At 71.6% G+C, this 56,095-nt stretch carries 57 protein-coding genes and 2 riboswitches (2 of these 59 only partly in view); of the genes, 26 read left to right on the forward strand and 31 right to left on the reverse strand.

The window, feature by feature from the left end; all coding sequences use genetic code 11:
* From RAN62_RS27275 to RAN62_RS27285, 3 genes are all read left to right on the forward strand, one after another.
* A protein-coding gene (locus RAN62_RS27275; RefSeq protein ID WP_305787636.1) for a LamG-like jellyroll fold domain-containing protein crosses the window boundary here: on the forward strand, positions 1-1,235 show its end. Its footprint begins 1,999 nt before the window's first position; only the last 1,235 of its 3,234 coding nucleotides appear in the window; the start codon falls outside the window, past its left edge; it ends in the stop codon at positions 1,233-1,235.
* Between the two features lie 65 nt (positions 1,236-1,300).
* The gene (locus RAN62_RS27280; protein WP_305787637.1) at positions 1,301-2,131 is read left to right on the forward strand and encodes an alpha/beta fold hydrolase; all 831 of its coding nucleotides are present in this window, start codon (positions 1,301-1,303) and stop codon (positions 2,129-2,131) included.
* The gene (locus RAN62_RS27285; RefSeq protein WP_305787638.1) at positions 2,124-2,732 is read left to right on the forward strand and encodes a TetR/AcrR family transcriptional regulator; all 609 of its coding nucleotides are present in this window, start codon (positions 2,124-2,126) and stop codon (positions 2,730-2,732) included. Before RAN62_RS27280 ends, RAN62_RS27285 begins: the two co-directional genes overlap by 8 nt.
* On the opposite strand, the gene RAN62_RS27290 is transcribed toward RAN62_RS27285, so the two are convergent.
* The 4 genes from RAN62_RS27290 to RAN62_RS27305 form a co-directional block, all read right to left on the reverse strand.
* Complete coding sequence (locus tag RAN62_RS27290) at positions 2,720-2,851, reverse strand: hypothetical protein (protein WP_305787639.1); 132 nt, start codon at positions 2,849-2,851, stop codon at positions 2,720-2,722. The genes RAN62_RS27285 and RAN62_RS27290 overlap by 13 nt on opposite strands.
* On the reverse strand, positions 2,848-3,204 hold the full coding sequence (locus tag RAN62_RS27295; RefSeq protein WP_305787640.1) for a transcriptional regulator: 357 nt from the start codon (positions 3,202-3,204) through the stop codon (positions 2,848-2,850). Before RAN62_RS27295 ends, RAN62_RS27290 begins: the two co-directional genes overlap by 4 nt.
* Complete coding sequence (locus RAN62_RS27300) at positions 3,201-3,890, reverse strand: hypothetical protein (protein WP_305787641.1); 690 nt, start codon at positions 3,888-3,890, stop codon at positions 3,201-3,203. The genes RAN62_RS27295 and RAN62_RS27300 overlap by 4 nt, the downstream gene beginning before the upstream one ends.
* 131 nt (positions 3,891-4,021) lie before the next feature.
* Positions 4,022-5,038, reverse strand: coding sequence for a coiled-coil domain-containing protein (locus tag RAN62_RS27305; RefSeq protein ID WP_305787642.1), 1,017 nt, complete (start codon positions 5,036-5,038; stop codon positions 4,022-4,024).
* Between the two features lie 4 nt (positions 5,039-5,042).
* A riboswitch (cyclic di-AMP (ydaO/yuaA leader) is annotated at positions 5,043-5,179 on the reverse strand.
* Positions 5,180-5,415: 236 nt separating this feature from the next.
* Positions 5,416-5,554, forward strand: a riboswitch (cyclic di-AMP (ydaO/yuaA leader).
* A gap of 6 nt (positions 5,555-5,560) precedes the next feature.
* On the opposite strand from RAN62_RS27305, the gene RAN62_RS27310 reads away from it, so the two are divergent.
* Both RAN62_RS27310 and RAN62_RS27315 read left to right on the forward strand, forming a co-directional pair.
* A complete protein-coding gene (locus tag RAN62_RS27310; protein ID WP_305787643.1) occupies positions 5,561-6,670 on the forward strand; it encodes a coiled-coil domain-containing protein in 1,110 nt (369 codons plus the stop codon).
* 160 nt (positions 6,671-6,830) lie between these two features.
* Positions 6,831-7,277 (forward strand): hypothetical protein, encoded by a 447-nt coding sequence (locus RAN62_RS27315; RefSeq protein WP_305787644.1) that lies wholly within the window; start codon positions 6,831-6,833, stop codon positions 7,275-7,277.
* Between the two features lie 60 nt (positions 7,278-7,337).
* Here RAN62_RS27315 and RAN62_RS27320 read toward each other — a convergent pair whose 3' ends face one another.
* The 6 genes from RAN62_RS27320 to RAN62_RS27345 form a co-directional block, all read right to left on the reverse strand.
* On the reverse strand, positions 7,338-9,704 hold the full coding sequence (locus RAN62_RS27320; RefSeq protein WP_305787645.1) for a glycoside hydrolase family 65 protein: 2,367 nt from the start codon (positions 9,702-9,704) through the stop codon (positions 7,338-7,340).
* Positions 9,705-9,757: 53 nt separating this feature from the next.
* Positions 9,758-10,492 carry an HAD family hydrolase gene (locus RAN62_RS27325; RefSeq protein WP_305787646.1) on the reverse strand — a complete coding sequence of 245 codons (735 nt, stop codon included), beginning with the start codon at positions 10,490-10,492 and terminating at the stop codon, positions 9,758-9,760.
* A gap of 78 nt (positions 10,493-10,570) precedes the next feature.
* Positions 10,571-11,089 carry an ATP-binding protein gene (locus RAN62_RS27330; protein WP_305787647.1) on the reverse strand — a complete coding sequence of 173 codons (519 nt, stop codon included), beginning with the start codon at positions 11,087-11,089 and terminating at the stop codon, positions 10,571-10,573.
* Between the two features lie 76 nt (positions 11,090-11,165).
* Positions 11,166-12,458 (reverse strand): ABC transporter ATP-binding protein, encoded by a 1,293-nt coding sequence (locus RAN62_RS27335; protein WP_305787648.1) that lies wholly within the window; start codon positions 12,456-12,458, stop codon positions 11,166-11,168.
* 94 nt (positions 12,459-12,552) lie between these two features.
* Positions 12,553-14,730 (reverse strand): bifunctional glycosyltransferase/CDP-glycerol:glycerophosphate glycerophosphotransferase, encoded by a 2,178-nt coding sequence (locus tag RAN62_RS27340; RefSeq protein ID WP_305787649.1) that lies wholly within the window; start codon positions 14,728-14,730, stop codon positions 12,553-12,555.
* Positions 14,727-16,685: a DUF5941 domain-containing protein gene (locus tag RAN62_RS27345; protein ID WP_305787650.1), complete on the reverse strand. Its 1,959-nt coding sequence runs from the start codon at positions 16,683-16,685 to the stop codon at positions 14,727-14,729. Before RAN62_RS27345 ends, RAN62_RS27340 begins: the two co-directional genes overlap by 4 nt.
* Positions 16,686-16,888: 203 nt before the next feature.
* On the opposite strand from RAN62_RS27345, the gene RAN62_RS27350 reads away from it, so the two are divergent.
* The 5 genes from RAN62_RS27350 to RAN62_RS27370 are packed head-to-tail and all read left to right on the forward strand — an operon-like array spanning position 16,889 to position 20,247.
* Positions 16,889-17,074 (forward strand): PspC domain-containing protein, encoded by a 186-nt coding sequence (locus tag RAN62_RS27350; RefSeq protein ID WP_305787651.1) that lies wholly within the window; start codon positions 16,889-16,891, stop codon positions 17,072-17,074.
* Between the two features lie 22 nt (positions 17,075-17,096).
* Positions 17,097-18,098: a sensor histidine kinase gene (locus RAN62_RS27355; RefSeq protein ID WP_305787652.1), complete on the forward strand. Its 1,002-nt coding sequence runs from the start codon at positions 17,097-17,099 to the stop codon at positions 18,096-18,098.
* Positions 18,095-18,745 (forward strand): response regulator, encoded by a 651-nt coding sequence (locus RAN62_RS27360; RefSeq protein WP_305787653.1) that lies wholly within the window; start codon positions 18,095-18,097, stop codon positions 18,743-18,745. The genes RAN62_RS27355 and RAN62_RS27360 overlap by 4 nt, the downstream gene beginning before the upstream one ends.
* A 42-nt stretch (positions 18,746-18,787) precedes the next feature.
* Positions 18,788-19,594: an ATP-binding cassette domain-containing protein gene (locus RAN62_RS27365; RefSeq protein WP_305787654.1), complete on the forward strand. Its 807-nt coding sequence runs from the start codon at positions 18,788-18,790 to the stop codon at positions 19,592-19,594.
* Entirely contained in the window at positions 19,591-20,247 is a 657-nt protein-coding gene (locus RAN62_RS27370; RefSeq protein WP_305787655.1) for a hypothetical protein, read from the forward strand. Before RAN62_RS27365 ends, RAN62_RS27370 begins: the two co-directional genes overlap by 4 nt.
* Positions 20,248-20,294: 47 nt before the next feature.
* Here the strand turns inward: RAN62_RS27370 and RAN62_RS27375 are convergent, their stop codons facing one another.
* The 7 genes from RAN62_RS27375 to pdxH all read right to left on the reverse strand — a co-directional run bounded on the left by RAN62_RS27375 (position 20,295) and on the right by pdxH (position 26,199).
* On the reverse strand, positions 20,295-21,059 hold the full coding sequence (locus tag RAN62_RS27375) for a DUF4230 domain-containing protein (protein ID WP_305787656.1): 765 nt from the start codon (positions 21,057-21,059) through the stop codon (positions 20,295-20,297).
* Positions 21,060-21,126: 67 nt separating this feature from the next.
* Positions 21,127-22,293: an acyl-CoA dehydrogenase family protein gene (locus RAN62_RS27380; RefSeq protein ID WP_305787657.1), complete on the reverse strand. Its 1,167-nt coding sequence runs from the start codon at positions 22,291-22,293 to the stop codon at positions 21,127-21,129.
* A 9-nt stretch (positions 22,294-22,302) separates the two neighbouring features.
* The gene (locus RAN62_RS27385; protein ID WP_305787658.1) at positions 22,303-22,596 is read right to left on the reverse strand and encodes a type II toxin-antitoxin system VapB family antitoxin; all 294 of its coding nucleotides are present in this window, start codon (positions 22,594-22,596) and stop codon (positions 22,303-22,305) included.
* A 97-nt stretch (positions 22,597-22,693) separates the two neighbouring features.
* Positions 22,694-23,323 carry a nitroreductase family protein gene (locus RAN62_RS27390; protein WP_305787659.1) on the reverse strand — a complete coding sequence of 210 codons (630 nt, stop codon included), beginning with the start codon at positions 23,321-23,323 and terminating at the stop codon, positions 22,694-22,696.
* Between the two features lie 3 nt (positions 23,324-23,326).
* Positions 23,327-24,256: an aldose 1-epimerase family protein gene (locus RAN62_RS27395; RefSeq protein WP_305787660.1), complete on the reverse strand. Its 930-nt coding sequence runs from the start codon at positions 24,254-24,256 to the stop codon at positions 23,327-23,329.
* Between the two features lie 9 nt (positions 24,257-24,265).
* Entirely contained in the window at positions 24,266-25,579 is a 1,314-nt protein-coding gene (locus RAN62_RS27400) for an MFS transporter (protein ID WP_305787661.1), read from the reverse strand.
* Positions 25,576-26,199, reverse strand: coding sequence for a pyridoxamine 5'-phosphate oxidase (gene pdxH / locus RAN62_RS27405; RefSeq protein ID WP_305787862.1), 624 nt, complete (start codon positions 26,197-26,199; stop codon positions 25,576-25,578). Before pdxH ends, RAN62_RS27400 begins: the two co-directional genes overlap by 4 nt.
* Before the next feature lie 176 nt (positions 26,200-26,375).
* Between pdxH and RAN62_RS27410 the strand changes: the two genes are divergently transcribed.
* The 4 genes from RAN62_RS27410 to sepH all read left to right on the forward strand — a co-directional run bounded on the left by RAN62_RS27410 (position 26,376) and on the right by sepH (position 31,186).
* On the forward strand, positions 26,376-27,482 hold the full coding sequence (locus RAN62_RS27410) for a citrate synthase 2 (protein ID WP_305787662.1): 1,107 nt from the start codon (positions 26,376-26,378) through the stop codon (positions 27,480-27,482).
* A 29-nt stretch (positions 27,483-27,511) separates the two neighbouring features.
* Entirely contained in the window at positions 27,512-28,633 is a 1,122-nt protein-coding gene (serC, locus tag RAN62_RS27415) for a phosphoserine transaminase (RefSeq protein WP_305787663.1), read from the forward strand.
* Between the two features lie 61 nt (positions 28,634-28,694).
* Positions 28,695-29,927, forward strand: a complete 1,233-nt coding sequence (locus RAN62_RS27420; RefSeq protein ID WP_305787664.1) for a pyridoxal phosphate-dependent aminotransferase — start codon at positions 28,695-28,697, stop codon at positions 29,925-29,927.
* A 194-nt stretch (positions 29,928-30,121) separates the two neighbouring features.
* Positions 30,122-31,186 carry a septation protein SepH gene (gene sepH, locus RAN62_RS27425; RefSeq protein ID WP_305787665.1) on the forward strand — a complete coding sequence of 355 codons (1,065 nt, stop codon included), beginning with the start codon at positions 30,122-30,124 and terminating at the stop codon, positions 31,184-31,186.
* On the opposite strand, the gene thpR is transcribed toward sepH, so the two are convergent.
* The 3 genes from thpR to RAN62_RS27440 form a co-directional block, all read right to left on the reverse strand.
* Positions 31,183-31,635: an RNA 2',3'-cyclic phosphodiesterase gene (gene thpR, locus RAN62_RS27430; protein WP_305787666.1), complete on the reverse strand. Its 453-nt coding sequence runs from the start codon at positions 31,633-31,635 to the stop codon at positions 31,183-31,185. The genes sepH and thpR overlap by 4 nt on opposite strands.
* Before the next feature lie 18 nt (positions 31,636-31,653).
* On the reverse strand, positions 31,654-32,106 hold the full coding sequence (locus tag RAN62_RS27435) for a hypothetical protein (RefSeq protein ID WP_305787863.1): 453 nt from the start codon (positions 32,104-32,106) through the stop codon (positions 31,654-31,656).
* Between the two features lie 139 nt (positions 32,107-32,245).
* Entirely contained in the window at positions 32,246-33,427 is a 1,182-nt protein-coding gene (locus RAN62_RS27440) for a CynX/NimT family MFS transporter (RefSeq protein ID WP_305787667.1), read from the reverse strand.
* 23 nt (positions 33,428-33,450) lie between these two features.
* Between RAN62_RS27440 and RAN62_RS27445 the strand changes: the two genes are divergently transcribed.
* The gene (locus tag RAN62_RS27445; RefSeq protein ID WP_305787668.1) at positions 33,451-34,113 is read left to right on the forward strand and encodes a FadR/GntR family transcriptional regulator; all 663 of its coding nucleotides are present in this window, start codon (positions 33,451-33,453) and stop codon (positions 34,111-34,113) included.
* On the opposite strand, the gene RAN62_RS27450 is transcribed toward RAN62_RS27445, so the two are convergent.
* The 3 genes from RAN62_RS27450 to RAN62_RS27460 all read right to left on the reverse strand — a co-directional run bounded on the left by RAN62_RS27450 (position 34,102) and on the right by RAN62_RS27460 (position 37,525).
* Positions 34,102-35,457 carry an MFS transporter gene (locus tag RAN62_RS27450; RefSeq protein WP_305787669.1) on the reverse strand — a complete coding sequence of 452 codons (1,356 nt, stop codon included), beginning with the start codon at positions 35,455-35,457 and terminating at the stop codon, positions 34,102-34,104. The genes RAN62_RS27445 and RAN62_RS27450 overlap by 12 nt on opposite strands.
* 70 nt (positions 35,458-35,527) lie before the next feature.
* Complete coding sequence (locus RAN62_RS27455) at positions 35,528-35,971, reverse strand: MarR family winged helix-turn-helix transcriptional regulator (protein ID WP_305787864.1); 444 nt, start codon at positions 35,969-35,971, stop codon at positions 35,528-35,530.
* A gap of 75 nt (positions 35,972-36,046) precedes the next feature.
* Entirely contained in the window at positions 36,047-37,525 is a 1,479-nt protein-coding gene (locus RAN62_RS27460) for an NCS2 family permease (RefSeq protein ID WP_305787670.1), read from the reverse strand.
* A gap of 251 nt (positions 37,526-37,776) precedes the next feature.
* Between RAN62_RS27460 and RAN62_RS27465 the strand changes: the two genes are divergently transcribed.
* From RAN62_RS27465 to RAN62_RS27475, 3 genes are all read left to right on the forward strand, one after another.
* Positions 37,777-37,989 carry a DUF2530 domain-containing protein gene (locus tag RAN62_RS27465; protein ID WP_305787865.1) on the forward strand — a complete coding sequence of 71 codons (213 nt, stop codon included), beginning with the start codon at positions 37,777-37,779 and terminating at the stop codon, positions 37,987-37,989.
* Positions 37,990-38,019: 30 nt separating this feature from the next.
* Positions 38,020-39,096 carry a helix-turn-helix transcriptional regulator gene (locus tag RAN62_RS27470; protein ID WP_305787671.1) on the forward strand — a complete coding sequence of 359 codons (1,077 nt, stop codon included), beginning with the start codon at positions 38,020-38,022 and terminating at the stop codon, positions 39,094-39,096.
* Positions 39,097-39,157: 61 nt separating this feature from the next.
* On the forward strand, positions 39,158-40,504 hold the full coding sequence (locus RAN62_RS27475) for an amidohydrolase family protein (protein WP_305787672.1): 1,347 nt from the start codon (positions 39,158-39,160) through the stop codon (positions 40,502-40,504).
* A 1-nt stretch (position 40,505) separates the two neighbouring features.
* On the opposite strand, the gene RAN62_RS27480 is transcribed toward RAN62_RS27475, so the two are convergent.
* Entirely contained in the window at positions 40,506-41,330 is an 825-nt protein-coding gene (locus RAN62_RS27480; protein WP_305787673.1) for a DUF3027 domain-containing protein, read from the reverse strand.
* Positions 41,331-41,412: 82 nt separating this feature from the next.
* Here RAN62_RS27480 and RAN62_RS27485 point away from each other — a divergent pair, with 82 nt between their 5' ends.
* From RAN62_RS27485 to RAN62_RS27495, 3 genes are all read left to right on the forward strand, one after another.
* A complete protein-coding gene (locus RAN62_RS27485) occupies positions 41,413-43,362 on the forward strand; it encodes an MFS transporter (RefSeq protein WP_438874556.1) in 1,950 nt (649 codons plus the stop codon).
* Positions 43,363-43,565: 203 nt separating this feature from the next.
* Positions 43,566-44,396, forward strand: coding sequence for a futalosine hydrolase (locus RAN62_RS27490; RefSeq protein ID WP_305787674.1), 831 nt, complete (start codon positions 43,566-43,568; stop codon positions 44,394-44,396).
* Positions 44,397-44,501: 105 nt separating this feature from the next.
* Positions 44,502-45,323, forward strand: coding sequence for a 1,4-dihydroxy-6-naphtoate synthase (locus RAN62_RS27495; RefSeq protein WP_305787675.1), 822 nt, complete (start codon positions 44,502-44,504; stop codon positions 45,321-45,323).
* 273 nt (positions 45,324-45,596) lie between these two features.
* Here RAN62_RS27495 and RAN62_RS27500 read toward each other — a convergent pair whose 3' ends face one another.
* From RAN62_RS27500 to RAN62_RS27510, 3 genes are all read right to left on the reverse strand, one after another.
* Positions 45,597-45,983: a cold-shock protein gene (locus RAN62_RS27500; protein WP_305787676.1), complete on the reverse strand. Its 387-nt coding sequence runs from the start codon at positions 45,981-45,983 to the stop codon at positions 45,597-45,599.
* Positions 45,984-46,045: 62 nt separating this feature from the next.
* Entirely contained in the window at positions 46,046-46,657 is a 612-nt protein-coding gene (locus RAN62_RS27505; RefSeq protein ID WP_305787867.1) for an HAD family hydrolase, read from the reverse strand.
* A 32-nt stretch (positions 46,658-46,689) separates the two neighbouring features.
* On the reverse strand, positions 46,690-46,899 hold the full coding sequence (locus RAN62_RS27510; RefSeq protein ID WP_305787677.1) for a hypothetical protein: 210 nt from the start codon (positions 46,897-46,899) through the stop codon (positions 46,690-46,692).
* Between the two features lie 116 nt (positions 46,900-47,015).
* On the opposite strand from RAN62_RS27510, the gene RAN62_RS27515 reads away from it, so the two are divergent.
* Positions 47,016-49,394 (forward strand): helicase-associated domain-containing protein, encoded by a 2,379-nt coding sequence (locus RAN62_RS27515; RefSeq protein ID WP_305787678.1) that lies wholly within the window; start codon positions 47,016-47,018, stop codon positions 49,392-49,394.
* Positions 49,395-49,622: 228 nt separating this feature from the next.
* The gene (locus tag RAN62_RS27520) at positions 49,623-51,284 is read left to right on the forward strand and encodes a DNA repair helicase XPB (protein ID WP_305787679.1); all 1,662 of its coding nucleotides are present in this window, start codon (positions 49,623-49,625) and stop codon (positions 51,282-51,284) included.
* A 51-nt stretch (positions 51,285-51,335) separates the two neighbouring features.
* Here the strand turns inward: RAN62_RS27520 and RAN62_RS27525 are convergent, their stop codons facing one another.
* The 4 genes from RAN62_RS27525 to ligD (RAN62_RS27540) are packed head-to-tail and all read right to left on the reverse strand — an operon-like array spanning position 51,336 to position 54,413.
* Positions 51,336-52,187, reverse strand: coding sequence for an HAAS signaling domain-containing protein (locus RAN62_RS27525; protein ID WP_305787680.1), 852 nt, complete (start codon positions 52,185-52,187; stop codon positions 51,336-51,338).
* A complete protein-coding gene (locus tag RAN62_RS27530) occupies positions 52,184-52,525 on the reverse strand; it encodes a PadR family transcriptional regulator (RefSeq protein ID WP_305787681.1) in 342 nt (113 codons plus the stop codon). Before RAN62_RS27530 ends, RAN62_RS27525 begins: the two co-directional genes overlap by 4 nt.
* Before the next feature lie 33 nt (positions 52,526-52,558).
* Entirely contained in the window at positions 52,559-53,470 is a 912-nt protein-coding gene (gene ligD, locus RAN62_RS27535) for a non-homologous end-joining DNA ligase (protein WP_305787682.1), read from the reverse strand.
* Positions 53,460-54,413 carry a non-homologous end-joining DNA ligase gene (gene ligD, locus RAN62_RS27540; RefSeq protein WP_305787683.1) on the reverse strand — a complete coding sequence of 318 codons (954 nt, stop codon included), beginning with the start codon at positions 54,411-54,413 and terminating at the stop codon, positions 53,460-53,462. The genes ligD (RAN62_RS27535) and ligD (RAN62_RS27540) overlap by 11 nt, the downstream gene beginning before the upstream one ends.
* A 174-nt stretch (positions 54,414-54,587) precedes the next feature.
* On the opposite strand from ligD (RAN62_RS27540), the gene ku reads away from it, so the two are divergent.
* The 3 genes in view from ku to RAN62_RS27555 are tightly spaced (at most 42 nt apart) and all read left to right on the forward strand, a layout consistent with a single transcriptional unit that may run on beyond the window.
* Complete coding sequence (gene ku, locus RAN62_RS27545) at positions 54,588-55,514, forward strand: non-homologous end joining protein Ku (protein WP_305787684.1); 927 nt, start codon at positions 54,588-54,590, stop codon at positions 55,512-55,514.
* 13 nt (positions 55,515-55,527) lie between these two features.
* Positions 55,528-56,016, forward strand: coding sequence for an NUDIX domain-containing protein (locus tag RAN62_RS27550; protein ID WP_305787685.1), 489 nt, complete (start codon positions 55,528-55,530; stop codon positions 56,014-56,016).
* 42 nt (positions 56,017-56,058) lie between these two features.
* Positions 56,059-56,095, forward strand: partial view of an MFS transporter gene (locus tag RAN62_RS27555; protein ID WP_305787686.1) — the beginning only. The gene runs 1,250 nt beyond the window's last position; the window shows 37 of its 1,287 coding nt (coding positions 1-37); the start codon lies at positions 56,059-56,061; the stop codon falls past the right edge of the window.

Raw genomic sequence — 56,095 nt, forward strand, 5'->3', positions numbered from 1 at the left:
CGGACACCGGCTCCGGGATCGCCGCGAACTCCGGCACCGTGCAGCGGCGTACGGGCACGGTCGCGTCCCCCGGCGGCGCCTGCTCGATCACGACGTCGACCGCGTGGACGACCGTGGCGACGGGCGTGGGCACGACCTGGACCGACCCGAACATCAACGCCTCGACCTGCTACGAGTACCAGTACTCGGCGGCGGACAACCTCGGCAACCGCAGCGCCTGGTACGCCGGCCCGGGTCAGGTGGTGATCCCGGCCTACTCGACGTGCACGGACGCCCTCGCCGCGACGCCGCCGGACGGCTACTGGAAGCTCAACGAGACCGGCACCACGGTCGCCACGGACTCCAGCACCAAGACGAACACCGGCACCTACCAGGGCGGGTACTCGCAGGGCGTACCGGGGATCTGCGGGGTCAGCACCTACTTCGACGGCGCGTCGGGTTACGTCTCGACGCGGAACTCGGTTGCCTACCCCGGACCGCAGGTGCTCTCGGTCGAAACGTGGTTCGCGACCACCACGACCAACGGCGGCAAGCTGGCCGGCTTCGGCGACAAGCAGACCGGCAGCTCGAGCAACTACGACCGGCACCTCTTCATGACCAAGGACGGGAAGATCAACTTCGGCGTCGTGTCGTCGCTGCTCAACCTGGGCCGCTTCACCGCCACGTCGGCCAAGGCCTACAACGACGGCATCTGGCACCACGCGGTGGGCACGCTGTCGAGCGCCGGCGTCAAGCTCTACATCGACGGCGGCGCCGAGGTGGTCACCAACACCGGCACGACGACCGCGCAGAACTACGCCGGCTGGTGGCGGATCGGCGGCGACAGTCTGGTCGGCTGGTACCCACTGCTGAACGGCGGGAGCGACTACTTCGCGGGGCAGTTGAGCAATGCGGCGGTGTGGAACACGTACGCGCTGACGCCGGCCGACGCCTGGAACCACTTCATCGCCGGCTGGGTCGCCACGAGCCCGACCGCCTCGTCGATGGCGGCGGCCGAGGTGGCCTCGATCCAGCGCGCCCCTTCTTTTTACCGGCCCTCTTCACCTGCTCGTTCGCCGTCGCCTTCCCCGTCTCCATCCCCTTCCCCCACGCCGAGCACTCCGTCGCCCATGCCGTCGGCTCCCACCTCGGCGCCGACATCGCCTCCACCGAGCCGCACATCTCCGTCCCCGTCCGCCAACCCGTCCCCCACGCCGTCGGCCTCCGGAGATCCACCCCTTGCGAACGTTGGCTAATCACGCTAGCTTTTAGCTAACGCAGCTAGCCAAACGGCACGGCTCGCCGGACCTGGGGACCTACCATGACCGAATTTCTGACCGTCGAGCACGGCACCATCGCCTACGACGTGACCGGCACCGGACCGCTCGTCGTCCTGGCCCCCGGCATGGGCAACACCCGCGACGCCTACCGCTTCGTCACGCCCCGGCTGGTGGCGGCCGGTTACCGGGTCGCCGTCGCCGACCTGCGGGGTGCCGGCGAGTCGAGCGCGGCATGGCCGTCCTACACGCGTACGGACATCGCCGGCGACCTGGTCGCGCTGATCCGGCACCTCGGCGGCCCCGCCGTCCTGGTCGGTCACTCGATCTCCGGCGGCGCCGCCACCATCGCGGCCGCCCAGGCGCCCGATCTGATCACCGGCGTGGTCGAGCTGGCGCCCTTCACCAAGACACAGACGTTCAAGCTGGGCGACCTGGGCCACGCCGGCTATCGCAAGGGCACGATCCGGCTGGCCGGCACCATGATGGGCCGCCTGTCGTCGTGGACGAAGTACCTCGAGGGGGCGTACCCGGGGAAAAAGCCCGCCGACTGGACCACCTATCTGGCCGGCGTCGAGGCCGACCTGCGCCGCCCCGGCCGCATGAAGGCCCTGCAGGGCATGACGAAGTCGACTCCGGCCGACGCGGGTGCCCAGCTGGGCAACGTGCGCTGCCCGGTGCTGGTCGTCGAGGGCTCGCTCGACCCCGACTGGGCCGACCCGAAGGCCGAGGGTGAGGCGATCGTGGCCGCGCTGCCGGCCGGGCTGGGCCGGCTTGCGATGATCGAGGGGGCGGGGCACTACCCGCACGCGCAGTACCCCGACGAGGTGGTGGCCCTCATGCTGTCCTTCCTGCAGGCGAACGCCCGTGCCTAGGGCCGGCCTCGCTCCGGCCTCGGTCGTCGCGGCCGGCGCGGAGCTCGCCGACGAGATCGGCTTCGCCAACCTGACGATGGGCCTGCTCGCCGAGCGGGTCGGCGTGAAGACGCCGTCGCTCTACAAACACGTCGCGTCGCTCGAGGCCCTGCAGCACGCGATCGCCGGCCAGGCCCGGCGCGAGCTCACCGACGCGGCGGCCCGGGCCGCGGTCGGCAAGTCCGGCCCGGAGGCCGTGGTCGCCTTCGCCACCGCCTGGCGCCGCTGGGCCCTGGACCACCCCGGGCGCTACGCCGCCACCGTGCGCGCGCCCACCGCCGAGGACGACGAGGAGGACCGAGCCTTGGCCAACGAGGCCCTCCGCATCATGTACGACATCCTCGCCGGCCTGGACCTGCCCCGCAGCCGCCTGACCGACGCCGCCCGCGTCCTGCGCTCGGCCCTGCACGGCTTCGCCACCCTGGAGAGCGCCGGCGGCTTCGGCCTCGCCCGCGACGTGGACCGCAGCTTCGCGTACCTCGTCGACACCCTGATCGCCGGTCTGCGAGCGAACAACGCCCCGACCGCGGACGACGCCGCCCCCGCCACTCACCAGATCTGAACCTCGGGGAAGTCCGCGGCCGGGCCGTCGAGCAGGCGCTGCCGCAGGTGCAGATCGAAAAGGCCGACGGGTACGCCTGCTGGACGCGCACCGCCCGGGCGGGGGCGGCGGGTGGTCATCGGTCCTCCGGAGGGTGGGTGTTCTCCACGCGGGCGATGAGTTGCTTGAGCCGGCCGATCTCCTCGGTCAGCGCGGCGCGACCGGCGGCGGTCAAAGTGATCCAGGTGCGGGCGCGCCGGCCCTCGTAGCCCTTCTCGATCTCGATCAGGCCGGCCTCCTCCAGGACGCTCAGATGCTTGGAGAGGTTGCCGGCGGTCAGTTCCAGGTGGGTGCGCAGATAGCCGAACTCGACCCGGCGGGCCTCGTGCGTGATGGTGAGGATGCCGAGGCGTACGCGCTGGTGCACCACCTCGTCGAGCCCGGTGACCGGGTGCGCGGCGTCCTCCTCCGGGGTGCCGGTCACGGTCGTCACCGGCGCCGCCGGGCGGCCACGCGGAAGCCGGCCGCCCCCAGCAGCAGCACCGCCCCCGCGATGAGCTGCGGCACCGCCAGGCCCAGCCGGATGCCCCAGTGCGGCGGACCGAAGCCGAAGTTCATCGGCAGGGCCAGCACCACGAGCGCCAGATAGCCGACCGTGAACACCAGCAGCAGGACGTTGCGCTCCAGCCCGGCCAGCACGAGCAGCGACAACCCGATGACGCCCCACGGCATGATCAGCCGGTCCAGCGCGAACCACCAGTACGGCAGCGGACCCTCCGGCACCGGATGGCTCGAGAGGTACACGGACATCGCCGCCCACGCGGTCGGGAACAACACAGTCGTGGCGGCGCCGGTGATCGCGTAGGGCAGGACGCGGGCGCTCAGGCCCCGGGCCCGCGCGGCGCGCAGGTAGATGTAGGTGATGGCCGCATAGGCCAGCAGGGACGCCAGCGGCCAGTAGAAGAGCATGCCCCGGCGCGAGAACGTGCAGCTGCCGTCGGGCAGGCACTGCACCTTCATGAAGAACCAGTCGAACGGAACGGCGGCGAGCGTCACGGCGGCCAGGATCAGCAGCGCGCCCCACGTCATCCGCCGGTCCAGCCGGACCCGGTGAGCCAGAGCACGCATGTCCGACAGCACCCGGCGCGGATCGTCGGCGGGCATCGATTCAGCGGTCATGCCAATACGTTTCCACAGCAAACCTTTTGGCGCTAGTGCGCGACAGCTCTTGATCTTGCGGCGGCAGGTACGCGAAAGCCCCCGCCCTCGAGAGCGAGAGGGCGGGGGCTCGTGGGGCGCGGAAGCAGGCGCTACAGCATCGACACGTGCACGTGGTCCTCGTGCGTGCTCGGGCCGTGGTACGTCTTCCAGCCGGTGGCCGGGAACCAGATCATCCGGTTCCAGATGACGTAGAGGATGCCCAGGCGATCGGCGTTGCGGACCAGGAAGGCCATGAGGTCGTTGCCGTACTGGAAGGTGTCCTGGTTGTGGTAGACCCGGAAGCCGCTCTTCTCGAGGGACCAGTCGCAGGCGCGACCCTTGGGGTGCTCGAAGGGGCCGCCGTCGCGGTGACAGCCGACGAAGCGGTTGAAGCCGGCCTTCTTCACCTCTTTGTACATGTGGAGCGTGCGCGCGGTGATGCAGCCGTTGGTGGTCGGGTCGTCGACCGTGCAGGGCAGCGGGCCGTAGTCGCCGTCGGCGTTGCGGGGGGCCGGGTCGGCGATCTTGCTCTTGGTGTCGACCAGGCCCTTGGTGACCACGTCGCCGCCGACCAGGGCGAGGGCGTCCTCGGCGGACTCCTTCTGCTTCTCCATGGCGGCGAGGTTCTGCTTCTGCGCCTTGACCTCGGCGTCGAGCTTGGCCTTGGCCGTCGCGACCTCGTCGATGGCGGCGTTCAGCTCGCGCAGCTTGTGGTCGTTGCGGTTGTTGATCTCCTCGAGGGAGACCGCCTTGTCCAGGAAGCCGGTGGGCGAGTTGGTGTCCAGCATGAAGCCGAAGGTGGTGATGCGCCCGGTGCGATACTGCTGCGCCGCGACCGCGTTCACCTCGGGGATCAGCTTGTCCCGCTTCGCCTCGGCCGTCTTGACCTGGAGCGAGAGGTTGAGCTGGTTCTTGGTCGACTTGGCGACCGCGTTCTTCGCCTCGGTGAAACGCCGGCCGGTGCTCTCGAGCACGTCGTTGAGCCGCGTGTCGTCGGCCTCCTCGGCCGTGTCCGGGCCGGTGCTGGGCGCCGCGCTCGCGGAGGACACCGGCGTGCCGACCAGACCGGCGGTGACGAGCGTGGACAAGGCGAGAATCAGCCATCGGCGGCCGGGTCTTGCCGTCATGCAGTTTCCTTCCAGGTAGCCGCCGACCGGGTTAGCTGACGGGTTCGGGACGGAAGCGATCCCTACCGCTGACTCAGCGGATTCACCCCATTACTGCGTGGGTCCCCGGTTCACCTTTCCGTGATTGAGCGGTGGCTCGCCGGCGCCGTTCGGGCGGCACCTGTCGGGGCGAGACCGGCCGAAAGCTTACCTGACCGGAGCCGTTTCCTCAGCGCTCGTCAAATCAGCTTTATCCGTTACGGGACAACGACTTTGCGTAACTGCTCGATGCGGTGACATGAGTCATAGTTACGAACGGAAAGTGGTTAGTCGACTTCGTACAGTGCGACCTCTGTGAATACGTGACATTGATGGGTAGTCTTCGTCACGGTTCCATCACGGAGCCGCCGCCCAATCGCCGCCAGGCGAGCCGGGGACCCAACGCAACAATGGGGTGAATCCGCAGGTCTCCTGCGGTAGGGATCACTTCCGTCCCGAACCCGTCAGCTAACTCGGTCGGCGGTCTTACGGGAAGGATCGCACGTGAAGCACGACCCCGTTCGACGACGATTGGCGGCCGCGCTGGCCACGCTCGTGGCCGTGACCGGGCTCGCTCTCGCCGCCCCCGGCGGACCGGCCCTGGCCGCCCCCGGCCCCCTGGCCGCGCCCGGCGACTCCGGCGACGACGGCGAGGGCGGCTCGAAGGACCTGGTCGAGGCGCTCAACTCCGCGTCGAAGCGGTTCGTCGAGGCCAAGGACGCGCTGGCCAAGTCCAAGCAACGCCAGCAGGAGCTCACCGCCAAGGTCGCCGATCTCGACAAGGAGCTGGGCCCGCGCCAGTCCGCGCTCGACGACGTGGTCCGCCAGACCTACCAGACCGGCCGCCTGGGCCCGGTCGGCGCGCTGCTCACGGCGTCCGAGAGCAGCAGCCTGCTCGACCGCGTCGACACCCTCGAGAAGGTCGCCGTCAAGCAGGACAAGGCGATCCGCGACCTCAAGAACACCCGCGACGAGCAGGCCAAGGCCAAGGCCGCCATCGACGCCGAGGTGCGCAACCAGCAGCGCCAGGTCAACCTGATGGCCAAGGGCAAGACCCAGGCCGAGAACGCGCTCAAGGCCCACAACGCCGAGGTCGCCGCCGAGTCGTCGTCCAGCGACTCGTCCTCCGCCTCTTCTGACAGCTCGTCGTCCGGCAGCTCGTCCTCCGGCAGCAACAACACCTCACGCGCCGAGCCGGCACCGCGCAACTCCGACGGCTCCCTGCCGAGCGAGTCGTGCAGCCTCAACGACCCCACGACCAGCGGCTGCATCTCGCCCCGCACCCTGCACGCCATGCAGGAGGCCAAGAAGGACGGCTTCACCCGCTTCGTGGCCTGCTTCCGCGAACAGAGCACCGGCGAGCACCCCCTCGGCAAGGCCTGCGACTTCGCCGCCGACAAGTCCGGCTTCGGCGGCGTCGCCACCGGCAGCAGCCGCACCTACGGCAACAACCTGGCCGACTACTTCATCGCCAACGCCGACCGGCTGGGCGTCCTCTACGTGATCTGGTTCAAGCGCATCTGGCTGCCGAGCAGCGGCTGGAAGGCCTACTCACGCGGCAACGGCGACCCGTCCAGCGACCACACCAACCACGTGCACCTGTCGATGCGCTAACGGTTGCTCACTCGTCGATGCCGTCCGGCCCCTGGGTCGGGCGGCATCTTCGTGTGCGCCACGAGCAGCAGCGGCGGGAGTCGCGCACGGCTACCTGCGTGAGTGGTTGCGCCCAAGAACCAAAAAACAAAACCCCGCAGCGCAGTCCTACAGTGGCAACATGTCCGACGGCGACGGCGACGGCGACGAGGCTTTGAGCGGCGGGCGGATGACGGCCGGCGTCGTGCGGATCGGGGCGACCGTGCGGCAGCCGCGCTCGGCGGCGTCCGAGTTCACGGCCGTGCTGCTCGCCGAGTTCGCCGCGGCGGGATTCGACGGCGCGCCCCGGCGTCTGGGATGGGACGAGGCCGGCCGGGACTTCTTGTCGTTCCTGCCCGGTGAGGTGCCCGCCAAGTGGCGCGCCTGGACCGACGACCAGGTCGCGGCGGCCGGGGTGTTGCTGCGGCGCATGCATGACGCGACCCGGGATCTCGCCCGGCGCCTCGCGCGCAACGAGGACTTCTGGAGTGGCGCGAAGGGGCCGGCGCCGGCCGAGATGGTGGCGTGGACCCGGCGGGAGCGGGCCTGGGTGACCCGCTCCCGAGAGGTGTTCGAGGACGCTCTCTAGAGCGACCGCGATGGGCCCGGGGCCAGCCCTTGAGCGACCGCGATGGGCCCGAGGCCGGCCCTAGAGCGACACCGCCCGGCGCACCGGGGCGCGGCCCGCGGGCTGCACCGGCGCGGGACCCGTCGGCGGGGCCGGCGGGATCGGGACGACGACCGGCTTCACCTGGGTGACGGTGATTTCCTTGCCGTGGTGGGTGAGGTCGAGGGTGGCCGAGCCTCCCCCGTTGCGCAGCGAGTAGGTCACCTCGTCCGCCGAGACCTCGACGCGCAGGCGCTTGCCCTTCCACAGCAGGGAGAACTCGAGGGCGTTGATGCGGCTGGGCAGGCGCGGGGCGAAGGAGAGCTGGCCGCCGAAGTCGCGCATGCCGCCGAGCCCCGCCACCAGGGAGATCCAGGTGCCGGCGAGGGAGGCCACGTGGACGCCGTCGCGGGCGTTCTGGTGGAGGTCGTGCAGGTCCATCAGGGCGGCCTCGCCCAGGTAGTCGTGCGCGAGCTCGAGGTGGCCGGTCTCGGCCGCGAGGACGGCCTGGATGCAGGCGGACAGCGACGAGTCGCGGACCGTACGGGCGTCGTAGTAGGCGAAGTTGCGGGCCTTCTCCTCCGGGGTGAAGGAGTCGCCGCGGATGTACATCGCCATGACCAGGTCGGCCTGCTTGACGACCTGCTTGCGGTAGAGGTCGAAGTACGGGTAGTTGAGCAGCAGCGGGTACGCCTCGGCGGGCGTGTTCTCGAAGTCCCACTCCTGGAGCCGGGTGAAGCCCTCGCACTGCTGGTGGACGCCGAGTTCCCGGTCGTACGGGATGTGCACGGCGGCCGCCGCGTCGCGCCAGGAGGCGGACTCCTCGTCGTCGACGCCGAACTTGCGGGCGAGGTCGGGGTGGCGCTTGCACGCGTCCGCCGCCGCGTAGAAGTTCTGCTGGGCCATCAGGTTGGTGTAGATGTTGTCGTTGACCACGGCCGTGTATTCGTCCGGGCCGGTGACGCCGTCGATGTGGAAGCGGCCGTGCCGGTCGTGGTGGCCGAGCGAGCGCCACAGCCGGGCGGTCTCGACGAGCAGCTCCAGGCCGACCTCGCGCTCGAAGTCGGTGTCGCCGGTGGCCGAGACGTAGCGGCGGACCGCGTCGGCGATGTCGGCGCCGATGTGGAAGCCCGCGGTGCCGGCCGGCCAGTAACCGGAGCACTCCTGGCCGCGGATGGTGCGCCACGGGAAGGCCGCGCCCTGCAGGCCGAGCGTCTGCGCGCGCTCCTTGGCCAGGTCGAGCGTCGAGTGCCGCCAGCGCAGCACGTCGGCGGCCGCGGAGGGCTGGGTGTAGGTGAGGGCGGGCAGCACGAACGTCTCGGAGTCCCAGAACGTGTGACCGTCGTAGCCCGGGCCGCTGAGGCCCTTGGAGCCGATCGGGCGCTGCTCGGCACGGGCACCGGCCTGCAGCGTGTGGAACAGCCCGAAGCGGACCGCCTGCTGGACCTCGGGGTCACCCTCGACCTTGACGTCGGAGTGATCCCAGAACTCGTCGAGGTATTCGCGCTGGGCCTCGAGCAGACCCTCCCAGCCGTCGAGGCGGGCGCTGGCGAGGGCCGCGCCGACCTGGTCGCGCACGGCGGGCAGAGAGCGGTTGCTCGACCAGCCGTAAGCGGCCAGCTTGACGACGCGCAGCTTCTGGCCGGGCTCGAGCTTGCAGGCCACGGTGGTGCGCAGCCAGTCCGGGTGGCCCTCGGTGGTGACCGCGTGCTTGCCGGGCGCCTCGACCAGGTGCTCCATGGCGGCGGCCATGCGCAGCTCGCTGGCCTTGGTGCGGTGCACGAGGATGCCGCCGGTGCGCTGCTCCAGCATCTCCTCGGCCTGCAGCGGGTGGTCGAGCACGGCGGCGACGCGCGGGTCCTTGCTCGACATCGGCAGCTGCTCGTTGGCGACCAGCTCCGACTGGAGGATCACGCGGGCGGTGTCGTTGAGCGGCTCGACCTCGTAGAGGAACGCGACCACGGCGCGCTGGGTGAACGACACCAGGCGGGTGGTGCGGACGCGGATGCCCTGGCCGGACGGCGAGACCCACTCGACGACCCGCTCGAGCGTGCCCGCGCGCAGGTCCAGCGTGCGCTCGTGGGAGCGCAGCTCGCCGTAGCGGACGTCGAACGGCTCGTCGTCGACGAGCAGCCGCATCAGCTTGGCGTTGGTCACGTTGACCATGGTCTGGCCGGACTCGGGGAAGCCGTAGCCGGCCTCCGCGTGCGGCAGCGGGCGCAGCTCGTAGAACGAGTTGAGATAGGTGCCCGGCAGGCCGTGCGGCTCGCCCTCGTCCAGGTTCCCCCGGATGCCGATGTGGCCGTTGGACAGGGCGAAGACCGACTCTGACTGGGCCAGCAGGTCAAGGTCCAGCCGGGTCTCCCGGATGTGCCAGGGGTCGACGGGGTAGGCCCGTTCACGGATCACGGTGGTGCCTCTCAGCGGTGAGAAGAGAAGATAAGACTTTGGGGGGTGGGGTCTTACAGGAGCTCGGCGAGGTCCTGCACGACGATGTCGGCGCCGTGCTCGCGCAGCGCGTCGGCCTGACCGGCCCGGTCCACGCCGATCACATAGCCGAACCCGCCGGCCCTGCCCGCCTCGACCCCCGCCAGGGCGTCCTCGAAGACGGCACAGTTCTCCGGCGGAACGCCGAGCAGCTTCGCACCATAGAGGAACGTGTCGGGCGCCGGTTTGCCGGGCAGGCCCTCCGCCCGGGCGACGACGCCGTCGACGCGCACCTCCAGGAGGTCGGCGATGCCGGCCGCCTCGAGCACGTCCTTGCAGTTGGCACTGGCGGACACGACCGCCCGGTGCAGGCCGGCCGCGGTCACGGCCCGCAGATAGTCGACAGATCCGGGGTAAACCTGCACGGCCCCCTCCTGGATCTTCTGCAGAACCAGGATGTTCTTACGGTTGCCGACCCCGTTGACGGTCTCCGCGTCGGGCGCGTCGTCGGGGGTGCCTTCGGGCAGGGTGATGCCCCGGGAGGCGAGGAAGGTGCGGACCCCGTCGGCACGCTGCCGGCCGTCGACGAACTTGTGGTAGTCGGCGCCGGAGTCGAAGGGCACGAACGGCTGGGCATGTTCTGCCGACCACTGCCGCAGGAAGACGTCGAAGGTCTGCTTCCAGGCCGCGTTGTGGACCAGGGCGGTCTGGGTGAGCACGCCGTCGAGATCGAAAAGACAGGTGGTCACGTGAGGAGGTAGTCCGAACACTGGACCAATGTAGTCGCCCGCCGCGCGTGACACCCTGGAAAGCCCGGCACGAGGTTTCCACGGCGTTTCCCGCGTGGGTCAGGCCGTCGCGGACGGCCCGTTTACCAGGTCAGACGCGGTATGGGAGGTCATTAAACCGATTTTCAGTCCGATAGTTGTCCCGATCGGCCCGGTCGCCATCGTGACCTCGTCGCACAGCTGGTACGCCAGCCAGATGCCCCGCCCGCCGACGTCGAACGCCTCCGGCACCTCGGGCGGCCGCTGGAACTCCTCCGGAATGCCCGGCCCCGAGTCGGTGATCGTGCACCAGAGATCCCCGGCCGTGAGGGCCAGCACGAGCCGTCCGCCGCCCCCGCCGTGCAGGACGACGTTGGTGATCACCTCGTTGACGGCGAGGACGAACCCGTCCCGGCGGTCCCCGAGGGCGAGCCGGCCGAGCCGGTCGAGGACCTCGTGCCGGAGCACCGTGATGTCGTCCTGGCCGAAGACCCGGTCGAGCAGCGGCCCGTCACCGGTCTGCCGCCACGACGCATCGACGTCCGGCGACTCCCTGCCCGGAGCCGGACGCAGCACATTCTGTCCGACGCTGTCCTCCACCGCCGTGCAGCCTACGCTCTGTGCCACCGTCGTGGCAGCCCTCCGAGCCCTCTTTCCGCGACAAACCAGACAACGATCAGCGTCGGCCGACGTCGATCCGGTCGCCGCGGCCGTCGAAGAAGTGCAACGAGTCCAGCCGGACGTGCACGGCCAGCGGGTGCCCCGGCGCCACGGCCGGATAGGGCGCCAGCCGCACGGCCAGTTCCGCCGTACGCCGGGAATGCCGCCCCTCGTCGCTGAGCACCGACGCCTCCTCCACCGGCGAAGGCGAGACCTGACCGGTCCGCCGCTTGAGCCGCTGCACGACGTCTCCGAGCCGCCGCATCGCACCCCCGGACGGCGGCTGCTCGGCGGCCCCGGCTCCCAGCTGGTCCACGACGACCGCGGTCGCCCCGATGTCCACGTACGCGAGGGATTCGTGCCCGTGATGCTCGAGGTAGCGGATCCGGCCGTGCAGCACATCACCCGGGCTGTCCGGGGTCACCGGCGTCAGCGCCTCCGCGCGCACCCCGAGCACGATCCGCTCGCCGTGGTAGTGCGAGATCGCCCGGGCGCGCAGGTCGTGCCACGGCAGGTAGAGCGCCTGGGTGCCGAGGTGCAGGGCGATGTAACGGTCGAGGTGGACGTGCACCGTCGCCTCGAGCAGGTTCATCCGGGGCGAGCCGAGGAAGGCCGCGACGTAGAGGGTGGCCGGGCGCCCGTACACCTCGGTGGGCGTACCCACGTCCTGCAGGACCCCCCGCCGCAGGATCGCCACGCGGTCGGCCATGGTCAGCGCCTCGGCCTGGTCGTGCGTCACGTACATCGTGGTGACGCCGAGCTCGCGGGTCAGCCCGCTGATCTCGTTGCGCAGCTCGGCCCGCAGGCCGCTGTCCAGATTGGAGAGCGGCTCGTCCATGAGGAAGAGCCCGGGCCGGCGGACTATCGCCCGGCCCATCGCCACCCGCTGCCGCTGGCCGCCGGAGAGCTGGGCGGGCTTGCGGCCGAGCAGGTCGGAGATGCCCAGGGCGCCCGCGATGTCCCGGATCCGCTCGTCGCGCGGGCCGGACTCCACACCGGACAGTTTGAGCGGGAAGCCGATGTTCCCGCCGACCGTCATGTGCGGATAGAGCGCGAAGTCCTGGAAGACCATGGCGATCTGCCGGTCCCGGGGCGCGACGTCGTGCACGGGGGCGCCGTTGAGCAGGATGTCGCCGGCCGTCGGGTCCTCGAGACCGGCGATCATGCGCAGGACGGTGGACTTCCCGCAGCCCGAGGGGCCGAGGAGCACCATGAACTCGCCGTCGTGCACGTCGAGGCCGACCCGGTCGACAGCGACCGTGCCGTCGGGCCAGACCTTCGTGACGTCCTTGAGCGCAACGGTTGCCACCGCCGACCTCCGAGGGTGAGGTGCGAGATGGCCTAGCGTGACCATCCACGTCGGCGAATGCCATCGGATGAACGGCCAGTGTCAATATTTGCTGTCAGGCAGCTTTCTCCCCCAGCAGGACCCGGCGGACGACCCGCTCGGCGGCCTTGCCGTCGTCGAGGTAGCAGAACTTCGCCCGGAAGCGGGCCCGCTGCGCCGCGGCGGCCGGCCCGGCATACTCCCCCGTCAGGAAGACGTCGGCCAGCTGGTCGAAGGAGGTGGCCACCGTGCCGGGCGGCAGCTCCATGAGGTCGAAGTACACCCCGCGCAGCTCCTGGTAGACCTGCCAGTCCGGCGCGAAGACGACCAGCGGCCGGTCGAGCACCGCATAGTCGAACATCGCCGACGAGTAGTCGGTCATCATCACGTCCGCGGCGAGATAGAGATCTTCGACGATCGGGTACGCCGACACGTCCACGATCCGCCCGCGCGACTGCTGCGCCTGGTGGTCCGCCGCCACGTAGAAGTAGTGCGACCGGACCAGCAGGACGGTGTCGGGGCCCAGCCGGTCGGCGAGCGCCTCGACGTCGAGCACCTGGCGGCCCGCCGGCAGCCACTCGCGGTGCGTCGGGGCGTACAGGATCGCGCGCTCGTGCGGCCGGATGCCCAGCTTGGCCCGCAGCGCGGCGACCTCTTCCTCCGACGCCGTGACCAGCCGGTCGTTGCGGGGATAGCCGACCTCGAGCGTCTCGTGCCGGCACGGGTAGGCCCGCTCCCACGCGATCGTGGTGTGCGCGTTGGCGGTGACGCTGAAGTCCCAGCGGTCCGCCCGGCGCATCTGCGCCTCGAAGTTCTGGTCCTTGGCCGCCGCCGGGTGGTCGGCTTGATCCATGCCCATCATCTTGAGCGGCGTGCCGTGGTGGGTCATCACGTGCGTGGTGCCCTCGCGCTTGACCACCCAGTTGGGCCAGTTGACGTTGTTGACCAGATAGCGCGCCCGGGCCAGCGCCCGGTAGTACTCCGGGCTGCCGGCGACCACATAGTCGACGCCCGGCGGCACGTTCTTCGCGCGGCCCTTGCCGACCACCCACACGTTGCGGATGCCGGGCGCGATCTCCGCGGCCTTCCGGGCGATCGCGGCGGGATTGCAGGTCACCCCGCGATACCAGTACGCGGCGTAGAGCGCGAGGTTCTGGTCGATCGGCTGCCGCAGCTGGAGCTTGTAGTACGCGCGGAGCAGCGAGTCGCGCCCCTTCTTGGCGACCCGCTTGGCCCGGGTCAGCGGCGCGTTCCTCGCCTTCCGGGTCAGCCGGACGACGCGCTGGGTGCGCATGACGTTCCGGTAGCCCTTGAACGACCCCTGCGCGATGGCCCGGTGCCTCAGCGTGTTGGCTCGGCCCGTCACGGCGTACCCGGAAGCGGGCTTGTAGCGCTTGTAGTCCTCGGCCATGCGGGCGAAGAAGCGCTCACGGGACGCCTTCTTGACCCGCTGGTTGTTCTTGAGCACGACGAGGTAGTGCCACATCATGCGCTGGAACATGAGTGGGCGCAGCGCCTCGGCCCGTTCCCCGGCGAACTTGTCGACCAGGGCCATCGCGTGGCCCCAGTGGTCGAAGATCTCGAAGTGCCGGTCGTCCAGGGTGCGTGTGATCGCCCCCGTGCGCCGCTGCCGGTAGTGCACGCAGATCCGGCCCAGGGCACTGATCCGCTCGGCCGCGGCCATCAGCGGGAACGTGTAGGAGACGTCCTCGTACCAGCCGGTCTCGAACCGCAGGCCGAGCCGGAGCAGCAGGTCGCGGCGGACGACCTTGTTCCACGCGACGTGCAGCACCTCGAGGATCGGCGGGTACTCCAGGGCCGAGAAGGTCGCGGGAGCATCGGTCAGGATCCGGGCCGCGGCGGGCACGGTGACCCGCCCGTCCCAGTTCACCCGGTCGTAGCCGAGGACCAGCACGTCGGGCCGCGTGGCCGCGAGCTTGTCCGACACCGCGGTGAGCGTGCCCTGGGCCAGCCAGTCGTCGCTGTCGACGAACCACACGTACTCGCCGATCGCGTGGTCGAGGCCGGCGTTGCGCGCGTGGCCCAGGCCGGCGTTCTCGGCCAGCGTGACGACGCGGACGCGGGGGTCGCGGGCCGCGTACTCGGCGAGGATCATGCCGCTGTTGTCGGGCGAGCAGTCGTCCACGGCGACGATCTCGAAGTCGGTGAAGTGCTGCTCGAGCAGCGAGTCCAGGCACTGGCGCAGGTATCCCTGCACCTTGTAGACGGGCAGGACCACACTGAGCAGGGTCATCGGCTTCCTCCGGAGCGCCAGTCGATTACGGCCCCCGTGAGGAACTGCACGCCGACGACCACGGCGAGCAGCAGCTCCCCGGGGGCGGCGACGCCTGCCAGTGCGAAGAACACCAGCAGGACGACCCGGCCGTCCCACCCGAGCAGCGCGCGCTTGGCGTGCGGGTCGGGGGCGCCCTTCTCCATCCGGGCGGTCAGGTCGTAGTGGTGCAGCGCCAGCACGAGGAGCAGCGCGAACACCACGGGCGGCGGCACGTCGCAGATCATGCCGACGGCCACCACGAAGAGATATTCCAGGGCCCGCAGCGCCGCGGGCACGAGCCAGTCGAGCGGGCCGTTGTGCGCGGCCCGGGCCGTCCCGCCGGCGGCGACCAAGGCCACCACGAGCGCGGGCAGGAGCCAGAGCGCGGCCCCGCCGGCCCGGACGAGGTCGAAGCCGCCCACCTCGAAGCCGGTGCCCTCGGGCCGCAGCGCCACCACGGCCAGCGCCGCGAGCGCCGCCACGGTCGCGCCCAGCAGCGGGCCCGGGAGGTTGGCGGCGCTCAGCGTGCCGCGGACCAGCCGGCCGTCGTCGCGGTGGCGCGAGGTGTCGACCGTGCTGAGCACGCCGACGCGCATCGAGACCGAGCGCAGAGACCGCAGACCCAGGGTGTACGCGAAAGCGAGCGCCCCCCAGACGAGCAGGGCGGCCAGGGCGATTCGGCCGTCGAAGACCGCCGCCGCGACCCCGAGCAGCGCCCAGCGCTCGCCGATCGGGAGCACCACGATCCGCTTGAGCCAGTACGCGATCGAGCCGGTGTCCGCCTGCACCTTGTTCGACGCGCGGCTGAGCCGGGCGCCCATGCCGCCACCGGCGTCGGCGTTGCCGGCCGTCCCGACCACCTGCCGCGCGGCTGCCTCGTCGTGCAGCGCGCCGTACCAGGTGTCGGTCATGTGCCGGACGGTCTGGAGCAGAATCGCGGCGATCGCCATCGGCCACGCGAAGTCGAGGCCCATCCGGTCGGCGCCCGCGGCGAGACCGGCATAGACGATGTACTCCTTGAAGCGGTCGGCCATGGTGTCGAGCCACCCGCCGAACGCCCCGAAGTTGCGGGTGTAACGGGCCAGCTGGCCGTCGACGCAGTCGAGCACGAAGCCGAGATAGAGCAGGACGGCGCCGGCCACGAGGGCGGAGCGGGACGCCTGCCAGAAGAGCAGCGCCGCGACCACGGTGAAGAGCACGGACACCGCGGTGACACCACTTGGCGTCAGGCGCAGGCGGGCGCACAGCTTCGTGACGAGCGGTGACCAGCTGCTGACCGCGTACGTGGTGAAGAAGTCGTCCTTCTCCTTCACCGCGAGGCGCAGCAGGGCCTTGTCCTCGTCCACCTCGGCGACGGAGGCGAGCGCCGCGGCCAGGCCGGCGTCGGTGTGCACGCGCTCGGCCCGCAGCAGGCGCACCCGGGTCGCCAGCGGCACCAGCCCGGCGTCGAGCAGCGCGGGCAGCAGGGCGTCGACCGCGCTGGGCGCCCGGGTCAGCAGATCGGTGCTCCCGGCACTCCGGGCGGCCTCGGTGGCCCGGATCACCAGAGGGAGGTCGGCCGCCGAGACGTAGAGCGCGCCGAGGAAGCGGGTGGGTCCGTCGGTCGCCGGCACCAGGCGCCCGCGCTCCTCACGAAGATCACCGCCGTCGCCACTCTCCGTGGCGGCGACCAGAGCCGTGCTGCGACCGGCGGGCTCGGTGGCCAAGGTCCACAGGAGACTGGGGTGAGCGACCAGGTCGTCGGCGCAGAGGAGCAGCGGCTCGGACGACCGCGCCAGCTCGCCGATCTGCCCGATCATGTCGGAATTGCCGAGACGGATCACCCGCGAGGCCCCCGCTGACACCAACGCGGCCTCGAGCCCGTCGGCCAGCGACCGAGCGGCCTCCGGACTGAGATCGTTGCCGGCGCTCCCGCACAACACGGCGAGCGTCACCGAGGCACCCCTCCCACGTTATAGACCGCCCGAAGTGGCAGAGAGTAGGGGGCGGAATTTGCCCCGATGTTAACAGTGCCTTCCGCTCGGGTACGGGGAGCCCTTACGGGAACGTGAGCCGTCTTCTCCCCCTCGCGACTGATCCAGGGGTGGAAACGGGTGCATACCGTGGAAAGCAGCCCAGCTGAAGGAGTGAGCTACAGATGACCGCCCGCCGACTGGCCCGGCCCCGTGACGACCGATGGATCGCGGGAGTGTGCTCCGGACTGGCCCGCCGCTTCGGCATGTCGTCCGGGGTGATGCGGCTGATCTTCGTCCTGTCGATCCTGCTTCCCGGCCCGCAGTTCCTCATCTACCTCGCGCTCTGGATCGTCCTGCCCAACGAGTGACCGCTGCGTTACCGTTTCTGCCGTGCTTCGGCGAACCCTGCTCGACACGGCTGTAGCGGTCTTCGTCACAGCGATCTTCTGGCTGCCCGCGGCTCATGCCGCGGGCAGTCCCCTTTCCGGCGTGATCCTGGCCGTCGCCACCGGCGCGGCCGTGGTGCTGCACCGCCGCCGCCCCGGCCTGGCCACCCTGGTCGCCGCGGCGGCGACCGGGCTCGGCGCCGTGCTCGGCCTGTGCCGCGACCCGATGCTGGCCACCGCCTGGTGTCTCTTCACCCTGGCCCTGGCCCGGCCGGTCCGGCACCCGCTCCCCCTGCTCGTGGTGCTCGCCACCGGCCTCGGGGTCGTGGCCGCGGTCCCCACCGGCGATCCGGACGGGCTCGGCCGCCAGGCCCTGCTGTCCGTCGTCGCCCTGACCGTCGCGTGGCTCCTCGGGACCGCGATCGGACGGCAGGTCGCCGCGGCCCGCGAGGCCGAGCGCGCGCAGGTGCACCTGGCCCTGGCGCGCGAGGTCCACGACGTCGTCGGGCACGCCCTCGGGGTCATCGGCGCCGAGGCGGGCGTCACCCGGGCGTTGCCGGACGCCGGCCGCGACGAGATGCGCGACACCCTGGCGGAGATCGAGAGCCACGCCCGCGCCGCGCTGACCGAGGTGCAGACGCTGGTCCGGGGCCTGCGCGCGCCGGCTCGGCTCGACGATCTGCTGTCCACCGCCCGCAGCGCCGGGCTGGTGCTCGACGCGCGCGTTCGCCTGTCCCAGCCGCTCGGCCCGGCCGCCTGTCGCATCGTGCAGGAGTCGTTGAGCAATGTCGTCCGGCACGCTCCGGGCGCCGCGTGCCGGGTCGACGTCCGGGACAAATCGGGCTGGGTGGAGATCGCGGTCCGGGACGACGGGCCGGGCTTCGCCGGAGAGGCCGGCTTCGGCCTGCTCGGCATGCGCGAGCGGGCGGCGCTGGCGGGCGGCACGGTGACGTGGCGCAACCATCCGCGCGGCGGCTTCGAGGTCCGGGCGCGGCTGCCGCGATGATCAGCGTCTTCCTCGCCGACGACGACCCCGGCTTCCGGGCGGCCTATCGCAAGCTCTTCTCCCGTACGGACGGCTTCCGCCTGCTCGGGGAGGCCGCCGACGGGCACGAGGCGGCCCGGCTGGTCGCTGCGCTCCGGCCCGCGGTGGCCCTGCTCGACGTCCAGATGCCCGGGGCGGACGGGCTCACGGCGGCCCGCGAGATCCTGGCCGGGACGGCGACGCGGGTCATCATGCTCACCACGTTCGACCTCGACGAGTACGTGCACCAGGCGCTCGCCCTGGGTGCCGCCGGCTTCCTCCTGAAGAACGCGGCGCCGGCCGAGGTGCTGCACGCCGTGCGTACGGTCCACGTCGGTCACGCCACGCTCGCCCCGGAGGTCACGACCCGGCTCGTCGGGCAGTTCGCCCCGCGCCCGCGCGCCCGCCGGCACGAGTTCGCCCGCGTCGTGCTGTCGGGGCGCGAGCTGGAGGTCGCCCGGCTCGTCGCCCGCGGCCACTCGAACCAGGAGATCGCCGCCGCGTTGTTTCTCAGCCCCGAGACCGTACGGACGTATCTGAGCAGGATGTTCGCAAAGCTGGACGTGCGGGACCGTACGCAGCTGGCCGTCCTCGCCACGGAGGCCGGCCTGCTCTACGAATCCCGCTGAATGTCGCGTTCCGGGGGACACGCCCCGGGGCACCGACGTCGCATGCTGGCCCCTGTGACGGTGCGGCTGCGACAGGTCAGCAAGCGATACGGCCGGGGCCGCTGGATCCTCTCCGGCGTCGACCTGACCCTGCCCGCCGCCGAGATCGTTCACGTCGCCGGTGGCAACGGCGCCGGGAAGTCCACGCTGCTGCGCGTGGCCGCCGGGGCCTCGCGCCCGACCCGGGGCACGGTGAGCGGCATCCCGCCCGTCACCGGCTATGTCCCCGACCGCTTCACCAGCACGGACGCCATGTCGTCGGCGGCCTACCTCACCCACGTCGGCCGGATCCGCGGGCTCGGCGGCCGGGCGTCGACGCGGCGCGCGCACGAGCTGCTCGACCGTCTGGCGCTGGCCGGTGGCCCGCACACGCCGATACGCGCCTTGTCGAAGGGCAACGCGCAGAAGGTGGCTCTCGCCCAGGCGCTCATGGCCCCGCCGGCGCTGCTGGTGCTCGACGAGCCGTGGTCCGGCCTCGACACCGCGGCCCACGCCGAGCTGGCTGCGATCTTGCGCGAGGTCCGCGACACCGGCGCCGCGGTGCTGCTCACCGACCACCGATCGGGTACGCACGGCCTGGCCACGATCTCGTACGCCCTGGTGGACGGCGCCCTTCACCGGCGCGCGGCCGTGTCGTCGCCGGCCCGGATCCGGTTGACCGGTCGCGGCCCCACGGACTGGCCCGGGGTTCGCGCTGTCGCCCCGACGGCCCAGGGAGCCGACCTCGACGTGGAGGACGCCCACGTCGACGCGGTGCTGGCCGCCGCCCTGGCCGCGGGCTGGTCCGTGACGTCGGTGGCCCGCCCATGATCGCGCTGGTCCGCTTCCAGCTGGCGGCCATGCTCCACGGCCAGCGCTATCTGGCGCCGGTGCTGCTGCACCTGAGCGTCCTGTCGATCTTCACCGTCAACGACATCGGCCCGCTGACCGGCAGCTATGTCGTGGTCGCGGGCAGCCTTCTGGTGGCCGCCTGCTGGCTCACGATCACCGTCCTCAACCAGGAGGACCCCACTCGCCGGGCCGTCAGCATCGTCACGGCGGGCGGCCCGGGTCGCTTGCTCACTGCGGAGACGACTCTCGCCCTCCTGGCCGGCTTCGCCCTCCTGCTCGTGGGCACCGTCTTCCCGATCGTCGCCGGCGACCACCTCGTCACGCCGGCCGCCGTGTTCGCGGGCGTCCTGGCCCAGGCGACCTCGCTCTGCACCGGCGTAGCGGTCGGCCTGCTCTGCTCCCGCCTGCTCGTGCCCCGGCCCGGCTGGTCGCTTCTGCTGGCCCTGCTGGTGATCGGCGCGATCCCGCTGACGCCCGGGCTGTCGCCGATCAACCCGATGCTCAAACTGCTGAGCACCGCCCGCCCGCCGGCCGCCCTGCTGCCCGCCCTCGTCACCCACCTGGCCGTCGCCGCCGCCCTCCTGGCCGCGGCCACCCTGACCACCGACCGCCTGTCCCGCCGCCGCTCCTGACCGAATCACGCCCCGCGGCCCCGATCCGGCCGCGGGGCGTTCGCGGGTCACGGGTTGGCGAACTCGACCGTCACCGTCGTGTAGCCCAGCCGCCCGAACAAGCTCTGCAGCATCTTCTCGGTGTTCTCCCGGGCGCGCTGGTCGAGGCCGCTGGCCCGGGCCGCCTCGGTGATCCGCTGCTGCGCCATCTGGTAGACCCGCTGCTGCTGCCCCGGGTCGCTCTTGAAGGCGTCGCCGATCCGGTTGAGCAGCCCGCGCTCCTCGGCCACCACATAGCTGCGCTGCATGTCGAGGGCCGCCTCGCCCTGGGCCGGCGGCGGCAGCTTGATCGTGACCTTCTTGTTCGCCTCGTCGACCGTGAGCGCGTCGGTCGCGAGATTGCTGAAGTCGACGTAGGACTCGACCGTGCCCGCCCCGACGAAGAGCGTGCGCTGGTTGACCAGGAAGTCGGGAATGTTCTCCTTGTTCTCCTGGAGATCGACGATGACCTGGAAGGAGCCGTCGGCGGCGACATAGCGGCTCAGGTCGCGCATCGACTGGAGCAGCACGGGCTGGCTGCGGTCGGTGGTCTTGTCGGAGAACGGGTTGTCGAAGCTGGGCAGCACATTGACCGCGCGCAGGCCGAGGCAGGCCGCCACCATCAGCGCGAACACCACGAGCGTGAAGATCAGCAGGCGCGCGAAGCCACTCATGCCCCGCGCGGCCGGCGGGGCCGGCTCGGCGGCGGGCGGCGCCGGGTCAGCGGGCGGAGCCGGCTCCACGGCGGCCGGCCACTCCTTGGTCGGCTCGTCGATCTGAGGCTTGTCGGCCATCAGGAACGCCCCCTCCACGCGGTAGGTCCCCTTCTGGTACCCAAGGTAGAGGTCCCGTACGACATTTTCAGGACGTGAACGCGTTCAGCCCGGTCAGCCGCTGCCCGATCACCAACTGGTGCACTTCGGACGTCCCCTCGTACGTCAGGACGCTCTCCAGATTGTTCGCGTGCCGCAGCACCGGATACTCCCCGCTGATGCCGTTCGCGCCCAGGATCGTGCGGCATTCGCGGGCGATCGCGAGCGCCTCGCGCACGTTGTTCAGCTTGCCCACGCTGACCTGCTCGGGCCGCAGTCCCCCGGCGTCGGCGCGCCGGCCGAGGTGCAGCGCCAGCAGGTAGCCCTTCTGCAGCTCGACGGTCATGTCGGCCAGCTTCGCCTGGGTCAGCTGGAAGCCCGCGATCGGCCGCCCGAACTGCTCGCGGCTGAGTGAATAGGACAGCGCCGTCTCCAGACAGTCGCGCGCGGCGCCCAGAGCCCCCCAGATGATGCCGAATCGGGCTTCCGTGAGGCAGGACAGCGGCGCCTTCAAGCCGGCGGCCAGCGGGAGCTGCGCTTCCGCGGGGACCCGCACCTCGTCGAGCGTGATCTCCCCGGTGGCGGAGGCGCGCAGCGACAGTTTCCGCTCAACCGAACGAACCGAGAATCCGGGTGTCGAGGTCGGCACCGTGAAGCCGAGCACGCCGTCGTCGGAGGAACGCGCCCAGATCACGGCCACGTCGGCCATCGGCGCATTGGTGATCCACATCTTGCCGCCGGACAACACCCAGTCAGAGCCGTCGCGCCGCGCCCGGGTGGCCATGTTCCCGGGGTCGGAGCCGTGATCCGGTTCGGTCAGCCCGAAGCAACCGATCAGCTCGCCGGCCGCCATGCCCGGGAGCCAGCGCTGCTTCTGCTCCTCGCTGCCGTACTTCCAGATCGCGTACATGGCCAGCGACCCCTGCACGGACACCAGCGAGCGCACGCCCGAGTCGGCCGCCTCGAGCTCCAGGCACGCCAGGCCGTACTGCACGGCGGTCGCGCCGGCGCACCCGTACCCGGTCAGATGCATGCCGAGCAGGCCGAGCTTGCCGAACTCGAGGGCGAGCTCGCGGACGGGCACCGTCCCGCGCTCGAACCAGTCGGCCACGCGGGGTCGCACCAGGTCGTCGACGACACGCCGGGTCACCGCCCGGATGTCGCGTTCCTCATCGGTGAGCAGATCGTCGAGATCGAGCAGGTCGAGGGAGGACATGCCCCCAAATTAATCGATGACCAGCACTCGCGCGTGGATCTGGTTGCGCTGCTGCAGCGCGGCCCGCAGCGCCCGGTGCAGCCCGTCCTCGAGATAGAGCGCGCCGTTCCACTCCACCACGTGCGGGAACAGGTCGCCGTAGAAGGTCGAGTCCTCGGCGAGCAGCTTGTCGAGGGCCAGCTCGCGTTTGGTGGTGATCAGATCGGCCAGCCGGATCGGCCGCGGCGGGATCTCCGCCCAGGCCTTCAGCGTCGTGTGATGCTCGGGGTACGGCGCTCCGTCCCGTACCGCTCTGAAGATCACGACGGCACGCTCCCCTCCGGTCTCGCGTCACGGCCACGTACCCGGCGGACAGCGGATACGCATGTCAGCCTAGCGAGCCGCCGCCGTATCGACGACGTCAGACAGCATCCCCGGGGGACACCGGGCGCCCGGCCCACCGGCCATGATGCACCACTTCGTCCACCGGGCGGTGCCCGCGGCGCAGTGACGGTGACCTCTTGTCGGGAGCCGGATAGCCGACCGCCACGGTGCCCACCGGCGCGAATTCGTCCGGAACGCCAAAAGCCTCCCGGAATGCCCCCACCTTGTCGGCCGGCACGCCGAAGAAGAGCGAACCCAGCCCCTCGTTCACGGCCGTCAGGTGGATCAGCAGCGCCGCCATGCCGGTGTCGACGTCCCAGTAGGGCACCGGCCAGCGGTTCTCGTCGCGGTCGGTCCAGCCCTTGTCCGATTCGGCATATCGGTCGAGATAGACCGACTTGTTGGAAAAAGCCACGATGAGCAGCGGCGCCTGACGCATCCGCCGCATCCACGAATCCAGCGAAGGGCCGAACGACGTGACTGACCAATAAAGGTCACGGTCGGCCGGCGCCGAGAGGACCAGGAAGCCCCAGCCCTGGGAGAAACCGGCCGACGGCGCGCGCAGGGCGTGCCGGACGAGCTTGTCGACGAGCTCCGGCGGCACCGGGCGGTCCGGGTCATAGCTGCGGACCATCCGGCGCTTGCGGAGGACCTCGTCGAACTCCACGGGCTAGTTCCCGGCCGGCCGGACGCCCCAGGAGGCGCGCCAGGTCTGGCCCGGCTCCAGCACGATCAGGTCCCGGCCCGACCGGTACGCGTCCGGCGGGCACGTCATCGGCTCGATCGCCACGGACCGGCGGAACCGCTCGCCGTGCAGCGTGTCCCCGGTGAAGACCTGCCACCACTTGAAGTTCTCGTCGCCCCACACGGTGACGGACCGGCTGCCGTCGGGCGCCGCGATCGTCACCGAGGAATTGCCGTCCTCGTCGGGGATCAGGTCACCCCACGTGGTGTCGAGGACCGCGTCGCCGATCTTGCGCGGCTCGGTGTAGTCGAACTCCGTGCCGGCCACCTTGACCGCGCCGATCGGCAGCAGCCGGGTGTCAGCCAGGATCTTGCTGCGCCCGGGCACCCGGAGCAGCGTCTCGTCGACCGCCACGCCCGGCAGCTGCAGGTAGGGGTGCACCGAGAAGCCCCACGGCGCCTTGCTGCCGCTCGTGTTGACGACCTCCTGGTCGGAGCGCAGGCCGTCGGCGGAGACGCTCCACCGGGTGCGCAGCGTCAGCGACCACGGGTAGCCGGTCTGGGCGGGCAGGTCGTATTCCAGCGTGACGCTGTCGGCGGTCTGCTCGGCGAGGTGCCAGCGCGACCAGTTGACCAGGCCGTGGATGGCGTTGTGCCGGGCGGGCTCGGTCAGCGGCAGCTGGTAGGTCGTTCCCTCGAAGGTGTAGTGCCCGTCGCGGATGCGGTTGGGCCACGGGGCGAGGATCGTGCCGGCCGAGGCGGGCGTCATCTCGTCGGGCGAGAAGCCGTCGAGGACCTCCCTGTCCCCGGCCGAATAGCCGCGGAGCACGCCGCCGACCTCCACGACGGTGGCCTTGTGGCCCTCCGCCTCGATGGTCCACTGGGTTCCCGACTTGGCGGCGACGACGTTGGTCATGGGCAGAGATTAGCCCTTCTCTTCTTCGCCGGACGGCGGACGGTATCGAAGGAGGGCCGGGAAGGCCGCGGCCAGCACGACCGCCAGCCCCGCGGCCACGAAACCACCGCCGGCCCAGGACGCGGCGGGGCCCGTGATGTCGGCCGTCGCGCCGGCCCGCAGATCGCCGAGCCGGGGGCCGCCGGCGACCACGACCGTGAAGACGCCCTGCAGCCGTCCGCGCAGCCTGTCCGGGGCGTACACCTGCAGGATCGACTGCCGGTAGACCGCGCTGACCAGGTCGGCCGCGCCGCCGACGGCGAGCAGCAGCACCATGAGCCACAGTGAGTGGGCCAGCCCGGCGAAGCCGATGGCGACGCCCCAGCCGACCACCGCGATGACGAGCGCCACACCTTGCCGCTTCACCCGGCCGATCCACCCGGAGGTGAGCCCGCCGACCACCGAGCCCAGCGCGATCGCGGCGAACAGCCAGCCGACCGCCGAGCCGCCGCCGAAGCGCTCCGCGGCGATCTCCGGGAAGAGCGCCCGCGGCATCGCGAAGACCATGGCGATGATGTCGACCGCGAAGGAGAGCAGCAGCACCGGCTGGGTCACCAGGAAGCGCAGGCCCACGAGCACGCCGCGGAGCCCGGCGTTGGGCTTCTCCGCCGACTCGTCGTGCTCGATCGGCGGGATCGACGGCAGCTTCCAGGTGGCCCAGAAGGAGATCGTGAAGAGCAGGGCATCGACCGCGTACGCCACCGTGACGCCCGCATCGGTCGACCACGCCCCGAGGATGAGCCCGGCGGCCAGCGGCCCGAGCACGCCACCGGCCGTGGTGGCCGTGTAGTTCAGCGTGTTGGCCGACGGCACGAGCTCCTTGGGCACGATCCGCGGGATGATCGCCTGCCGCGTCGGCGAGCTGACCGCGAAGCCGGCCGACTGGATCGCGGTCAGCACCAGCAGCAGCACCGCGCTGTGCACCTGGAGCAGGGCCTGCGCGAGCAGCCCGACGGTGGAGAGCCAGGCGAGCGTCGAGCTGGCCAGCAGCAGCTTGCGCCGGTCGACCACGTCGGCGGCGGCGCCGCCCCACAACCCGAAGATCAGCAGGGGTACGAGACCAGCGATGCCGAGCAGCCCGACCCACGCCGACGAGTTCGTGATCGCGAACATCTCGACCGGCACGGCGACCGAGGTGAACTGGAACCCGAAGAACGAGATCGAGTTCCCGACCCACATCCGCCTGTACGCGACCCCGCGCAACGGCCGCGTGTCGATGACCCAGCTGCGTTTCTGCTTCTCCGCCGTCACCTGCGCGGCGGCCTCCACGGGCTCCTGGGTCACGGGTTGAGCCTCTCGACGACCCAGCGCGGCCCGTCGAGCCGGAAGCGGAGCCGATCGTGCAGGCGGCTCGTGCGCCCCTGCCAGAACTCGACCGTCGCGGGCACCACGCGCAGGCCACCCCAGTGCGGCGGCGCCGGGATCTCACCCTCGCCGAAACGGGCGGCGGCTTCGGCGTACGCGTCATCGATGGTCCTGCGGTCCGGAACGACCCGGCTCTGCGCGCTGGCCCACGCCCCGAGCTGCGACCCGCGCGGCCGGGAGGCGAAATAGGCCTCGGTCTCGGCCCGGCCGACCCGCTCGACGGCCCCGCTCACCAGCACCTGGCGCTGCATCGGGTGCCAGGGGAAGACCAGGCTCGCGAACGGGTTGGCGGCGGCCTCGGCGCCCTTGCGCGACTCGTAGTTGGTGAAGAACACGAAGCCGCGCTCGTCGTAGCCCTTGAGCAGCACCGTCCGGGAGCTGGGGCGCCCGGCGGCGTCCGCGGTCGACACGATCATGGCGTTGGGCTCGGGCAGCCCGGCGCCGAGCGCGTCGGCGAACCAGCGCTCGAACTGCTCCGGCCAGGTCGCGGCGAGATCGGCCTCGAGCAGCGGGCCGTGCTCGGTGTAGTCACGCCGCATCCGATCGGGTGACGGTGGGTGGGAAGTCACGAAGGTTCCTTTTCCTGCGGGTCGCCCTACGAACCTAGATCGCCTCCACGCGGGCGGCTCCTCCGCGAGGATAGGTGTCGCGGAGAGCACATTTCCGCGAGTCGTATCTCAGGCAAGATGAACCCACCGAGGCGCAGGGAGGCATCGTGTCTGATTTCAAGCCCGGGCTGGAGGGCGTGATCGCCTTCGAGACCGAGATCGCCGAGCCGGACAAGGCCGGGGGCGCCCTGCGCTATCGCGGCGTCGACATCGAGGACCTGATCGGTCAGGTGTCCTTCGGCAGTGTCTGGGCGCTGCTGGTGGACGGCCGGTTCGGTCCCGGCCTGCCGCCCGCCGAGCCCTTCCCGGTGCCGGTGCACTCGGGCGACATCCGCGTCGACGTGCAGTCGGCGGTCGCGATGCTGGCGCCCTACTGGGGGCTGTCCCAGCTCCTCGACATCGACGCGGAGCAGACCCGCAGCGATCTGGCCCGGGTGTCGGTGACCGCGCTGTCCTTCATCGCGCAGGCCGCGCGGGGGCTCGGGCTGCCCGCGGTGCCGCAGAAGGACATCGACAAGGCGCAGACGATCGTCGAGCGGTTCATGCGGCGCTGGCGTGGCGAACCCGACCCGCGGCACGTCAAGGCGGTCGACGCCTATTTCATCTCGGCCGCCGAGCACGGGCTCAACGCCTCCACCTTCACCACCCGCATCGTCGCCTCCACCGGCGCCGATGCCGCGGCCTGCATCTCCTCCGGCATCGGCGCGCTCTCCGGCCCGCTGCACGGCGGTGCCCCCTCCCGCGTGCTGCACATGATCGAGGCCGTCGAGCGCAGCGGCGACGCCGACGGGTACGTGAAGGGTGTCCTCGATCGCGGCGAGCGGCTGATGGGTTTCGGCCACCGCGTCTACCGGGCCGAGGATCCCCGCGCGCGCGTGCTCCGGCGTACGGCCAAGGAGCTGGGCGCTCCGCGCTTCGAGGTGGCCGAGGCCCTGGAGCGGGCTGCCCTGGCCGAGCTGCAGGCGCGCAAGCCCGACCGCGTCCTCGCCACCAACGTCGAGTTCTGGTCGGCCGTGGTGCTCGACTTCGCCGAGGTGCCGGCGCACATGTTCACCTCGATGTTCACGTGCGCGCGGGTCGCCGGCTGGAGCGCTCACATCCTGGAACAGAAGAAACTCGGTCGCATCGTCCGCCCCAGCGCGCGTTATGTAGGACCGAGCCCCCGCAAGCCGCAGGACGTCGAGGGCTGGGACACCGTCCCGCATAACCTGTAGCTGCCCAGTCACCTTCGGAAGGACCCCCCGTGACCGATCCGATCCGCATCCCCGACGACCTCAAGCCAGTCGACGGACGGTTCGGCTCCGGCCCGAGCAAGGTCCGGCCCGAAGGGGTCGAGGCGCTGGCCCGGGTGGCGACGACCTATCTGGGCACCTCGCACCGGCAGCGGACGGTCAAGGACCAGGTCGCCCGGCTGCGCGCCGGCATCGCCGAGTTCTTCGCCGCTCCGGACGGCTACGAGGTGATCGTCAGCAACGGCGGGACCAGCGCGTTCTGGGAGACGGCGACCTTCGGGCTCGTCCGGGAGAAGGCGCAGTTCGCCGAGTTCGGCGAGTTCGGGGCCAAGTTCGTCAAGGCGGTGTCCGACGCCCCCTTCCTCGCCGACCCGACCGTGCACCGGGCGCCCGGTGGCAGCGCCGCGTTCCTGACCGCCGAGGCGGGCGTCGACACGTACGCGAGCGTGCACAACGAGACGTCCACCGGCGTCGCCGTGCCGGTGCAGCGCGTCGCCGGGGCCGATGCCGGGGCGCTGCTCCTCACCGACGCGACCTCGGGCGGCGGCAGCCTCGCCGTCGACCTGACCCAGACCGACGTCTACTACCTGGCGCCGCAGAAGGCGTTCGGCTCCGACGGCGGGCTGTGGATCGCGCTGATGTCGCCGGCGGCCATCGAGCGGGCGCACGAGATCAAGGCCTCGGGCCGTTACATCCCGCAGTTCCTCGACCTGGTCACGGCGATCGAGCAGTCCCGGCTCGAGCAGACGTACAACACTCCCGCGCTGGCCACGGTCTTCCTCGCGGCCGAGCAGGTCGACTGGATGAACGCGCAGGGCGGCCTCGCGTGGGCGGCCAAACGCAGCGCGGAAAGTGCCACGGCCGTCTACGGCTGGGCCGACCGCTCCTCGTACGCGACCCCGTTCGTCACCGATCCGGCGCTGCGCTCGAACGCGGTCGCCACGATCGACTTCGCCGAGGGCGTCGACGCCGCCGTGATCGCGAAGGTGCTCCGGGCGAACGGGATCGTGGACACCGAGCCGTACCGGAAGCTGGGCCGCAACCAGCTGCGCGTGGCGCTCTACCCGACGGTCGACCCGGCCGACGTCGAGGCGCTCACGCGATGCATCGATTTCGTCGCTGATCGACTCTGAACTTCCCGGCGGTGCCGCTCGTACTGACGGGCGGCACTGTCGCCGGAGAAACGGAGTCGCCATGGCACGGACGGGAATCGACACCTCCATCCTGCACAAGGGCGCCCACAGCGCGTCCTACTTCGACCTGGCCCGCAGCGCCGGGGAGGGCGTGGAGATCGTCGACTTCTGCATTCCGTGCAACCCGTACTTCCCGACGCCCGAGATGTTCGACGAGCTGTCCCGGGACCTCCGCACCATCCTGAAGTACTACCCGAGCGACTCCGGCAGCATCACGAACAAGCTGGCCAGCGTGCTCGGCCTGCACCCGCAGACGGTCGCGATGGCCAACGGCTCGACCGAGCTGATCACGTGGATCGACCACCTGCTGATCAAGGAGAGCATCGCGATCCCGATCCCCACCTTCGGCCGCTGGACCGACCAGCCGCTGGAGACGGGGAAGCGGGTCGACATGTTCCCGCTGCAGGAGCGGGACGGCTTCCGGCTCAACCTGGACGACTACGTCGGCTTCATCCGCGACCGCGGCTCGCGCGTGGCCGTGGTCTGCAACGTCAACAATCCCGACGGCTGCTACCTGCCGCGCCGCGACGTGGTGCGCTTCATGGACCAGCTCTCCGACCTCGACCTGGTCGTCATCGACGAGTCGTTCATCGACTTCTCCGACGCCGAGCAGTACCCGTCGGTCGGCCCCGACGCGGTGATCCGGCCCAACGTGGTCGTGCTCAAGAGCCTGGGCAAGAACTTCGGCCTGCACGGGATCCGCTTCGGCTACCTCATGGCCAACCCGGCCATCGCCGGCAAGATCGGCAAGGCGCTGCCGAAGTGGAACCTCAACTCGCTCGCCGAGAAGGTGGTCTACATGATCAAAGACCACGAGGCCGAGTACGAGGACAGCCTGCGCCTGCTCAGCCGGGACCGCCGGGACATGGGGGCCGAGCTGGAGCGCGTGCCGGGACTGACGGTCTTCCCGTCGCAGGGCAACTTCATCCTGGTCAAGCTGCCGACGGAGTGGTCCGGGACCGGGCTGCGCGACTATCTCGTGGCCAACCACGGCGTCTACACCCGGGAGTGCGGCAACAAGCTCGGCATGACCAGCCAGTTCATGCGGCTCGTGGTGCGACCGGCGCGGGACGTCGACCGGCTGATCGACGGGATGATGGATTACGGGCGGCAGTTCCGGGTGCGCCCCGCCTACGAGCCGGCCTCGAGCTGGGAGGACGTCCCGGACAACCTGGTCCAATATCCGTCGCACCGGGCCGGCGAATATCAGAGCCGGCGGGTGGTGAACGGCTGATGGCCTGGTGGCCTGCTCGATCCGCCTGTATAGATGGGGAGAGGTTCCCGGGAATTCGTAAGATCATCTCTGCAGGTCAATGAACACGACGGCGTGGCTTACCACCATAGGGTGACCAAGGCGCGTACGGTGTCTGGAAACGCGCCCGGGTGGCTGACTCTCGGGACAGGCCAGCGACGGGACGGAGGCAACGCATGCGGCCGGTACGCTTCGTCGCCCTCTCCGAGGACGGCCAGGCCCTGGTGCTCGCCGACGAGGTCGGCCGGCTCCTCGCCCTGCCCATCGACGACCGGGTCAGCGGCGCCCTGCACCATGAGGGCGGCGCGCCCAGCGCGACAGGCACCGTGGTGGCGATGGCCACAGCGGACGCCCTGCCGTCGCTGTCACCCCGCGACATCCAGGCGCGCATCCGGCAGGGCGAGTCCGCCGAGGACGTCGCCCGCATCGCCGGCGTGCCCGTCGACCGTGTCCTGCGCTATGCGGGCCCGGTGCTGCAGGAGCGGGCCATGCTCGCCCAGCACGCCCGCCGCACCCGGCTGAAGACGTCCGACTCGGGCGCGCCGCTGGCCGAGGTGGTCGACAGCCGGCTGGCCCAGCACGGCATCGACACCGAGAAGATCTCGTGGGACGCGTTCCGCCGCGACGACGGCACCTGGCGCATCGTCGCCACGTGGCCGTCCGGCAAGGCGACCGCCCAGGCGATGTGGGACCTCGACAAGGGCCGCCAGGTCGTCTCGCCCCACGACGACATGGCGCAATACCTCTGCGCCGAGCGCCCGACCCCGATCCTCGGTCAGGAGCCCGCCCCCGAGCGGGGCGAGCGCGGCGGTCACGGCCTGCCCGGGCCGTCCCGCGCCGACCAGCCGTCCTGGGGCCGTGGCCTGCCGGCGACCGACGCGCCGCGCCCCACCCGCGACCCGATCCGGGCCGGCCGCGACGCGCTGCTGGCCTCGCTGGACCGCCCGCTCGACAGCGACCGCCCCGGCCGCTCGCTCGGCCCGGCCGCTCAGGAGACCACCCGCCGCCCGGTCGCCGGGGGCGCTGCCGCCCTCCTCGGCGGCGGGGCCGGCTCGGCCTTCGACGACGACGCCGACCTGCCCAAGGAGGTCCCGGCCGTGCCGAGCCTCGCCGTGCTGCGCCCGCGCCGCACGGGCGCCGAGCAGCCGGAGTCGGACGAGTCGGCCAAGCCCCGCAAGCGCCTCCCGAGCTGGGACGATGTCCTCTTCGGGGGCGGCCCGGCCGCTCGCGAGAGCTCCTAACCGACGGTCCGATAGACGCCCTTGTCGCTGTGGACGAGGGCGATCTCCCGCACCGGCCACACCGGCCCGGCATAGTCCGCGAGGGCCGCGCTCAAGGCGTCGTCATGGCCGTAGGCGACGGTGAGATGCGGCACGAAGGGCCGCGGGTCGCTCAGCTCCACCGCGTCCCGCACGGCCGTGGCCAGATCGTCCAGCTCGCCCTCGACCCCGGCCCACGTGACCCGGCGCCCGAAGTCCCCGCCGCCGCGCAACCGCAACTCCCGGCCGCGCGGGACGTCCACTCCGGCGACGGCCGCGCGCAGGGCCGGGAGGCGCGCCTCCGCCACCTCGCCGAGGAAGGCCAGCGTGACGTGCCACTTCTCGACCGGGGTGAGCTTGCCGGCGGGCAGGTGCTGCCGCAGATGCCGGCGCGCTTCCTCCGGCGGGTAGAGAGCCACGAACAACCGCATCGCTCCACGATCGCACGGTCAGCGCAGCTTGATGCCCGCGGCCTGCAGCTCCTCCTCGACCCGGAGACGCTCCAGCTCCAGATCCCACCCGTCCAGGGCGGAGAGCCGGTGTCGCACCCCCAGGGCCTCGCTGGCCAGCGACAACCGGTCGTCATAGGCGCGCAGCACGGCATCGCGCCACCGCACCGATCCGCAGGACGGCCCGCTCGTCCGTTGCCGCCCGAGCCGGCGCAGGTCGGCGGCGACTTCCTCGATGCAGGGCCGGGCCGTGGCCACCGGGGCCCAGGCGGGCGCGCCCATCCATTCGTCGAGGACCCGCAGCGTGACGTCGTCGGCGGGCGTGAGGCAGCCCGGCGTGCGGCGGGCGAGCACCCGCTGCACGGCCCGCTTCTCGCGGCAGACGACGGCCACGAGGATCGGCAGGAGCACCGACCCCACGAGCACCGTCGCAAGCACACCGATGTGCGTCATGGCCACGGGCCGACGCTAAAGCTTCCGCAAGGAGAACAGACAGAGCCATTCGGATGACTTGACCTGCCAGAATCCGCGCCGGGGCGCATTTCTCACCCGCTGAGCCGGGCGCGACACGCGGCGTACAGGGGCCGCGCCGTCAGCCGATGCGGCGATCCCGGCCGGCGATCCAGCCCGCGACCATCTGCGGCACCGTGAGGATCGCCATCAGGGTCATCGGGATGCCCCACGTCCCGTTGTGCTCGTAGAGCGCCCCGACCACGATCGGCCCCGGGATCGAGATCAGATAGCCGGTGCTCTGCGCGAACGCCGACAGCCGGACCACCACGGACGGCGTCCGGCCCCGCATGGCGATCATCGTCAGCGCCACCGGGAAGGCACAGTTCGCGATGCCGAGACAGATCGCCCAGAGCAGCGGCGCGCCGGCGGGGCTGACGGCAAGCCCGATGTACCCGGCGAGGCCGAAGATTCCGATGCCCACGACGATCTCGCTCTGGCGGGGCATCCGACCGGCCACCGCGGACAGCGCGAAGGACAGTGGCACGCCGAGCACCGAGGTCAGCGCGAAGAGCAGACCAGCGGTCGAGGCCGAGAGACCCGCGTCGCGGAAGACCTGCGGCAGCCAGCCCATGATCACGTACGCGGCGGTGGACTGCAGCCCGAAGAACACGGCGAGCGCCCACGCGAGCGGCGAGCGCCGCAACTGGACGGGCACCTCGCCGGCCGGCGGCGGGGCGGCGGAGCGCTCGCGGGCCAGCATGATCCACGACGGCAGGGCCAGCGCCGCGATGAGCGCCCAGATGCCCAGCCCCAGCCGCCAGTCGTCGCCGAACGCCGAGGTCAGCGGCACAGTCACGGCGGCGGCCACGGACGCCCCGAGGTTGAGCGCGACCGAGTAGAGCCCGGTCATGAAGCCGACCTTGTCGGGGAACCGCTGCTTGACGACGACCGGGAGCAGCACGTTGGCGAGGGCGATGCCCGCGAGCGCCAGCGCCGTCAGGGCGAGGAAGAGCGGCGTACCGGAAGCGAAGGGCCGGACCGCCAGGCCGAGGGTGAGCGCACCCACCCCGATCGCCACGGCCCCGCTCGTGCCCCAGCGCCGGGCGACGAGGGGCGCGGCCGAGCCGACCAGGGCGAAGCACACCGACGGTACGGACGTCAGCAACCCCGCCACGGCCGCGTTCATGCCGAGGCTCGCGCGCACCTCCTCGAGCACCGGGCCCAGGCTCGTGACGGCGGGCCGGAGGTTGATCGCGGCCAGCAGCAGTCCGGTGGCCGCCAGAACCCGTCCGCCGGTGCGGATGCCGCTGGTAGTCGTCATGCCGCCCATCATAGAATCATGGGATGAATCTGGGCCCCGTACCGCGAGCGGAATCACTGTCCGGCCGCGTCATCGCCCGGCTCCGGCAGCAGATCACGTCGGGTGCGTGGCCCGTCGGCTCGCGCATCCCCACCGAGCCCGAGCTGGTCGCGGAGCTGGGCGTCGCCCGCAACACGATCCGCGAGGCGGTGCGCGCCCTCGCCCACAACGGGCTGCTCGACATCCGGCAGGGCTCCGGCACCTATGTCGCCGCCACGAGCGAGCTGGCCGGCGTCATGCAGCGCCGGTTCGCGGCGGCCGACCCCGCGCACGTCCGCGAGCTGCGCCGCACCCTCGAGGTCGCCGCCGCCGGGTCCGCGGCCCGCCGGCGCACCGAGGAGGACCTGGACCGGCTCGACTCGCTCTACGCCCAGCGCGAGCGGGCGTGGGCCGCCGGTGACCGCGACGGATTCGTCGACGGCGACGCGGCCTTTCACCGGGCGGTCGTCGCCGCGTCGCACAACGAGGTGCTGATCGAGCTCTACGCGGACCTGGCGCAGGTCATCCGCGAGTCGCTGAGCGGGCACTTCGGCGCCGCGCTGCGCCCCGAGGAGTGGATGGACCACAGCCGCCTGGTGGAGGCGATCCGGGCGTCCGACCCGGTCGCCGCCACCACGGAAGCGTCGGCGCACCTCTCAGGCGACTGAGAGCCGTCGCTCGTCGTCCTCCGTCTTGTCCGCGGCCGCTGCCACCGGCGTCGTGGTCGGCGCCGGGAGCGGCTCCTCGGCCCGCACCAGCACCAGCCGCCGCGACCCCTTGTGCCGGGCGATCCGGTCGCCGCTGGCCCGCAGCTGCCACACCAGGGCCGCGATCCCGGCGACGAAGCAGAAGATGCCCGCCGCCCAGATGCTCGACGGCACCCCGTAGTGCTCGCCCCACCAGCCGGCCAGCGACGCGCCGATCGGCGTGGTGCCCAGGAAGACCAGCACGTAGAGCGCCATGACCCGGCCCCGGAACTCGGCGTCCACGCCCATCTGCACCCGGTGGTTGGCCGCCTGGGCCAGATAGATCGAGAAGAACCCGGTCGGCACCAGCAGGATCAGCGCGACCACGAAATTCGGCGCGAACCCGACGGCGAACTCGAACAACCCGAACAGGATCGCCGCGCCGACCACCAGGTAGGCCCCCGGCCGCTTGCGCCGCCCGCTCCCGGCCAGGGCGCCCGCGAGCGCGCCGACCGCGAGAGCCGTGGTGAGCAGCCCGAACGACGACGGCCCGGCGTTGAAGTTGATCTTTGCCAGGGCCGCCAGGGTCACCGGGAAGTTGAAGCCGATCATCCCGACGCCGGCCATCAGCACCACGGGCAGCAGCAGGTCGTGGCGCCGCCAGACGTACTTGAGACCGTCGACGACGCGGGCCTCGTCCGAGCTCTTGCGCTTGGCGTTGCCGTAGAGATCGGCGGGACGCATCGCCACGTACGTGAAAATGGGCGCGACCGCCAGCAGCGTGCTGATCACGAAGACCGGCCCGGTGCCGACCAGGGCCAGCGCCACGCCCGCGAGGGCGGGGCCGCCGATGCGCGCGGTGTTGAAGGTGGCCGCGGAGAGCGCCAGGGCGTTGGGCAGCAGCGGCAGCTCGACGAGCTCGGAGACGAAGGCCTGCCGCACCGGCGTCTCGACCGAGTTCGCGATGCCGAAGAGCAGGGCGAAGAGATAGACGTGCCAGAGCACGATGACGCCCGCCGCGACCAGGATCGCGAAGACGATCGCCGTGACCGCGAAGACGGTGTTGGCGATGATCAGCAGCTTGCGCTTGTCGAAGCGGTCGGCGAGCTTGCCGCTGTAGAGCGTGAGCAACAGCACCGGCACGAACTGCAGCGCGGTCACGGTGCCGAGCGCGCCCGGCGAGTTGCCGGACAGGTCGAGCACCAGCCAGTCCTGCGCCGTGAACATCATCCAGACGCCGACCAGCTTCACGAGCTGGCCGAGGCTGAACAGCCGGTAGTTCCGAACCTGCAAGGACCGGAAAGTCGTGCCCACCACTGGCGCCACCAGGTGGCCTCCTCGTCACATCACGTACGCGTCATCGCCACGTGACGGAACGACGGGAGGCGGCCGCGCCTCAGGCCTTGGCCACCTGCTGGAGGATCTCCGCGGCCCGGGTCAGGGTGTCGCGCTCGTCCTCGGTCAGCTCCTGCAGGTGCCGGGCCAGCCACTCGTTGCGTTGCTTCTCGAACTGACCGAAGACGGCCCGCCCCCGCTCGGTCGCCGCCAGGATCACCTGGCGGCGGTCCGTCGGGTGCGGGGTCCGCTCGATCAGCCCGCGCTCCTCCAGCTTGCCGACGATCTTGGTCATCGTCGGCGGCTGGACGCGCTCGACATCCGCCAGCTCGCGCGGCGTCAGCGCGCCGGCCAGCTGGAGGCTGGTCAGCGCGGAGAGCTGACTGAAGGTCAGGTCGCCGACGGGCCGGCTCTGCCGCACCCGCCGATTGAGCCGGTGAATGGCTTCACGCAGCGCCACAGCGAGCTCCTCGGCTGTCAACCGATCCGCCACCGACCGCTCCATCACAGTTACTTAGCCTAGCTAATGAGCTAGGCTAACGACATCGTTTACACGTATGACGGTAGTCATAGGCGTTTTTCAGAGGAGCACAGCCTCCAACGGGCCGCGCAGGAAGTACAGGACGAAGAGCGCAGCCACGCCGTAAAGGATTGGGTGCACCTCGCGCGCCTTGCCCACGGCCAGCTTGATGACCACGTAGGAGATGACGCCCGCCCCGATCCCGTTCGAGATCGAATAGGTGAAGGGCATCAGGGTGATCGCCAGGAACGACGGGATCGCGATCTCGTAGTCCGTCCAGTCGATGTTCCGGACGCCCATCATCATCAGGAAGCCGACCACCACGAGCGCGGTCGACGCCGCCTCGAAGGGCACGACCGTCACCAGCGGCGCGAGGAACATCGCCAGCAGGAAGAGCACGCCGGTGACGAGGTTCGCCGCCCCCGTACGCGCGCCCTCGGCGACACCCGACGCGCTCTCGATGAACGACGTGTTGCTCGACACGCTCGCCGCGCCACCGGCGGCCGCGGCGACGGAGTCCACGAGCAGGATCTCGCGCGTACGCGGGGGCATGCCGTCGGGGCGGATGAGGCCGCCCTCCTGACCGACCGCCACCATCGTGCCCATCGTGTCGAAGAAGTCGGTCACCAGGAGCGTGAAGACGAACATCAGCACCACCAGCCAGCCGGCCCGCCCCCACGAGTCGAGCACGTTGAAGTGGCCGAGCAGCGACAGGTCCGGCAGGTCCACGATCTTGTCGGGCAGCGTCGGCACGTTGAGCGACCAGCCCTTGGCGTTGGGCTGCCCGTTCACGAACGACGGCCCGATGTTGCCGATCGCCTCCACGATGATCGCCAGCACGGTCGTCGCCAGGATCCCGATCAGGATGGCGCCCTTCACCCGCCGCACGAAGAGCACGATCGTCAGCAGCAGGCCCACGCAGAAGACCAGCAGCGGCCAGCTCGACAGCACCCCGCCGATGCCCAGCTCGACCGGCACGGTGGTGCCCGACGCGTCCGGGATCCGCCGCACGAACCCGGCGTCCACCAGACCGATGATCATCAGGAAGAGCCCGATGCCGACGCCGATCGCGGTCTTGAGCGCCGTGGGCACGGCCCGGAAGACGGCCTCCCGCAGCCCGGTCAGCACCAGGACGGCGATCAGCACACCCTCGATGACGACCAGACCCATCGCGTCGGCCCAGGTCATCTCGGGCGCGATCTCGTACGCGACCAGCGCGTTCACGCCCAGCCCGGCCGCCAGCGCGAGCGGGAAGCGCGCCACGACGCCCATGAGGATCGTCATCACGCCCGCCACGAGCGCCGTACCGGCGGCCAGGGCCGTGACGGGCAGCTGCGCGCCGGTGGCGTCCACCCCCGCCGCCAGGATCAGCGGGTTGAGCACCACGATGTAGGCCATCGTGAAGAAGGTGGCGAACCCGCCACGCACCTCCCGCCCCAGGGTCGAGCCCCGGGCCGAGATCTCGAAATACCGATCAAAACCGTTTTTCGGCGTACGACCGGACGAGCCGGCCGTGGTCTCGGCAGCGGTAGTGGACACGGGCAGCCCCCAGCGGGTCCTCGGAGAGATCGTTGCTACCTGCATCTCAGCAGTGCTGAGAGTTCGTTGAAAGAACGGAAGTGTTACAACCCTCACGCGTCCCCACGAGCGATCACGTCCGGACGTACGCTCATGACGTGGCCGACCTGTCCCCCGCATCCGAGACCGCAGCCGAGACAGCAGCCGCGCGTCCGCACGGTCTGGACGTGGTGACCGGCAGCAAGCCCCGCCCCGAGCCCCTCGACCCGCCGATGGTCCCCTTCGCGATCGGCGGCATGCTCGCCTTCGCCGTCGCCGCCCTGATCTGCTGGCTGGCCGGCGCCCCCGACCTGTGGTGGCAAACCGGCGTGGCCGGCGTCATCGTCGGCATCCCGGGCCTGATCACGATGCTCCGCCACGACGCCAACCGCCGCCGCCGGCGCGCTCTGTCCCATCCCGAGTTCACGGTCGACGACCCGGCCTGATCCCTTGGCGGGCCGTGCTTGACTCGCGGCATGACTCACCTTGCCGAGGCCTTCGCCCGGGCCTGCCGGGACGCCGGATCCGAGCTCGCCCTCTTCGAGGGAGTCTCCCGGCAGCTGCGCGAGCTGGTGCCGTTCGACGGGGCAGCCCTCTTCGCCGCCGACCCGGCGACACTGATGGGCACCAGCGCGGTCCGCGTCGAAAATGTCGAGCACAGTCTCTGCGACACCTACTGGGAGCGGGAGTTCCTGGTCGAGGACGAGCTCCTGTTCCGCGACGTCGCCCGCAGCTCTCCGGGGGTGGGGACACTCTACGAGACCACCGGCGACCGCCCTGACCGCAGCGCGCGCTACCGGGAGTACCTGGCCCCGCAGGGCTACGGCGACGAGTTGCGGGCGGCCTTCCGGCTCGGCGGCACGACGTGGGGCCTGCTGGACCTCTACCGGGATCGGTCACGGAAGGCCTTCACGAGGCGCGAACGCGACCAAGTCCGGCAGCTCGCCCCCGTGGTGGCGGGCGCCCTGCGCGGCTTCGCGGCCCGGACCCCGGTGGCCTCGGCCGACGGTGGGCCAGGCACGGCGCTGTTCGACGACCGGGGCGTCCTCCTGTCCCTCGATGCCGCGGCCGAGCGGCTCTTCGAGGAGATCGGCGGGGCGCGCTGGCTGACCTTCCCCGTGGCGATGACGCCGGTACGCTCGGTGGCCGCCCGCGCCGGAGCCGTGGCCCTGGGCCGGGACCGTGGCCCCGCTCAGCTGCGCCTGCGGGCAGCGTCCGGCCGATGGCTGGTCCTGCACGGCTCGTGCCTGCGGCGGCCGGACGGGTCGCAGGGGCCGGTCGCAGTCACCGTCGAGCCGGCACGGTCGGAGCAGATCGCGCCCATCATGGTGGAGGCCTACTCGCTGACTCCGCGCGAGCAGCAGGTGACCCGGGCGGTGGCGCGCGGGCTGTCCAGCCAGGAGATCGCCGCCGAGCTCGTCCTGTCGGCGCACACCGTCCGGGACTATCTCAAGACCATCTTCACGAAGGTCGGGGTGAGCAGCCGCGGTGAGCTCGTCGCCAAGCTGCACGCCTCGCTGCCGTTCGAGACCGCGGAGATGGTCGAGCGGTAACCGGCCGATTCCCCGCAATCGAGGGGTACTCCCCGCGGGGCGCCGCCACCAGAGTGGGGTCATGAACATTTCGGATCGGCTCGTGCCCGGCGACTGGACACCGGGGCGCAGCATGATGCTCAGCGGCGCGAGTGTCATCACCATGGACCCCGAGGCGGGCGACTTCGTCGGCGACGTGGTCGTCACGGGCGACACCATCACCGCCGCCGGCCCCGGCGCCGGCTCGACGGCACCGGACGACGCGCTGGTCGTCGACGCCACCGGCACGGTGATCATCCCGGGGCTGGTCGACGGTCATGTGCACGCGTGGGAGGGCGCGCTGCGGGGCGTTTCGCCGGACAGCGACATCATGGCGTACCTCAATCTGACCCACACGACACTGGCGCCGCTCATGACGCCGGAGGACGTGGCGATCGGCGAGCGGGTCACCACTGTGCGCGCCCTCGAGCAGGGCGTCACGACCATCGTCGACAACAGTCACAACGTACGCAGCCTGGAGCACGGACAGGCGGTGCTCGCCACGCTCCGCGAATCCGGCCTGCGTGCGGTCCTCGCCGCCGGCGTGGGGATGGGACAGCCGGACTCCCACTTGGCCAAGGCGGTGCTCGCGCTGCGGGACTCGGCGGCCGGCGATCCCCGGATCACCGTACGGCTGATGGAGCTGGCGCCGTCGCCGGCCGGCCTGCGCTTCAGCGTGGAGAACGGTGTCGGACTGGTCGCCGAGACGCTCGCGGGCATGGGCGACCTGGACGCGGCCCTGACCCCGGAACTGCTGCACGACCAGGTCACCCTCGACCACGTGATCGGCTTGAGCGACGCGCACTGGCGGGCGATCGCCGAGACGGGCGCCGCGGTGGCACTGGCGCCGCGCTCCGACCCGCACTACGCGCTCGCGGTGGCCAGCCCGGTCCTGGCCGCGAACCGCTTCGGCGTCCAGGAGGCGATCAGCACCGACAACGAGTTCGAGTACGGCAGCGACATCTTCGGCGAGATGCGGGCGCTGATGAGTGCGCAGCGCGGCCACGCGTTCGCCGGCGGACCCGGCACCCCTCGCCCGTACGGGGTCCGCGACGCCCTGCGGGCCGCGACCCTCGGTGGCGCCCGGGCCGCCGGGCTGACCGGGCGGATCGGCGTGCTCGCCGCCGGGGCTCAGGCCGACCTGACCGTGATCTCGCTGAGCCGGCTGCGCCCGATCGCCTCACACCTCGGGGCCGTGGTCAGCTACGCCGAGTCCCAGGACGTCACCGCGGTCGTCGTCGACGGGGTGCCGCGCAAGTGGGCCGGCGAGGTGCTCGGCGTCGACCGCGCGGAGCTCGCCCGTCTCGCGGAAGCCAGCCGCGACCGGATCCTCGGGCAGGCCGGGGTCGACATCGAAGCCCTGCGCTTCGCCGGGTCACTGCGGCTCTGACTCAGCTGTGGCCGTAGTCCTCGGCCGGCTCGGAGCTTTCGACCGAGCCGTGGGCCCGGCTGACCGCGACGGACTCGACCTCGCTGTCGTCGTAAACGGTGGGCAGCTCCTCGACGGGCTGCTCCGCCGAGCCGAGCAGGGCCTCCGAGTGGGCGCCGCAGCCGTGGTCGGCGCTGACGGCCTTGGCGTCGTCAGGCGCGTAGAGGTTGCCGCAGACGCCGAACATCGTGCGCATCGAGCCGGCCAGCGGCAGATAGAAGCCGCAGGTGCCGCAGCGGGCGTTGCGCGGGGCGGCCTGGGCGATCGGGGCCTCGGGGCCGGCGTCGCCGTCGTACCACCGCTGGGCGGTCTCGATGCGGCCCTCGCGCGACATCACGCGGGAGCGGCCGAGACCCAGCTCCCAGCTGACCTCCTCGACGGCGGCGTCGTCGCTGAGGACGTAGCCCGGGGTGAGCCGGTCGTCGTCGGGCGCGGTCGGCATGAGGTCGCCGACGCCGAGGTCGCCCGGCTGCACCCGCTCATTCCACGGGACCCAGCTCGGGGCGAGCAGGGCGCCGGGGCCGGGCAGCAGGACGGTCTCGCAGACGGTGACGTGCCGGGAGCGTGGGACCCTCGTCACAGTGACGGCCCAGCGCCAGCCCTTGTAGCCGTCCAGGTGGCTCTCGAAGAAGTGGGTCACGACCCGGTCACCCTCGGCCACCACCTCGAGGTGCTCGCCGACGTCCTCGGCGTCCACCTCGGTGATCGCGCCCCTGGCCACCCCGACCGCATCGGCGCAGACCTGGTCGAGTCGGGCAGCACGGCTTCCGGCGATCCTGGTCGTCACGGTTCCATTGTCCCCCACGCCCCGACCGGACCGGCAACGACTCCCCCGAATACGCACCCGCGCGCTGGAGGAGGTGGCACGAATGCGAAAGGATGGGGCGATGCCGCTGCTCCCCACCCTCGGACGCACCGTCGGCACCAGCCTCAAGGCGCTGCGGATACTGGTGCGCGGCGGCGTGCTGGGCAGCGTGTGGGCGACCCGCCGCGTGGGCAGCGCCCGGGCCCGCGGCGCGGCCAACGAGACCGGCATGATCCGGCTCTTCGACCTGCACGCCATCTCGTGCGCCGGCGACACCCTGATCGCGATCGGGCTGGCCGGCACCATCTTCTTCGACGTGCCGCTGGGCGAGGCCCGGAGCAAGGTCGCGCTCTACCTGCTCATCACGATGGTGCCGTTCGCCCTGCTGGCCCCCGTGGTGGGGCCGCTGCTCGACCACTTCCGCCACGGCCGCCGCTATGCGCTCGCCGTGACGATGCTCGGTCGCGCTTTCCTGGCGTACGTGATCGCCAACAACCTCCTGGGCTGGGGCCTCTATCCGGCGGCCTTCGGGGTGCTCGCGCTGTCCCGGGCTTACGGTGTGGCGCGCTCAGCCGCCGTCCCGCGACTCCTTCCCGAGGGCGTCGGGCTGTCGCAGGTCGGCGCCCGCGCGAGTGTCTACGGCACCTTCGCCGGGGCGGTGGTGGCCCCGATCGGCCTGCTCGCCTTCGAGTTCGGTCCGCAGTGGCCGCTGCGCGTCGCCGCCCTGATCTTCCTGGTCGGCGTGGTCATCGCCCTGCGCCTCCCGCCCCGCGCCGACTCCGACCCGCCGGAGGCCGTGCCGCGCCCCTTCCGCGCGATGCTGCGCCTCCCCCGCGGCGAGGACCGTCCCCTGTCCGGCAGCCTGGTGATCAACACGCTGATCGGCAGCGCCAGCTTCCGTTTCCTGTACGGCTTCCTGCTGCTCTACCTGGCCTTCGCCGTCAAGGGCGAGGGGCTCTCGTCGACGTTCTTCGGCTACGACATCGGCAGCCAGGGCGCCGTCGCCCTGGTCGGCGCGGCCCTCGCCGGCGGCACCTTCCTCGCCACGGCGGTCGGCACCCGCCTGCGCATCCGCCGCCCGGCCGCCCTTCAGTCCGGCGGCCTCACCCTGACCGCCGCCCTGGCCATCCTGACGGCGATCTTCTTCTCGCTCCCGATGGTCGCCCTCTTCACCCTGGTCGCCAGCGTCTTCAGCGGCATCTCCAAGCTCGCCGTCGACGCCACCATCCAGGAACGCGTCCCCGAACGCCTCCGGGCCAGCGCCTTCGCCCACTCCGAAACCGTCCTGATGATCGCCTGGGTCCTCGGCGGCGCGGTCGGCATCATCCCCCTCGACGGCCGCCTCGGCATCATCATCGCCGCCACCTTCGCCACCGCCGCCGCCGCCCGAGGCCTCCTGGTCGCCACCCGCCTCACCGACCAACGCCTCCACGGCCGCCCGGACGGCGCCCCCGCCTCGGCCCCGACCTCCCCGGCTCCCGCAGGCGCCTCCACCCCCGGCGCGCCCCCGCCGCCCGGCACGGACCCGGTCACGCAGCGCATGCAGCCCCCTCCCGCAGCGGACCCGGCTGCCCAACGCACGCAGCCCTTCCCCCCGACGGACCCGGCCGCCCACCGCACGCAACCTCCTCCGGCAGCGGACTCGCCTGACCAACGGACGCAGCCCCACCCCGCCACCCCGGACGTCGCCACCCCACCCCCGGCCCCCCGCAAACGCCGCCTCTTCTCCCGCACCAAGGCCGGCGGCCCGCCCTCGTCCGAGCCCACCGGAGCCCAGGCGGAGGCCCCCCGCCCCGCGCCAACCCCGCCGCCCCCGACACCGACGCCCGCCCCGACGCCAACCCCAGCGCCGGCCCCGGTGTCCCACGGCAGCACCCGCACCACCAACGAAGGTCCCGCCGAGGAACGCACCGCCCCGCCCGGCTTCCACATCTACCGCCCCACTTCGGCCACCGGCGACATCACCAACAGCCCGGCCCAAGCACCCGAAGGCCCCGACGAGGCAGCCCCGTGACCCACCCATCCACCAGCGGCGCCTCGCCCCGCCCTTCTACCGGCAGCGCCTCATCGCGCCCTTCCGCCGGCAGCACCCCGCCCCAGCCACCCTCCGGCAGCACCCCGCCACTGCCGGCCGCAGGTAGCACCCCACTCCTGCCGGCCGCAGGTAGCACCCCACTCCTGCCGGCCGCAGGTAGCGCCTCACCCCTGCCACCAGCCGTGCGCCGCCTCCTCATCGTCACCGCCGTCGAACCCGAAGCCGCCGCAGTTCGCGCCGGCCTCCCCGCCACGTCAAGGGCCAGCGACCCGAGCCCGCATGCCACCCTCACCGCCACGTCAGAGGCAAACGGCCCGGGCACGCACGCCCCTCCCCCCGCAGCGCCGGAGCGCGAGCCGGAGCGGACCGGCGCCCACACGCAAGCCGGCCCGACCGTCGCCCCGGCGCTGGCCAGCCCGGCCGCGCCGGTGATCGTCCACGTCGAGCCCGTGGGCGTCGGACCCGCGGCAGCCGCAGCCGGAACCGCGCGACTCCTGGCCCTGGCCGAGGCCCGAGGTCTGCCCTACGACGCGGTCATCTGCGCCGGCATCGCCGGAGGCTTCGCCGAACGCGCCCCGGTCGGCGCCACCATCCTCGGCGCCCGCAGCATCGCCGCCGACCTCGGCGCCGAAGCCGGCGACCCCACGCCCGGCGGGCCGGGGTTCTTGTCGATCGAGGAACTTGGCTTCGGCAGCAGTGTCGTGGCCGCCGATGGTGCGCTTCTTGCTGCTCTCTCCGCTGCCCTCCCTCACGCTGTCGTCGGCGACGTGCTCACGCTGGCCACCGTCACCGGCACCGCCGCCACGGCCGACGCCCTGCGGGCGCGCTTCCCCGGGGCGGTGGCTGAGGCGATGGAGGGTCACGGTGTCGCCGTGGCGGCTCAGGGGGCGGGGGTGGCCTTCGTCGAGCTGCGCACGGTCTCGAACCCGGTCGGCCCCCGCGACCGAGCCGCCTGGCGCCTTCGCGAAGCATTCTCCGCCCTCACCGACGCCGTCGCGAAGGCCTGTGGATAACTCTGTGGACAAAGCGCCGCACCGCGGTGTGGCGGATACAACTTGTGGCAAGTCAGACAGCCGTCCATGGGCGTGTCCTGGCCCATCCGTCGTTACCGTGAAGCCGTGGCGCTTTCATTGGCTGTTTCGCCCTGCCCCAACGACACGTTCGTCTTCCATGCTCTCGTGCACGGGCTCATCCCCGCCGCCGAGCCGGTCGACCTGACGTTCGCGGACGTCGACGTGACCAACACCGCGGCCGAGCGGGGCGAGTTCGATCTCGTCAAGGTGAGCTACGCGGCGTTGCCTTGGCTGCTCGACGACTACGAGCTGCTGCCGTGCGGCGGGGCGCTCGGGCGCGGCTGCGGCCCGCTGGTCGTGACCCGCGAGGGCCACGACGGCGACCTGACCGGGTCGACCGTCGCCGTGCCGGGCGATCGCACCACGGCCTACCTGCTGTTCCGCCTCTGGTCGGCCGACAACGCGCCCGCCAAGATCGAGGTCGTGCCGTTCGACCAGATCATGCCGGGCGTCGCCGAGGGGCGGTTCGACGCCGGGCTGGTGATCCACGAGGCGCGCTTCACCTATCAGCGCTACGGGCTGACGTCCCTGGTGGACCTGGGTGAGTGGTGGGAGCGCGACACCGGCCTGCCCATCCCGCTGGGCGCGATCCTGGCCCGCAAAGGCGCCGTCGACCCCGCCGAGGCCGCCGAGTGGATCCGCACCTCGGTGAGCATGGCGTGGGCCGATCCCGATGCGAGCCACGAGTTCGTGCTGGCCAACGCGCAGGAGATGGAGCCGGACGTCGTCCAGCAGCACATCAAGCTCTACGTCAACGAGTTCACCCTCGAGCTCGGCGACGAGGGTCTCGCCGCGGCGGACGCCCTCCTGAGCCGCGCCGCGGCCGCCGGCCTCACCCCGCCGGTCCCGAGCCTGCTGGCCAAGTAGCCACGCCACAAACAGCCCGCCCGAGAAGCGAAACGCCAAGGAAGCCCCGAGAGCGAAGCGCCAAGAAAGCGCCAAGGAACCGGAGCGCCAAGGAAGCGGAGCCGCAAAAGCGACAACGCAGCCACCTGGCGAGCGCCCCGCAGAGACGCAGCCCGCCAAGCGCCACAACGGAGCCGCCAGGAGGAAGCGAGCAGCGCCGGAAGCCAGCAAGCGCCGGAAGCGAGCAAAAGAAACGGCCGCCGGACTCCCGGCGGCCGTTCCTCGAAAGAAATCTCAGATTTCGAGCTCGCGCGCGACCGCGTGCACCAGCTGCGCGATCTTCTGCGCTGTCCGCTTGTCCGGATAGCGCCCGCGGCCCAGGTCCGGCTGCACCTTCGCCTCGAGCACCTTGATCATGTCTTCCACCATGCCGTGCAGCTCGTCGGCCGGCCGGCGCCGCAGCTCGGCCACCGACGGCGGGGCGTCGAGCACCTTCAGGCCGAGGGCCTGAGCGCCCTTGCGGCTGTCGACCACGCCGAACTCGACGCGCTGACCGGCCCGGAGCTCGGCGACCCCGGACGGCAGGGCACCCTTGGGCAGGAACACGTCCCCGCCTTCGTCGCTGGTGACGAACCCGAACCCCTTCGCCGCGTCGTACCACTTCACTCGACCCGTGGGCACCGCTGACCTCAACTTCACTCAATGGACTCGATTGCTCACGGCAAGGTTATCCAGCGGGCGGGTCAGGACCCAACCGTAATCTCGGCCAGCAGACCCGGGAAACCGGTCAAGTCGGGCAAAACGGCAAATGCTCCGGCCGAGGACAGCTCGGACGGGGAACACGGCCCCGTCGCCACGCCGATCCCGGGCACCCCGGCCGTGCGCGCCGCGATCATGTCGCCGGTGTGATCGCCCACGTACCACCGGACGCCGTGCTCCGTGATCGCTGCCGCCTTGCCCTCGGCGAAGAGGTCCCCGGCGAGCTCGTCATAGGGCAACCCGAGGTGCTCCAGATGCAGGGCGGCCAGCCGCCCGAGCTTGGAGGTCACCACCACGACCCGCAACCCCGCCGCCCGTACGGCGGAAAGCGCCGCAACCGCCCCCGGAGTCGGCACCGTCGGGGCGACCGCGAAGTCCGGGTAGAGCCCCCGGTAGAGGTCGACTGCCTCCTCGACCCGCGACTCGGGGAACCATTGCCGGATCTCCTCCCGGAGCGGCGGCCCGAGCCGGCTCACCGCGAGATCGGCGTCGACGAACACGCCCGTCCGCGCGCTGAGCTCCCGATAGGCCGCCCGGATCCCCGGCCGCGAGTCGATCAGCGTCATGTCGAGATCGAATCCGACGGCCGGAGCCAGGGAAATGCCGGAAATGTCCGAAGAGTCCGACCTCACGGAGTCGTGGTCGGCATGTACGTCAGCTTCTCGACCGGCAGCGGGAAGGTCTGGTCGTCCCCGAACGGCGACGGCGCCGCGGCCCGGTCGGACAGGAGCTCCGACACCTCGAGGTGCCCCTCCTTGATCGAGGACTCCCGGCCCGGACCCTGCGTCGCCCGGCCCGCGGGCACCGCCGTACCCGGCATGTTCTTTCCAGCAGCCACGAGAACTCCCCTTGGTCGTCGAGGCGACGCCGGCGGTGTGAGAACGACGACGTCGCGGGACCCGGCCACGCCCCGGACCCATGACCATGGTCCCACGGCGGCTAGCTTTGAATGCGATGGCCACCGCATTCGCCGATCAGTTGCGGGCGCTCCCGGACGAAGCCCTGGGCGCGCTCATCCAGCTGCGCCCTGATCTCGTCGTGCCCGTACCCGCCGATGTCTCCGCCCTCGCCGTGCGCGCCCAGTCCCGGGGCTCGGTGGCCCGCTGCCTGGATGCGCTGGACGAGTTCACGCTGGCGGTGCTCGACGCCGCCCGGCTCAGCCGCGCCGAGGAGACCGCGTTCACCTCGGTCGCGGCGATTCTCGCGCTGACGGCCGACGCCGCGCCCGAGCCTGACGTACGGGCGGCGATCGACCGGCTCCGTGCCCGGTTCCTGCTGCACGGTCCCGAGGAGCAGATGCAGGTCGTCGGCGCGGTCGACGAGGTGACCTCGCCCTATCCGGCGGGCCTCGGGCGCCCCGCGGACTATCTCGATCCGCAGGCTGCGGCGCTGTGTGCGGACAAAGCCAAACTCCGCCGTACGGTGCTCGCGGCCCCCGCCGGCGCGCGAGCGGTGCTGGACCGCCTGGCCGCCGGCCCGCCCGTGGGGGCGCTGAGCGCGGGCGGCCAGGTCGCCGAGCCGGTGCGGTGGCTGATCGACAATCACGTGCTGGTGCCGGTCTCCGAGGTGGGGCGGGCGCCGCGCGCGGACGGCGAGCTGGTGGAGCTGCCCCGCGAGATCGGGATGCTGCTGCGCCGCGAGGCCGGGCCGCTCGGTGAGTTGCGCGCGACGCCGCCGGCGCCCGACGGGCCGATCCGCGATCCGAAGGCCGTCGACTCCGCCGGTGCGGGCCAGGCCATGGAGGCCGTACGCGGCGTCGAGACGCTGCTGGAGGCCCTTGCCGCCGAGCCGGCCGCCGTGCTCAAGACCGGCGGGCTGGGCGTACGGGATCTCAAGCGCCTGAGCCGCGCCGTGGGCGTGGACGAGCCGTCGACCGCCCTGCTGCTCGAGGTCGCCCACACGGCCAGCCTGCTCGGAGAGACGGAGATCACAGGGCAGGCCGAGGTCTTCCTTCCGACCGGCGCCTACGACCTGTGGCGCGCGCTGAGCATCGCGCAGCGATGGGGGACGCTCGCCAACGCCTGGCTGATCATGACGCGGCAGCCGAGCCTGGTCGGGCAGCGCGACGAGCGCGACCGTCCGATCAACGCCCTGGCCCCCGACGCCGAGCGTTCCGGCGCGCCGCAGGCCCGCCGCGAGGTGCTCGCCGTGCTGGCCTCACTGCCCCCGGGCGCCGCGCCCCGGCCCGACGACGTGCTCGCCCTCCTCGCGTGGCAGGCTCCGCGCCGCGCCCGGGGCCGGGAGCAGGCCCATCGCGACGCGCTGACCGGCGCCGCGCTGCTGGGGCTGACCGGGCTGGGCGCCCTGACCTCGTACGGCCGCCTGCTGCAAGCCGGCCCCGACGACGAGGATCCGCTGGGCATCGACCACGTCACGGGCCCGTCCGAGGCCGTGCGGGCGCTCGACGCGCTCGTTCCCGCGCCCGTCGACCACGTGCTCGTGCAGGCCGACCTGTCCGTGGTCGTCCCGGGCCCGCCCGAGCCGGAGCTGGCGGCCGAGCTGGAAGCCGTCGCCGAGCTCGAGTCGGCCGGCGGCGCGAGCGTGCACCGGGTCACGGCGGCCAGCGTGCGGCGGGCGCTCGACATCGGCTATGCGGCCGCCGACCTCCACGCCCTCTTCCAGCGCCGGTCCCGCACCCCGATCCCGCAGGCGCTGACCTATCTGATCGACGACGCCGCCCGCAAGCACGGTGGCCTGCGCGCCGGGTCGGCCGGCTCCTACCTGCGCAGCGACGACGAGGCGCTGGTGACCGAGGTGATGTCCGACCGGCGGCTCGGGTCGCTGTCGTTGCGCCGGCTCGCCCCGACGGTGCTGGTCAGCCCGCTGCAACTGGCCCGGCTGCTGGGCGCCCTGCGCGACGCCGGCTATGCGCCGGTGGCCGAGGACGCCGCCGGCTCCGCGGTGCTGAGCCGGCCCAAGGTACGCCGGGCTCCCACCCGTACCCCCGTCAATGCGCGCCTCGCCGACCAGGCCGGGCCCCCCGTGCTGGCCGGCCCGCGCCTGGCCGGGGTGGTCGAGCAGATCCGCCGCGGCGACCTGGCCACGCGCGCGGCCCGGCGCGCCCCGGTCACCGTGCGGGCGGCCAACGGCCAGAGCGTGCCGGGGCTCACCTCCGTGCAGGCGCACACCCAGGCGATGGCGGTGCTGCAGCAGGCCGTACGCGAGAAGGCGCGCGTCTGGGTCGGCTATGTCGACTCGCACGGGGCGACGCTGTCCCGGCTGGTGCGGCCGGTGTCGCTGAGCGCGGGTTACCTGCGCGCGGAGGACGAGCGCACCGAGACGCTGCACACCTTCGCCCTGCACAGGGTCACCGCCGCCGTGCTGGAGGAGTGAAAGCGGGGATCGCGCGCCCCCGATGCCCTGCCGCGCGCGACCCGTCCGCTACCCGCCGGCGTCCACCACCCCGAAGGCGGTTGCCGCCACAAGAACGTCGATGCCACGACGCCTTGCACAAGTAACGCCTGACCCGGCTGCAGCGTTGCACACCGCTTCAACTTTCTTCGATGCCCCGCGGACCGTGTCAGACTGGAGGGTCACCTCGTCTGTGGAAGGGGCTCCTTGGTGAGCGCTGGACCTCTGATCGTGCAGTCCGACAAGACCCTGCTGCTCGAAGTCGACCATCCGGACGCCCAGGCGTGCCGCATGGCCATCGCCCCGTTCGCCGAGCTCGAGCGCTCTCCCGAGCACGTCCACACCTATCGGCTGACCCCGCTCGGGCTGTGGAACGCCCGCGCCGCCGGGCACGATGCCGAGGGTGTCGTCGACGCGCTGATCAAATACTCGCGCTATCCGGTGCCGCACGCGCTGCTGGTCGACGTGGCCGAGACCATGGACCGCTACGGCCGGCTGCAGCTGACCAACGACCCGACCCACGGGCTGGTCCTGCACGGCCTCGACAAGATCGTGCTGATCGAGGTGGCCAAGAGCAAGAAGCTCGCGGGCATGCTGGGCGCGCGCGTCGACGACGAGACGATCGTGGTGCACCCCTCCGAGCGGGGGCGGCTCAAGCAGGCGCTGCTCAAGCTCGGCTGGCCCGCCGAGGACCTCGCCGGTTACGTCGACGGGGAGGCCCACGCGATCGCGCTGGCCGAGGACGGGTGGACGCTCCGGTCGTACCAGCAAGAGGCCGTCGATGGTTTCTGGGCCGGCGGCTCGGGCGTGGTCGTGCTCCCGTGCGGCGCGGGCAAGACGCTCGTGGGCGCGGCGGCGATGGCGACGGCGCAGGCCACGACGTTGATCCTGGTCACCAACACGGTCGCCGGGCGGCAGTGGAAGCGCGAGCTCATCGCCCGCACGTCGCTGACCGAGGAGGAGATCGGCGAGTACTCGGGCGAGCGCAAGGAGATCCGCCCGGTGACCATCGCCACCTATCAGGTGCTCACCTCGCGCCGCGGCGGCGCCTTCACGCACCTCGACCTCTTCGGGGCGCGCGACTGGGGGCTGGTCATCTACGACGAGGTGCACCTGCTGCCCGCGCCGATCTTCCGCTTCACCGCGGACCTGCAGGCCCGGCGGCGGCTCGGTCTGACTGCCACCTTGGTACGCGAGGACGGGCGCGAAGGCGACGTCTTCTCCCTCATCGGGCCGAAGCGCTACGACGCGCCCTGGAAGGACATCGAGGCGCAGGGCTGGATCGCCCCGGCGGAGTGCACCGAGGTGCGGGTCACCTTGACCGACGCCGAGCGCATGGCTTACGCGGTGACGGAGGCGGAGGAGCGCTACCGGGTCGCGGCCACCGCGCGGACCAAATTGCCTGTGGTCCGTGCCTTGATCGAGCGGCACTCCGACGAGCAGACGCTGGTCATCGGCGGCTACATCGAGCAGTTGCACGAGCTCGGCGAGTACCTCGACGCCCCGATCGTCCAGGGCTCGACCACCAACAAGGAGCGCGAGCGGCTCTTCGACGAGTTCCGCTCGGGCCGGCTGCGCACGCTGGTGATCTCGAAGGTCGGCAACTTCAGCATCGACCTGCCCGAGGCGGCGGTCGCGATCCAGGTGTCCGGCACCTTCGGGTCGCGGCAGGAGGAGGCGCAGCGGCTCGGCCGGGTTCTGCGGCCCAAGGCGGACGGGCGGCAGGCGCACTTCTACACGGTCGTCTCCCGCGACACGATCGACACCGAGTACGCGGCCCACCGGCAGCGCTTCCTGGCCGAGCAGGGCTACGCCTACACGATCGTCGACGCGGACGACATCCTCGGCCCGGCGCTGCCCCAGATCGACTGACCGCGGTCCGGGCCAGGTCCGGCCCGGCCCGGGCTCACCCGGCGGTCGTCGTCAGTCGGTGATCGTCGGGTCGGGCGCGACAGTGGGGTCGACGAGCGTCGCGTCGGGCGTGGCGGTCTCGCCGTCGACGGGCTCGGTGGGCTCGATCGGCTGCAGCTCGGGATCGGCCGGCGCGAGAGGATCGCCGGGCGCGAGAGGATCGGTGGGCGCGAGAGGATCGGTGGGCTCGACGGGCACCACCGTGGTCGACGCCGGCTCGGCCGAGCTGGTGTGCAGCAGCATCGTGCCCGCGCAGCCGAGCACGACGACGACCACGAAGAACGCCGCGCCGATCGCCGCCACCACGCCCCACGACATCCCCGCCGGGCCGGGCTTCCTCGGCGGCGGCATCGGCGGCGGCGGCGCGGGTGGCAGCCCGAACGGGACCCCGGCAGCGCCGAATGCGCCGAGCGGCCGCGCCGAGCCCCGCGCTCTCGGTTTGCCGCCCGCGTAGGCCCGCCCGCTGCACGCGGAAGGCTGCTCGACCGGAGGCTTCCACGCCTCGGGCTTCGGGTCGAGCACGGCCGGCGCCGGCGTGACGACCACCGCCCGCCCGGACCAGCGCGCCGGAGAGGCCGCCGTCAGCTCGGTGGCCGCCGTCAGCACCGCCGCGGCGAACGCCCGCCCCTCGGTCTGCCCGAGCCCCGCCTCCTCGTAGGCCGCCGCCGCGATCGCCCGGGGCTCGCCGAGCCGCTCGAGGATCTCCAGCAGCCCGGTCTCGTCCAGGCCGGGCCGGTCGTCGCGCTCGGACGCGATGTGGGCCTCGAGATCGCGCAGCAACTCGCGGCGCTGCACCACGGGCAGGTCGGGCAGCAGCTGCTCGAGCTCGCGCAGCCACGTGGCGACCAGGTCATCAAGGCTCATCGCGCACCGGTCCCTACGAGTCGGTCGACGGTCTGGCGGAACGAGACCCACTCCGCCCGGAAGTGCTCCAGCGCCGCCCGGCCGGTGTCGGTCAGGCTGTAGTAGCGGCGTGGCGGGCCGGACGGGGACTCGCTCCATTTGCTGTCCAGCCAACCTGCCCGGCGCAACCGGGACAGAAGCGGATAGATCGTGCCCTCCGAGGCCGCCAGGGTGGCCTCGTCACCGAGCGAGCGGACGATCTCGGTCGCATAGCGGTCCTCGTGCTCGACCATTGCCAGCACGCAGAACTCGAGAGTGCCGCGCCGGAGACCGGTCGACAGCTGCGCCACGTCCGCCATGCGCCACACGGTACCTTGCGGCGCAAGGTAGCGCTACGGCACGCGAGGCCCGGGGGTCAAGAGCCCCTGCAACAAGTCGCCATGCTCCTCGGCCCGCGAAAGCACCTCAGCCGACGTGAACTGCCGCGCTGAAAGCTCACCCAGCGCCATCGCCGCCACCTCGTCCCAGGTCAGCGGGGCCGACGCGGACGGCGAATCCTGCGCCCGCAGCGAATAGGGCGCCACCGTGGTCTTCGCCGCGGCGTTCTGACTCCAGTCGATGAAGATCTTCCCCGGGCGCACGGCCTTCGCCATCTTCGCCGTGATCGAGCCGGGCACCCGCTTCGACAGCTCCTCGGCGACCCGTTTGGCATAGCCCGAGACGACCTCCGAGTCCTGCTCCCCCGAGATCGGCACGCACAGCTGCATGCCTTTCTTTCCCGAGGTCTTCGGGTACGCGTCCAGGCCGTCCTCCGCCAGCCGATCGCGCACGAGTACGGCCACCGCGGCGCACTCCTTGAGCCCAGCCGGCGCCCCGGGATCGAGGTCGACGACGAGCAGATCGGGATGCTTGCCGACCCGCCACTGGGGAGTGTGCAGCTCGAGTGACGCGAGATTGGCGATCCAGACCAGCGTGGCGAGGTCGTCCGCCACCACGAAGTCGAGCGTCTCGCGGGCCTTGGTCGAGCCGGGCACCGGCAGGGTCTCGCGGCGCACCCACGACGGGGTGCCGGCCGGGGCGTTCTTCTCGAAGAAGCTGGCGCCGCCCACGCCGTTCGGGAAGCGGATCCGGGTCAGCGCGCGGTCCTTGAGGTGCGGCAGGAGCAGCGGCGCGATCCGCGTGTAGTAGTCGATGACCTCGCCCTTGGTGAACCCCGCCGCCGGATAGAGCACCTTGTCGAGGTTGGAGAGCTCCAGGTCGCGCCCCTCGATGTGGACGGGGAACCGGACACGCTCAGGAGCCATCGTCGTCTTCCTCCACACACTCCGCGGGCGTCTTGTCCGGGCGCAGGCGCAGGAACCGGGGGAACCGCAGGCGCCCGTCCGGGGTCCGGTTGCCGTAGCGCACCTCGACCACCAGCTCAGGATTCACCCAGTGCGCGCCGCGCGCATCCTCACGCGGCACGGCACCGGCGGCGAAGGGTGACTCGCGGTTGGCCAGGGGCTGCAACGCGGCGAGCAACTCGCGCTCGGCCGCCGTACCGATGCCTCCGCCGACCCGCCCCCGGAAGCGCAAGCGGCCGTCCGGGCCCGGCAGACCCACCAGCAGGCCGCCCAGCCGCCGGGCGCCCGCGCGCCAGCCGCCGATCACATAATCCCCGGTACGGTCGAACTTGACCTTGATCCACTCCGGCGACCGCGTCCCGGGGAGATACAGCGAGTCGAGCCGCTTGGCGACCACTCCCTCGAGACTGTTCTCGCGGGCAGCGGACGCGGTCGCGGAACCGTCCGGGAACGCGGGCGGCACCATCCACCGCCCCGAGCCGAGGTCCAGGTCTTCGAGGCGGGCCCGGCGCTCGGCGTACGGCAGGTCGAGCAGTCCCTCGTCGCCGTCGCTGAGCAGGTCGAAGATCATGTAGGTGGCCGGCACCGTGGTCGCGAGCCGCGCGGCCTTGCTCGAGTCGCGGACGTGCATCCGCTCCGCCAGCGCCGTGAACGACGGGCGACCGGCGGCGTCGAGCACCACCATCTCGCCGTCGAGCACCGTGCCGGCCGGCAGCCGCAGCCCGGCGATCTCCGGGTAGGCGATCGTCACGGCCGCCCCGGAGCGAGCCCAGAGGCGCGGGGCCGAGCCGGTGCAGGAGGCGAGCACGCGTACGCCGTCCCATTTGAACTCGTAGCTCCACCCCGCGCCCAGCGGGAGCTGCCCCGCGGTCGCGAGCATCGGAGACAAGGGAGGGCCCGGCACGGGATCACCATAGGCAGTCAATCCCACGGGAGAGCGAAAACCGTCATTCACTCCCCCGGAGGGGACAATTCGCCATTGATCACGTCCGAAGGGCAGGCGCCGGAAACCTTACGCAACGGTCCCGCTGCTGCCATCCTGGTTCGAGGCGCAGCTCAGCGGGGTAGGAGGCGGATCATGCGGGCGATCTGGAAGGGCGCGGTCTCGTTCGGCCTGGTGTCGATCGCCGTGAAGCTCTATTCGGCCACCGAGGAAAAGGACATCCGCTTCCACCAGGTGCACCGCACCGACGGCGGCCGGATCAAATATCAGCGCACCTGCTCGATCGACGGCGAGGTCGTGTCGTACGACGACATCGCCAAGGGCTACGACATCGGCGGCGGCGAAATGGTCATCCTCACCGACGAGGACTTCGCCGAACTGCCGCTCACCACGTCGCGCGCGATCGACGTGCTGCAGTTCGTGCCGGCGGAGCAGATCGACCCGCTGCTGTTCGCGAAGGCCTACTACCTCGAGCCGGAGGGCCAGGCCGCCAAGCCGTACGTCCTCCTGCGCGACGCCCTCACCGACTCCGACCGGGTCGCCCTCGTCAAGATCGCGCTGCGCCAGCGGGAACAGCTCGCGACGCTCCGGGTCCACGACGACGTGCTGGTGCTCAACACGATGCTGTGGCCGGACGAGGTGCGTACGCCGGACTTCGGTTTTCTCGACGACGACATCGAGACCCGCCCCGCCGAGCTCGCGATGGCCGCCTCGCTGATCGACTCGATGGCCGGCAGCTTCAAGCCCGACGAGTTCACCGACAACTACCGGGCCGCGCTGCAGGAGGTCATCGACGCCAAGGTCGAGGGCCGGGAGGTCGTCGCCCCGGAGGAGACCGAGGAGGAGCCGGCCACCGCGGTGGACCTGATGGCGGCGCTCAAGGCTTCCGTCGAGCGAGCCAAGGCCGCTCGCGGCGAGTCCGCGGCCCCCGCCAAGAAGACTTCCGCCACCAAAGCACCGGCCAAGAAGGCACCGGCCAAGAAAGCCGCCGCGAAGAAGACAACCAGCTCGGCTGCGAAGAAGACCACTCCGGCGAAGAAGGCGGCGCGCAAGTCGGCGTGATTGACTTTGTCCCGTGGCATTGACGTGGGCAGAGTCTTACCTGGGCAAGGTCCGGACGAGCGTGGGCGACAAGGACACGCTGCTGTTCGTCGGCGCGCGGGGCGTGATCCTCGACGACCGGAACCGCCTGTTGCTGATCCAGCGCTCCGACAACCACCGCTGGGCGATGCCGGCGGGGGCCATGGAGCTGGGCGAGAGCATGGAGGAGTGCGCGGTCCGCGAGGTGTGGGAGGAGACGGGCCTGCGAGCCACGTCACTGACCCCGTTCTCGTTCCACAGCGCTGTGACGTACACCAATCAGTTCGGGCACACGTACCAGCAGATCCTGATGTCCTTCCGCATCCACACCTGGGAGGGTGAGCTGCAGCGGGTCACCGACGAGTCGGTGGACGCGGGCTTCTTCCCCCTGGACGCGCTGCCCGACGGCCGGTCCCCGATCATCGAGGAAACCCTCGCCGACCTCGCCTCATTTGAGTCCACCGGCCGGCTCGTGCTCAAGTAAATTCGGGGGCGCGCCGACGGCTGTATGAGGCACGATCTCGGCGTGACCGACCGACCCCGGCGGCGCCTGGGGCTCGACC

Source organism: Symbioplanes lichenis, assembly GCF_030709675.1.
Classification (GTDB): domain Bacteria; phylum Actinomycetota; class Actinomycetes; order Mycobacteriales; family Micromonosporaceae; genus Actinoplanes; species Actinoplanes lichenis.

Excerpts from the sequence above, each read along its gene's own strand:
- RAN62_RS27280 (WP_305787637.1), top strand. The coding sequence starts at position 1,301 with ATGACCGAATTTCTGACCGTCGAGCACGGCACCATCGCCTACGACGTG.
- RAN62_RS27290 (WP_305787639.1), bottom strand. The coding sequence starts at position 2,851 with ATGACCACCCGCCGCCCCCGCCCGGGCGGTGCGCGTCCAGCAGGCGTA.
- RAN62_RS27300 (WP_305787641.1), bottom strand. The coding sequence starts at position 3,890 with ATGACCGCTGAATCGATGCCCGCCGACGATCCGCGCCGGGTGCTGTCG.
- RAN62_RS27305 (WP_305787642.1), bottom strand. The coding sequence starts at position 5,038 with ATGACGGCAAGACCCGGCCGCCGATGGCTGATTCTCGCCTTGTCCACG.
- RAN62_RS27315 (WP_305787644.1), top strand. The coding sequence starts at position 6,831 with ATGTCCGACGGCGACGGCGACGGCGACGAGGCTTTGAGCGGCGGGCGG.
- RAN62_RS27340 (WP_305787649.1), bottom strand. The coding sequence starts at position 14,730 with ATGACCCTGCTCAGTGTGGTCCTGCCCGTCTACAAGGTGCAGGGATAC.
- RAN62_RS27350 (WP_305787651.1), top strand. The coding sequence starts at position 16,889 with ATGACCGCCCGCCGACTGGCCCGGCCCCGTGACGACCGATGGATCGCG.
- RAN62_RS27360 (WP_305787653.1), top strand. The coding sequence starts at position 18,095 with ATGATCAGCGTCTTCCTCGCCGACGACGACCCCGGCTTCCGGGCGGCC.
- RAN62_RS27365 (WP_305787654.1), top strand. The coding sequence starts at position 18,788 with ATGCTGGCCCCTGTGACGGTGCGGCTGCGACAGGTCAGCAAGCGATAC.
- RAN62_RS27370 (WP_305787655.1), top strand. The coding sequence starts at position 19,591 with ATGATCGCGCTGGTCCGCTTCCAGCTGGCGGCCATGCTCCACGGCCAG.
- RAN62_RS27375 (WP_305787656.1), bottom strand. The coding sequence starts at position 21,059 with ATGGCCGACAAGCCTCAGATCGACGAGCCGACCAAGGAGTGGCCGGCC.
- RAN62_RS27380 (WP_305787657.1), bottom strand. The coding sequence starts at position 22,293 with ATGTCCTCCCTCGACCTGCTCGATCTCGACGATCTGCTCACCGATGAG.
- RAN62_RS27395 (WP_305787660.1), bottom strand. The coding sequence starts at position 24,256 with ATGACCAACGTCGTCGCCGCCAAGTCGGGAACCCAGTGGACCATCGAG.
- pdxH (WP_305787862.1), bottom strand. The coding sequence starts at position 26,199 with ATGCGGCGTGACTACACCGAGCACGGCCCGCTGCTCGAGGCCGATCTC.
- RAN62_RS27420 (WP_305787664.1), top strand. The coding sequence starts at position 28,695 with ATGGCACGGACGGGAATCGACACCTCCATCCTGCACAAGGGCGCCCAC.
- sepH (WP_305787665.1), top strand. The coding sequence starts at position 30,122 with ATGCGGCCGGTACGCTTCGTCGCCCTCTCCGAGGACGGCCAGGCCCTG.
- thpR (WP_305787666.1), bottom strand. The coding sequence starts at position 31,635 with ATGCGGTTGTTCGTGGCTCTCTACCCGCCGGAGGAAGCGCGCCGGCAT.
- RAN62_RS27435 (WP_305787863.1), bottom strand. The coding sequence starts at position 32,106 with ATGACGCACATCGGTGTGCTTGCGACGGTGCTCGTGGGGTCGGTGCTC.
- RAN62_RS27440 (WP_305787667.1), bottom strand. The coding sequence starts at position 33,427 with ATGACGACTACCAGCGGCATCCGCACCGGCGGACGGGTTCTGGCGGCC.
- RAN62_RS27445 (WP_305787668.1), top strand. The coding sequence starts at position 33,451 with ATGAATCTGGGCCCCGTACCGCGAGCGGAATCACTGTCCGGCCGCGTC.
- RAN62_RS27455 (WP_305787864.1), bottom strand. The coding sequence starts at position 35,971 with ATGGAGCGGTCGGTGGCGGATCGGTTGACAGCCGAGGAGCTCGCTGTG.
- RAN62_RS27465 (WP_305787865.1), top strand. The coding sequence starts at position 37,777 with ATGGTCCCCTTCGCGATCGGCGGCATGCTCGCCTTCGCCGTCGCCGCC.
- RAN62_RS27470 (WP_305787671.1), top strand. The coding sequence starts at position 38,020 with ATGACTCACCTTGCCGAGGCCTTCGCCCGGGCCTGCCGGGACGCCGGA.
- RAN62_RS27475 (WP_305787672.1), top strand. The coding sequence starts at position 39,158 with ATGAACATTTCGGATCGGCTCGTGCCCGGCGACTGGACACCGGGGCGC.
- RAN62_RS27485 (WP_438874556.1), top strand. The coding sequence starts at position 41,413 with ATGCGAAAGGATGGGGCGATGCCGCTGCTCCCCACCCTCGGACGCACC.
- RAN62_RS27515 (WP_305787678.1), top strand. The coding sequence starts at position 47,016 with ATGGCCACCGCATTCGCCGATCAGTTGCGGGCGCTCCCGGACGAAGCC.
- RAN62_RS27525 (WP_305787680.1), bottom strand. The coding sequence starts at position 52,187 with ATGAGCCTTGATGACCTGGTCGCCACGTGGCTGCGCGAGCTCGAGCAG.
- RAN62_RS27530 (WP_305787681.1), bottom strand. The coding sequence starts at position 52,525 with ATGGCGGACGTGGCGCAGCTGTCGACCGGTCTCCGGCGCGGCACTCTC.
- ligD (WP_305787682.1), bottom strand. The coding sequence starts at position 53,470 with ATGGCTCCTGAGCGTGTCCGGTTCCCCGTCCACATCGAGGGGCGCGAC.
- ku (WP_305787684.1), top strand. The coding sequence starts at position 54,588 with ATGCGGGCGATCTGGAAGGGCGCGGTCTCGTTCGGCCTGGTGTCGATC.